43 protein-coding genes (1 of these 43 cut by a window edge) are annotated in these 57,671 nt (G+C 60.0%); 31 read left to right on the plus strand and 12 right to left on the minus strand.

Translation table 11 applies throughout. The annotated features are described in order from the left end of the window. Positions 1 to 344: 344 nt before the first annotated feature. Positions 345 to 557 carry a hypothetical protein gene (locus tag IEX75_RS14550; protein ID WP_188795012.1) on the plus strand — a complete coding sequence of 71 codons (213 nt, stop codon included), beginning with the start codon at positions 345 to 347 and terminating at the stop codon, positions 555 to 557. Positions 558 to 697: 140 nt separating this feature from the next. Here IEX75_RS14550 and IEX75_RS14555 read toward each other — a convergent pair whose 3' ends face one another. After that, positions 698 to 1,090 (minus strand): response regulator, encoded by a 393-nt coding sequence (locus tag IEX75_RS14555; protein WP_188795013.1) that lies wholly within the window; start codon positions 1,088 to 1,090, stop codon positions 698 to 700. 162 nt (positions 1,091 to 1,252) lie between these two features. Beyond that, positions 1,253 to 2,587 (minus strand): sensor histidine kinase, encoded by a 1,335-nt coding sequence (locus IEX75_RS14560; RefSeq protein WP_188795014.1) that lies wholly within the window; start codon positions 2,585 to 2,587, stop codon positions 1,253 to 1,255. 905 nt (positions 2,588 to 3,492) lie between these two features. Here IEX75_RS14560 and IEX75_RS14565 point away from each other — a divergent pair. The 5 genes from IEX75_RS14565 (at position 3,493) to IEX75_RS14585 (ending at position 14,050) form a co-directional block, all read left to right on the plus strand. Then, positions 3,493 to 6,432, plus strand: coding sequence for a TonB-dependent receptor (locus IEX75_RS14565; RefSeq protein WP_423373292.1), 2,940 nt, complete (start codon positions 3,493 to 3,495; stop codon positions 6,430 to 6,432). A gap of 224 nt (positions 6,433 to 6,656) precedes the next feature. Next, complete coding sequence (locus tag IEX75_RS14570; protein WP_229720836.1) at positions 6,657 to 8,885, plus strand: WD40/YVTN/BNR-like repeat-containing protein; 2,229 nt, start codon at positions 6,657 to 6,659, stop codon at positions 8,883 to 8,885. Between the two features lie 150 nt (positions 8,886 to 9,035). Next, entirely contained in the window at positions 9,036 to 10,673 is a 1,638-nt protein-coding gene (locus IEX75_RS14575; protein ID WP_229720837.1) for a DUF5597 domain-containing protein, read from the plus strand. A 109-nt stretch (positions 10,674 to 10,782) separates the two neighbouring features. After that, a complete protein-coding gene (locus tag IEX75_RS14580) occupies positions 10,783 to 13,305 on the plus strand; it encodes a glycoside hydrolase family 3 C-terminal domain-containing protein (RefSeq protein WP_188795015.1) in 2,523 nt (840 codons plus the stop codon). A gap of 82 nt (positions 13,306 to 13,387) precedes the next feature. Further along, the gene (locus tag IEX75_RS14585) at positions 13,388 to 14,050 is read left to right on the plus strand and encodes a response regulator (protein WP_188795016.1); all 663 of its coding nucleotides are present in this window, start codon (positions 13,388 to 13,390) and stop codon (positions 14,048 to 14,050) included. Positions 14,051 to 14,116: 66 nt separating this feature from the next. Here the strand turns inward: IEX75_RS14585 and IEX75_RS14590 are convergent, their stop codons facing one another. Then, positions 14,117 to 16,726: a hybrid sensor histidine kinase/response regulator gene (locus tag IEX75_RS14590; protein ID WP_188795017.1), complete on the minus strand. Its 2,610-nt coding sequence runs from the start codon at positions 16,724 to 16,726 to the stop codon at positions 14,117 to 14,119. A 292-nt stretch (positions 16,727 to 17,018) separates the two neighbouring features. On the opposite strand from IEX75_RS14590, the gene IEX75_RS14595 reads away from it, so the two are divergent. Both IEX75_RS14595 and IEX75_RS14600 read left to right on the plus strand, forming a co-directional pair. Further along, positions 17,019 to 18,401 carry a porin gene (locus IEX75_RS14595; RefSeq protein ID WP_188795018.1) on the plus strand — a complete coding sequence of 461 codons (1,383 nt, stop codon included), beginning with the start codon at positions 17,019 to 17,021 and terminating at the stop codon, positions 18,399 to 18,401. Between the two features lie 168 nt (positions 18,402 to 18,569). After that, complete coding sequence (locus IEX75_RS14600) at positions 18,570 to 19,841, plus strand: MFS transporter (RefSeq protein ID WP_188795019.1); 1,272 nt, start codon at positions 18,570 to 18,572, stop codon at positions 19,839 to 19,841. A gap of 54 nt (positions 19,842 to 19,895) precedes the next feature. On the opposite strand, the gene IEX75_RS14605 is transcribed toward IEX75_RS14600, so the two are convergent. Next, the gene (locus IEX75_RS14605; RefSeq protein ID WP_188795020.1) at positions 19,896 to 21,080 is read right to left on the minus strand and encodes a XylR family transcriptional regulator; all 1,185 of its coding nucleotides are present in this window, start codon (positions 21,078 to 21,080) and stop codon (positions 19,896 to 19,898) included. A 168-nt stretch (positions 21,081 to 21,248) separates the two neighbouring features. Here IEX75_RS14605 and xylA point away from each other — a divergent pair, with 168 nt between their 5' ends. From xylA to IEX75_RS14640, 7 genes are all read left to right on the plus strand, one after another. After that, a complete protein-coding gene (gene xylA / locus IEX75_RS14610) occupies positions 21,249 to 22,562 on the plus strand; it encodes a xylose isomerase (RefSeq protein ID WP_188795021.1) in 1,314 nt (437 codons plus the stop codon). 3 nt (positions 22,563 to 22,565) lie between these two features. Next, positions 22,566 to 24,050 (plus strand): xylulokinase, encoded by a 1,485-nt coding sequence (gene xylB / locus IEX75_RS14615; protein WP_188795022.1) that lies wholly within the window; start codon positions 22,566 to 22,568, stop codon positions 24,048 to 24,050. Between the two features lie 287 nt (positions 24,051 to 24,337). After that, complete coding sequence (xylF, locus tag IEX75_RS14620) at positions 24,338 to 25,342, plus strand: D-xylose ABC transporter substrate-binding protein (protein ID WP_229720838.1); 1,005 nt, start codon at positions 24,338 to 24,340, stop codon at positions 25,340 to 25,342. Beyond that, a complete protein-coding gene (locus IEX75_RS14625) occupies positions 25,339 to 26,871 on the plus strand; it encodes a xylose ABC transporter ATP-binding protein (protein WP_188795024.1) in 1,533 nt (510 codons plus the stop codon). Before xylF ends, IEX75_RS14625 begins: the two co-directional genes overlap by 4 nt. Positions 26,872 to 27,052: 181 nt before the next feature. Continuing rightward, positions 27,053 to 28,195, plus strand: a complete 1,143-nt coding sequence (locus tag IEX75_RS14630; RefSeq protein ID WP_188795025.1) for a sugar ABC transporter permease — start codon at positions 27,053 to 27,055, stop codon at positions 28,193 to 28,195. Between the two features lie 122 nt (positions 28,196 to 28,317). After that, complete coding sequence (locus IEX75_RS14635; RefSeq protein WP_188795026.1) at positions 28,318 to 29,922, plus strand: family 43 glycosylhydrolase; 1,605 nt, start codon at positions 28,318 to 28,320, stop codon at positions 29,920 to 29,922. A gap of 589 nt (positions 29,923 to 30,511) precedes the next feature. After that, on the plus strand, positions 30,512 to 31,252 hold the full coding sequence (locus IEX75_RS14640; RefSeq protein WP_229720839.1) for a GH12 family glycosyl hydrolase domain-containing protein: 741 nt from the start codon (positions 30,512 to 30,514) through the stop codon (positions 31,250 to 31,252). A 431-nt stretch (positions 31,253 to 31,683) separates the two neighbouring features. On the opposite strand, the gene IEX75_RS14645 is transcribed toward IEX75_RS14640, so the two are convergent. From IEX75_RS14645 to IEX75_RS14670, 6 genes are read right to left on the minus strand one after another with little or no spacing between them, the layout of a single operon-like run. Next, entirely contained in the window at positions 31,684 to 35,694 is a 4,011-nt protein-coding gene (locus IEX75_RS14645; RefSeq protein WP_188795027.1) for a pilus assembly protein, read from the minus strand. Between the two features lie 51 nt (positions 35,695 to 35,745). Continuing rightward, positions 35,746 to 36,285: a pilus assembly PilX family protein gene (locus IEX75_RS14650; protein ID WP_188795028.1), complete on the minus strand. Its 540-nt coding sequence runs from the start codon at positions 36,283 to 36,285 to the stop codon at positions 35,746 to 35,748. 38 nt (positions 36,286 to 36,323) lie between these two features. Next, entirely contained in the window at positions 36,324 to 37,436 is a 1,113-nt protein-coding gene (locus IEX75_RS14655) for a PilW family protein (protein WP_229720840.1), read from the minus strand. A 16-nt stretch (positions 37,437 to 37,452) separates the two neighbouring features. Then, positions 37,453 to 37,947 (minus strand): PilV family protein, encoded by a 495-nt coding sequence (locus IEX75_RS14660; RefSeq protein ID WP_188795029.1) that lies wholly within the window; start codon positions 37,945 to 37,947, stop codon positions 37,453 to 37,455. A 26-nt stretch (positions 37,948 to 37,973) separates the two neighbouring features. Next, entirely contained in the window at positions 37,974 to 38,597 is a 624-nt protein-coding gene (locus IEX75_RS14665; RefSeq protein ID WP_188795030.1) for a GspH/FimT family pseudopilin, read from the minus strand. Continuing rightward, positions 38,594 to 39,058 carry a type IV pilin protein gene (locus tag IEX75_RS14670; protein WP_188795031.1) on the minus strand — a complete coding sequence of 155 codons (465 nt, stop codon included), beginning with the start codon at positions 39,056 to 39,058 and terminating at the stop codon, positions 38,594 to 38,596. The genes IEX75_RS14665 and IEX75_RS14670 overlap by 4 nt, the downstream gene beginning before the upstream one ends. A gap of 552 nt (positions 39,059 to 39,610) precedes the next feature. On the opposite strand from IEX75_RS14670, the gene IEX75_RS14675 reads away from it, so the two are divergent. Beyond that, positions 39,611 to 40,528, plus strand: a complete 918-nt coding sequence (locus tag IEX75_RS14675) for a LysM peptidoglycan-binding domain-containing protein (RefSeq protein ID WP_229720841.1) — start codon at positions 39,611 to 39,613, stop codon at positions 40,526 to 40,528. A gap of 68 nt (positions 40,529 to 40,596) precedes the next feature. Here the strand turns inward: IEX75_RS14675 and IEX75_RS14680 are convergent, their stop codons facing one another. Both IEX75_RS14680 and IEX75_RS14685 read right to left on the minus strand, forming a co-directional pair. Continuing rightward, positions 40,597 to 42,294, minus strand: coding sequence for a protein kinase domain-containing protein (locus IEX75_RS14680; protein WP_188795032.1), 1,698 nt, complete (start codon positions 42,292 to 42,294; stop codon positions 40,597 to 40,599). Between the two features lie 11 nt (positions 42,295 to 42,305). Further along, a complete protein-coding gene (locus tag IEX75_RS14685; protein WP_229720842.1) occupies positions 42,306 to 42,833 on the minus strand; it encodes an FHA domain-containing protein in 528 nt (175 codons plus the stop codon). 507 nt (positions 42,834 to 43,340) lie between these two features. Here IEX75_RS14685 and IEX75_RS14690 point away from each other — a divergent pair. The 15 genes from IEX75_RS14690 to IEX75_RS14760 form a co-directional block, all read left to right on the plus strand. After that, entirely contained in the window at positions 43,341 to 43,562 is a 222-nt protein-coding gene (locus tag IEX75_RS14690) for a hypothetical protein (RefSeq protein ID WP_188795033.1), read from the plus strand. 379 nt (positions 43,563 to 43,941) lie between these two features. Continuing rightward, the gene (locus IEX75_RS14695; RefSeq protein WP_188795034.1) at positions 43,942 to 44,394 is read left to right on the plus strand and encodes a glycoside hydrolase family 24 protein; all 453 of its coding nucleotides are present in this window, start codon (positions 43,942 to 43,944) and stop codon (positions 44,392 to 44,394) included. Next, a complete protein-coding gene (locus IEX75_RS14700) occupies positions 44,391 to 44,957 on the plus strand; it encodes a hypothetical protein (protein ID WP_188795035.1) in 567 nt (188 codons plus the stop codon). The genes IEX75_RS14695 and IEX75_RS14700 overlap by 4 nt, the downstream gene beginning before the upstream one ends. A gap of 411 nt (positions 44,958 to 45,368) precedes the next feature. Beyond that, positions 45,369 to 45,872 carry a type VI secretion system contractile sheath small subunit gene (gene tssB / locus IEX75_RS14705; RefSeq protein ID WP_188795036.1) on the plus strand — a complete coding sequence of 168 codons (504 nt, stop codon included), beginning with the start codon at positions 45,369 to 45,371 and terminating at the stop codon, positions 45,870 to 45,872. A 6-nt stretch (positions 45,873 to 45,878) separates the two neighbouring features. Continuing rightward, entirely contained in the window at positions 45,879 to 47,372 is a 1,494-nt protein-coding gene (tssC, locus tag IEX75_RS14710; RefSeq protein WP_188795037.1) for a type VI secretion system contractile sheath large subunit, read from the plus strand. 77 nt (positions 47,373 to 47,449) lie between these two features. Further along, positions 47,450 to 47,953, plus strand: a complete 504-nt coding sequence (locus IEX75_RS14715) for an Hcp family type VI secretion system effector (protein WP_188795038.1) — start codon at positions 47,450 to 47,452, stop codon at positions 47,951 to 47,953. Positions 47,954 to 48,277: 324 nt separating this feature from the next. Beyond that, positions 48,278 to 49,066, plus strand: a complete 789-nt coding sequence (locus tag IEX75_RS14720) for a type VI secretion system accessory protein TagJ (protein WP_188795039.1) — start codon at positions 48,278 to 48,280, stop codon at positions 49,064 to 49,066. A gap of 272 nt (positions 49,067 to 49,338) precedes the next feature. Then, on the plus strand, positions 49,339 to 49,842 hold the full coding sequence (tssE, locus tag IEX75_RS14725; protein ID WP_188795040.1) for a type VI secretion system baseplate subunit TssE: 504 nt from the start codon (positions 49,339 to 49,341) through the stop codon (positions 49,840 to 49,842). Beyond that, the gene (tssF, locus tag IEX75_RS14730) at positions 49,842 to 51,725 is read left to right on the plus strand and encodes a type VI secretion system baseplate subunit TssF (RefSeq protein ID WP_188795041.1); all 1,884 of its coding nucleotides are present in this window, start codon (positions 49,842 to 49,844) and stop codon (positions 51,723 to 51,725) included. Before tssE ends, tssF begins: the two co-directional genes overlap by 1 nt. Continuing rightward, positions 51,689 to 52,711 (plus strand): type VI secretion system baseplate subunit TssG, encoded by a 1,023-nt coding sequence (tssG, locus tag IEX75_RS14735; RefSeq protein ID WP_188795042.1) that lies wholly within the window; start codon positions 51,689 to 51,691, stop codon positions 52,709 to 52,711. The genes tssF and tssG overlap by 37 nt, the downstream gene beginning before the upstream one ends. A gap of 51 nt (positions 52,712 to 52,762) precedes the next feature. Beyond that, positions 52,763 to 53,209: a Tse2 family ADP-ribosyltransferase toxin gene (locus IEX75_RS14740; RefSeq protein WP_188795043.1), complete on the plus strand. Its 447-nt coding sequence runs from the start codon at positions 52,763 to 52,765 to the stop codon at positions 53,207 to 53,209. Positions 53,210 to 53,229: 20 nt separating this feature from the next. Beyond that, on the plus strand, positions 53,230 to 53,457 hold the full coding sequence (locus IEX75_RS14745) for a Tsi2 family anti-toxin (protein ID WP_188795044.1): 228 nt from the start codon (positions 53,230 to 53,232) through the stop codon (positions 53,455 to 53,457). A 42-nt stretch (positions 53,458 to 53,499) separates the two neighbouring features. Beyond that, a complete protein-coding gene (gene tssH, locus IEX75_RS14750; RefSeq protein WP_188795045.1) occupies positions 53,500 to 56,235 on the plus strand; it encodes a type VI secretion system ATPase TssH in 2,736 nt (911 codons plus the stop codon). 41 nt (positions 56,236 to 56,276) lie between these two features. Then, positions 56,277 to 57,233, plus strand: coding sequence for an FYVE zinc finger domain-containing protein (locus tag IEX75_RS14755; RefSeq protein WP_188795046.1), 957 nt, complete (start codon positions 56,277 to 56,279; stop codon positions 57,231 to 57,233). A gap of 95 nt (positions 57,234 to 57,328) precedes the next feature. Beyond that, positions 57,329 to 57,671 carry the 5' end (the start) of a hypothetical protein gene (locus IEX75_RS14760; RefSeq protein WP_188795047.1) on the plus strand. 494 nt of this gene lie beyond the right edge of the window, so 343 of the gene's 837 nt are visible here — the first part of the coding sequence; it begins with the start codon at positions 57,329 to 57,331; the stop codon falls past the right edge of the window.

Genomic DNA, 57,671 nt, shown 5'->3' on the forward strand with positions numbered 1-57,671 from the left:
CATGGATAAGAAACATGATGGAATCTCTGGCGAGGTTGCTTCACCCCACCCCAACCCTCCCCTACTACACGTAGGGGAGGGGGCCGATCCGGCAAGCTAAAAACTTCCCCGGACAGCAGTGGACCTTCGCCGGAATGACGTTGAAGCAAGACCGGCTTTTTCGCAATGGCAGTGCGTTACAAAGGTGGTGTGATGCACTGGCGAAGGAACTTGGCTGCGACGATGCGTTGTCGCTGATCCTGGATGCCTTGGAAAAGGGATTTTGCCGCACTCAATACAGACGATAGCTTCACTTTAAAAGAGGGATAGTCCCTGCTATCAAGCGGTGGAGGTGCAGCCAAGTCATGACATCGATTTCTTCCGAACAGCGCCTGCAGCACTTGGAGCGTCTTTGCGGACAGCTGCTGGCGCAGAATCACCGGCTGATCGAGCGCAACGCCAAGCTACTGCTGGAAATCCAGGCGATGCATCGTGAAGGCAGCGTGACCTTGCCGTTGAGTAATGTGGCGCGCATACCACTGCCGCCGCACCTTCACCCGGTCCGCTCAACGCGGTGATTGGTTCGAGGTGATGAGTTCGGTGCGGGGAACAATGGTCACCCGCGGCGAAGACATCTTACGGCTGATCGCACCAACGATGCCGCAGGCGTCCATATCCGGGGGCGCCTGCGGTGGGGCCTAGGGAATGGCCGCAAAAATCAGTGGGATGACAATGAGGTGGAGCGGGCAAGCAGGCCATTGAGGCAGCCGAACAGCTCGTTCAGATGCACCGGTTTCTGCAAGCGTTCCAGATGGGCGTAGTCGCGCGGAATGGCGTCGCCGTCGTAGCCGGTGGTGAGCACGATCGGCACGTTGTCGGCCATCAGCCGGTCGGCCAGCGGAAAGACGCGTTCGCCGTTCAAGTTCACGTCGAGTACGGCTACGTCTGCCTTCGCTCCTGCGTCCAGGGCTTGCATCGCGCTGGCGACGTTCGGGAACGGTCCCACCACGCGTACGTCTTCCATTTCGAAGGCGGAGCACAGCGCATCGGCGATCAGATATTCGTCTTCCACCATCAGAACCCGCTTGCCACTCAGCTGATAGGAAGCCATATGCCACCTTGCGGCTAAATGTTCTATTTACATGCCGCTTCGCTTAGGCAGCGTGTATGGCAGTGGAAAGATATGTCGCGATGCTGGTGGCATGTTGATGGATGATGCATTCGGCCTCATGCACATGGAGACCCACTCCTCTGTTGCAGAGGTGAATGAGGTTTACTTGAGTTCCTCTCCCGAGGAAAAAGGAGCGCTGCCTTCACTCAGCACGGGCACCGACATCAAGCACCGCGCACCGTCCGGCAACAACTCATAACGCGTCTTCGCCTTCAACTGATACGGCAACGCCCGCTCGATCAATTCACGCCCGTAGCCTGGCGGCGCGGAATCATCAAGCTGCACATTGGGTACGCCGGTTTCCTGCCAATACACGTGCAACATCGGTGGCTCTCCTTGGGGATGCTCCACTTCCCATCGCACCGAAAGATGCGCAGCAGGGTGGGCGAGCGCGCCGTACTTCACGGCATTCACGACCAGCTCGTGCAGGGCCAGGGCAAACGTCTGCAGAGCGGACGAACGCAGGCGTACACCGGTCGGGCCATCCAGCGTGATCTGTTGCAGCGTTACCGCATGCGCCGCAAGTTCGTTTTGCAGCAAGCCGTCGAACGTAACCTTTTCGCCTTGCTCCAGCCGTGACAGATAGACCTGTACGCGGCTGATCGCATCCAGCCGTGCCGTGAACACCTCAGCGAAGCCTTCCAGCGTACTGTGCTTGGCCAGCGTGCGATCGAACAGCACACGGATCACGCTGAGCAGATTGCGTGTGCGATGCTGCAATTCGGTATTGAGCACGTGAAGCTGGCCGGTAAGCGCCTCGCGCAGCGCATCCCCTGCGTTCACCCATTCAGCGTCGGCGGTATCCAGCAAACGCCGTGCAAGCTCCGGGTGCTGCGCCATCAGCATGATCATGTCCGACTCGTATTCCAGGTCCGGATGCGTTTGCGTCCAGTAGTGGGCCGTGCGTACAAAGGCCAGAAAAGCCAGCAGGTACTCCAGGTTTTTGCCGCCCACGGCATGCTTCACGGCGACGCGTGCCTGCGCCGAGCGTGCGGGCACGACGAACATGACGGTCAGCGCATCGAGCAGGTCTTCTTCGCCCCTGGTGTGCGGAGCAGGCATGTCCCTGGGTTCGGCGTACCCTTCCAGCTGCGTGATGGCGGCTTCCAGGCGCATGGCATGGGGCACGGGACGGCTCAGCCATTGCAGTACCTGCTCGATGGTCTCCGTCGCAGCCTTGGCATCGCCGGCGGGATAGCCCTTGCCGAGCAGAAAGCCCGTGTGGCGGACGATGCAGTAGCGCACCTCGCAAAAGCGCGACAAATGCACGAACAACCGCTCCTTGAACAGCGACGGCAGTGGATTGTCCATATACGCCGACTTGGCCTGTGCCCATAGCTGTTCGGCCAGGCCAGGAGCTTCGGAGGCGGTTTGGAAGAAATGCGGCACCAGGCCCATGCGTTCACGTACTTCGCGCTCGAAGCGGTTTTCCCGCATGGCGTCTTATCCCCCTCGGCGTAGCGATGTCATAGCGAGGTGCCAACGCTCGCGCAACGCGGCGAACGGCAGGAATCGCTTGATATCGTGTTGTGATGACACAGCAAGCTTGCGCACTGGCGGCGGCTCACAAAGCATGCGAACCGTTTTTTGCAGCACAGTTGAGAGAGGGCGCCGACGCAGTGCCATACATTCAGACCAAAGCTTGCCGTTCTTGTTTGTTCTTGTTCTTCTTCTTTGTTGCAGAAATCGACTACTCACCCCCAGCATTGCGCACGCAATGCCTGGAACGGGAGCACTGTGGCATGGCATGTCTCAACACCATGCACACGCGCTGTTAGTGAAGGCTTCACTGTTTTTGCGGTTCACGCGGTTTGCACGGCCGGGTACGAAAGCGTGCGTACTCGCCGTTGACAGCATGAAGGTGCCTACCGCACAGATTGATCGGGATTCCCGCGTGCTACGGCCAAGTTGTGTGTCGTCGCCTGAATGATGAAGCGCGCGACATGCCGCATGACGATGTCTGAATGCAGGAAACAGGAAGTCGTAAACACCGATTCCAGCGATCCATCAATACCCCTAAAAAAGCAGGGTAAAACGTGATTTGGATCGATCCATTGCCGCGACCGCAAATGAAGAAACATTACCTCTCGCCTGCAATTTCGTAATTGCCCGACAAAAGACCAAGCCGCAGCATCCATATCGCACTCATCGGCGACAGATCATTAACGTTTAGGGGATTTGCCGCTGGGTGCATCTGTCGGGCCATGGCCCGAAATGACAACAACAGCCGATAGGCCAAGGCCTGCCGGCGCGGGTAACTGCGGGGAGAACAAAAGCTCATGATCGGTAAGGTGCAAGCATCAGAAATGCACGGCGTCGAACGTCCTGTGCGATACAAGGCCATGTCCAGCGCCCGGCTGGCGGTGGCCGTGGCAATGGGATTGGCGTTCACGTACGGCTCTGTCTCCGTGCATGCCCAGGATGCGGCACCCGCTTCCGGCACCGGTAGCGCATCGGCGCAGACGGGTGCGGTCAATACCAAGACCAAGACCGGAACCGAGGCCAAGAAACAGGAACAGGCCAAAGCGCTGGCCGCGGTAACTGTCACCGGTATCCGCGCGAGCCTCGAAACCGCGCAGCAGCTGAAGCAGAACGCCGACCAGATCGTCGACTCCGTTACCGCGGTGGACATCAACGCCTTGCCCGACCGCAGCGTGACGGAAACCCTGCAGCGCATCAGCGGCGTGACCATCGATCGTTTCGTTTCGCCCAACGATGCGGACCATCCTGCCGGCGAGGGCAGCGGCGTGATGATTCGCGGCCTGACACAGGTTTCGAGCCAACTGAACGGGCGCGACACCTTTTCCGCCAACAGCGGGCGCGGCCTGAGCTTTGAAGACATCCCGGCCGAATTGATGGCCGGCGTGGATGTTTACAAGAACCCCAACGCGGAAATCATCGAAGGCGGTATCGGCGGCACGGTGAACCTGCGCACGCGCATGCCGTTCGATGCACCGGGACAGCAGATCGGTTTCTCCACCGGCGTCAACGAAGGCGATATCTCCAAGAAGAGCAAGCCGTCCGCATCGTTCCTCTACAGCAATCGCTGGAAGACCGAGAGCCTTGGTGAATTCGGCGCCTTGATCGACCTTTCCTATTCCGAGCTGTCGCAGCAGACCGATGGTATCCAGCTCGAGCCCTTCACGCGTCGCACCGACGCGGCGGCGACCGCCGGCAGTGGCTTGAGCACGGTGTACGTACCGGGCGGCGCGGACTGGCGCACGCTGGATTTCAACCGCCGGCGCATGGGTATCGCCGGTGCGCTGCAATGGCGGCCGACCAATAATCTGGAGTTCTACTCGCAGCTCGTCCGCTCTAGCTACGACATGAGCTGGCTTGAGCACGGCGCTATTTTTGCCGACAGCAATTTTGATATCACGCCGGCCTCCGGCACCGACTTCAATTACAACGGCCAGGGCATTTTCCAGAGCGGCTACCTGAATTCCGATACCTGGCGCGGCAACTACCCGGCCAGCCAGAACGGCGTGGCCTTCAACGGCGATACCCGCTATCAGGTGCAGAGCACGACGACCACCGATTGGTCGAACGGCTTCAAGTACAACATCAACGACCACATGGTCTTGAGCGGCGATCTGCAGCTGGTGAAGTCCTACAGCAACGAGACCGATTTCACCGTCTTCAGCCAGACCTATCTGCCGGGCGTATTCCTCAGCACCAACGGCAGCCATGGCTTGCCCATGGTGACGATCAATCCCTCGACCTATGTCGACAACGCCGCTAACTACTTCTGGTCCGCAGCCATGGACCACAAGGAGAACGAAAACGGCATGGAGCGCGCTGCTCGCCTCGACCTCGAATACGATTTCGAGGACAGCAAGTGGCTGCAGTACATGAAGTTCGGCGTGCGCGCCACCAGCCGCAGCGAAGACAATGTGAGCACCGGCTACAACTGGGGTCCGATCACCCAGCCGTGGGCGACGATCGATACGCCGAGCGGCCTGGCGACGATGAACAGCAGCCTGCCCAACTATGCTTCGCTGTATTCGTTCAGCGGTTTCTACCGCGGCCAGGTCACGGTGCCTTCGCTGTACTTCCCCATCAGTTCGCTGGCGACCAACTACTCGCAGGCCTACTCGATCCTGAAATCCATCGAAGCATCGGGCGGTTGGAAGCCGGTGCAGATCACCCCTGGCGATCTCAACAATCAGGGCGAGAAGACGCAGGCCGCCTACGGCATTCTGTATTTCGGCAACGATGATGCGCTGGGTATCCCGGTCGACGGCAACATTGGCGTGCGCCTGGTACGCACCAGTGAAAGAACCAACGGCGAAGGCCAATACCCGAACCTGTCCGGCAACGACCTTCCGCCAGCGCTGATGGCGGAATACACCGGCCAATATTTCGGGCTCAGCGGCAGCGGCCATTACCAGAATGTGTTGCCCAGCTTCAACCTGCGCTTCAAGTTGACGGATGACCTGCAGTGGCGACTGGCGGCGTCGAAGGGGATGACGCGTCCGGATTTCACCCAGATGCAGCCGTTCCTTTTGCTGGGTGCGACGCTCAACACGGACAAGACCGCTGTCACGCAATGGAACGGCACGGCCGGCAATCCCGACCTGAAGCCGATGATCGCCAAGCAATACGACACGGCCTTGGAGTGGTACTTCTCACCGACCGGCGAGCTGTACACCACCGCCTTCTTCAAGGACATCGGCAACTACATTGCCCAGGAAACCTATACGGAGACCTACAACAACCAGCAATGGTCGGTGACACGCCCGTACAACATTGGTACCGGCATGGTTCGCGGCGCCGAGGTGGGCTACAACCAGTTCTTCGATTTCCTACCAGGCGCGCTGAAAGGCCTGGGCGCGCAAGCCAACTACACCTATGTGCACAGCGAAGGCGGCATCAATACGGCTACCAGCCCGTATGGCGGGGCCGTGGTCACGGGCTTCCCACTGCCGATGGTCGGCCTGTCCAGAAACAGCTTCAACGTGGCCGGCATCTACCAGCTCGGCAATTGGCAGGCACGCTTGGCTTACAGCTGGCGTTCGCGTTACCTGCTCAGCACCAGCGACGCCAACACGCACTTGCCGATGTGGTCGGACAGCTATGGCCAGCTCGACGCCTCGGTGTTCTACACGATCAACAAGAACGTGCAGGTTGGCTTGACCATGAACAACCTCACCAATTCGACGGTGAAGACGATCATGGGTCCGACCAGCTACGGCAACGGTATCGTGGATTACAACCTGTACCCGCGTGGCTGGTTCACCACCGACCGCCGCTACGAGCTGCTGATGCGAGTCACGCTCTGATGAAGCGATGTGTCACTCCCTCTCCCTCGTTTCATAACGGGGGAGAGGGTTGGGGTGAGGGGCGAATCTCGCGACAAACCCTTATCTCGTTCCGTCAACGGCTCGTAGGTTGGGGTGCAAACCCCAACATCGCCATCTCTACGCACACGGTCATGTTGGGGTTTGCACCCCAACCTACGAATGCTTGCCGACAGGACGGCAAGGCCAGCACAGGCTCCTTCCAAATGTTCAGACACGTTTGCGCTGCTGCTTGCTCACTGTTCGTTGCCATCAACTTACACGCCAGCCAACCCACCGCCGTTCCCTACCACTTCACCAGCGTGCGCATCGGCGGCGGTGGTTTCGTCAGCGGTCTGGTCTACCAACCCAACGCGCAAGGCTTGCTCTACGCACGTACGGATGTCGGTGGTGCGTATCGCTGGGATCAATCTTCCATGCGTTGGACGCCGCTGACCGATTGGCTCAGCGCGGCGGACAACAATTTGATCGGCATCGACAGTCTTGCCATCGATCCACATGATGCCGATCGCGTGTACCTGTTATCCGGCACCTATAACGATCCGCGTGTGGGCAATGCCGCCGTGTTGCGTTCAACCGACCGCGGTGCGCATTTCCAGCGTACCGATCTGCCATTCAAGATGGGCGGCAATGAACTGGGACGCGGCGACGGCGAACGTCTGGTGGTGGATCCGAACGACGACCGCATTCTGTTTCTTGGTTCGCGCGACGCAGGCTTGTGGCGCAGCGACGACTACGGCGCGCACTGGACGCGCGTCGAAACCTTTCCCAGCGTGGCGACCTCGCCATCGGCCAGCGCCAAGGGCAACTGGCGGCGACAAGCCATCGGCATCGTGTTTGTGGTTTTCGATCCGGCCAGCGGTTCGCCTGGCAAGCCCACCAGCGCGCTGTATGCCGGCGTTTCCACCCAGGAAACGAGCCTGTTTCGTTCCATCGATGGCGGACGCACCTGGCATCCCGTATCCGGACAACCGGTCGGCTTGCGGCCCAACCACATGGTTCGCGCCAGCGACGGCGCGTATTACCTGAGCTATGGCGATGAGCCTGGCCCCGACACCATGCACGACGGTGCGGTATGGAAATACGAACCTGCCGCGCAACGCTGGACCGACATTACGCCGCTGCCGCACGTGGTCGGTACGCCGAGCGGTTACGGCTGGGGTTCGGTGACCGTCGACCCCAGCAACCCGAACGTGGTGATGACAGCGACCTTCGCGCATTACACGCCCAAAGACGAACTGTTCCGCAGCACCGATGGCGGCCGTCATTGGCAGGAAATCTTTGCGCATTCGCAATTCGACTACCGTGATCCAGTGTGGGTGCGCGAGCACACGCCGCATTGGCTGGCATCCCTTGCGATCGATCCGCATGATCCCGACCGCGTGTGGTTCGTCACGGGTTACGGCGTGTGGATGTCTACCGATATGCGCAGTGCCGATCATGGCGGCGACGTGCACTGGCAGTTCCAGGATCGCGGCCTGGAAGAAACCGTGGCGCTGGATTTGATCAGCCCACCGCAGGGCGCGCATCTGGTCTCGGCGATCGGCGACCTGGATGGCTACAAGCACGACGATCTTGACGTCGCACAGCTGCAATTCACCGCGCCGCCGCGTTATGCGAATACCGAAAGCATCGACTTTGCGCAAAGCAAACCGGCGCTGATGGTCCGCAGCGGTTACCTGCGCAAGCCGTTCGATCCGGCGATCCGCGCTGCGTACTCGGAAGACGGCGGTGCGCATTGGCATGCTTTCGCCAGCGAGCCTGAACCATCGGGAGAGGGCGCAGGCACCATCGCCGTGGCGGCCGATGGCTCGGCCGTACTGTGGTTGCCGCGCGATGCTGCGCACGCGTATCTCACGCATGATTTCGGCAAGCATTGGTTGACCGTGAATGGTCTGCCGCCGCGGGCGCGCGTGCTGAGCGATCGTGTCGATGCGCAGCGTTTCTATGCGTACGACGGACACGCGAAGCAAGTGCTGGTGAGCCGTGATGGCGGCACACATTTCCAGGTGATCGGCGGTGCATTGGGCGATCGGGTGAAACACGGCTATGTCGCGTGGATGCGCGCGGCGCCTGATGCTGCCGGCGTGGTTTACGTCGGCGGACAAGGCATAGGCCTGCTACGTGCACACGATGATGGCAGTGCGTTGGCGAAGCTGGGTGAGCTGGCCGACGTGCATGATTTCGGTTTCGGCAAATCGGCACCCGGCAGTGCATCGCCTACCGTGTTTGCCGCGGGGCAGCTGGGCGATGTGTATGGCCTTTATCGTTCCACCGACGATGGCGCGCATTGGTTGCGTATCGATGATGATGCGCATCGTTACGGCGGCCAGCGGCTGGTTACAGGTGATCCTCGCGTGTTTGGCCGGGTGTATTTCGCGACGAGCGGGCGGGGCGTGTTTTATGGCGATCCGGTGGAAGCGAAGCAGCCGTGAGCGCATCGATTGCTTTTTGCCGTCGTTCCCGCTTTCGCAGCACTGCTGCCCGTGGAAGTTTCGTAGTACCTCACCGTCATTCCGGCCTCCGCCGGAATGACGATTTGCCCTGAAACAGCATCGACGTGGACATCGAGTTCGGAGCACAACATGCATACCACCTTACGCCGTCAAGTGATGTACGCATGGATGGCTCTGGCCACGCTCTTCGCCCTCGGCCTCTCCCTGCCGTCCTCCGGCGCTGAAGCCCCGAACGGCATCCCACACATCGTCACCGAAAACGGCCGTCATGCATTGATCGTCGACGGCAAGCCCTTCCTGCTGCTCGGCGCGCAGGTGAACAACTCGAGCAATTGGCCCGCCATGCTGGATCAGGTATGGCCGGCCATCGACCACGTGCAAGCCAACACGGTGATGGTGCCGATCGCGTGGGAACAGATCGAACCCACCGAAGGGCATTTCGATTTCGGCTTTCTCGATACGCTGCTCACGCAGGCACGCGAGCACAAGGTACGTCTGGTGCTGCTGTGGTTCGGTACCTGGAAAAACAACGGCCCCGCTTACGCACCTTCCTGGGTAAAGCTGGACAACAAGCGTTTTCCGCGCGTCATCGCCAAAGACGGCAAGCAGCTTGGTTCACTCTCGCCGCTCAACGCCGCCACGCTGGATGCCGACCGCAAGGCCTTCGTGCAATTCATGACGCATCTGCGCCAGGTCGACGGTACGCAGCACACCACCATCATGGTGCAGGTGGAGAACGAATCAGGCAGCTACGGTACGGATCGCGACTACTCGCCCGCTGCCAACCAGGCTTTTGCCGGCCAAGTGCCTGCCGCACTGCTGAACGCGGCCAACAAGAAACCGGGCACGTGGACGCAGGTGTTCGGCAAGGATGCGGCTGAAGATTTCTACGCGTGGGAAGTTGCGCATTTCATCGGCCAGGTCGCCGATGCCGGCAAGGCCGTGTATCCCTTGCCGATGTATGCCAATGCAGCGCTGCGCGATCCGCTGCATCCCGGCCCGCCAGGCAGCTATTCCACCGGCGGTCCCACTGACAATGTCCTCTTCATCTGGAAAGCAGCGGCACCCGCGCTGGATGTGCTGGGGCCGGATATCTATCACCGCGAGTACGCGTTCTACACCACCGTGCTCGATCGCTATGCGCGGCCGGACAATCCGCTGATGGTCGCCGAAACCGGCAACGATCAAGCTTACGCACGCTATATTTTCGCCACGCTCGGCAAGCAAGGCTTGGGCTTTGCGCCGTTCGGCATCGACTACACCGGTTACGTCAATTGGCCGCTGGGCTCGAAAAAGGCAGACGACGAGGCCTTCGAGCCGTTTGCGATGAACAACCGCCTGTTGCGGCCGATGGGCGAATTGATTGCCACGCTGAGTCTTGCCGGCAAGGTGTGGGGTGTCTCCGAGCCGGAGCACGAGCACAGCCAAGTGGTGGATATGGGCGATTGGCGCGTCAGCGTGTCGTATGGCCTGTCGCAGTTTGGCAACGGTACACCGCCGGGCAATTCACCGCCGAAGGGTGGCGTGCTGATTGCGCAGCTCGGCAAGGACGACTATCTCGTCACCGGCTATTTCGCACGCGTGGATTTCATGCCCGGCAAGGGCAGGGAACACGAGCACTTCATGATGGAGCGCGTGGAAGAAGGGACGTACGACAGCCAGGGACGTTGGAACTTCATGCGGTTGTGGAATGGCGATGAGACGGATTGGGGGCTCAACTTCACGGATCGGCCGCAGGTGTTGCATGTGAAGTTGGCGACATATTGATCAAAACACCCGTGGGCTGCATGTCTTCCATGCCGTCATTCCCGTGAAAGCGGGAATGACGGCAAAGAGGAGCGAGGCATCGCGATAGAACTTAAGGAAACTTTGCTACATGCAACACCGGATTCTGAAACAACTCGCCTTGTCGCTCTGCGTTGCTCTCGGCGTGTATTCCACCGCCTACGCTGATAACACCACTCCTGCTCCGGACGACCCCGCCGTCGAGCAGCGCGTCGACACCATGCTCGCCAAGCTCACACTGGAACAAAAAGTGGAACTGCTCGGCGGCGTGGACAACTTCTTCACGCATGCCGAACCGAACATCGGCTTGCCGGCGATGACCATGTCCGATGGACCTTATGGTGTGCGTGCGCCCGGCCCGTCCACGGCCTACATGGCCGGCATCGGTCTGGCGGCATCGTGGGACCCGGCACTGGCCAAGGATGTCGGCGCAGCGATGGGGCGTGATGCGCGCGCGCGCGGCGTCAACTTCCTGCTCGGTCCCGGCGTGAACATGTATCGCGCGCCGCAGAACGGCCGCAACATGGAGTACTTCGGCGAGGATCCGCTGCTGGCCGGCAACATGGCGGTCGGCCTGATCGAAGGCGTGCAAAGCCAGGGCGTGGTAGCGACGGTGAAACACTTCGCCGCCAACAATTCCGAATACGATCGCCGCCATCTCGACACGCACATCGACGAACGCACCTTGCGCGAAATCTATTTGCCGGCATTCGAAATGGCGGTGAAGCAAGGCCACGTCGGCGCCGTCATGAGCAGCTACAACCTGGTCAATGGCGATTATCTCGCGGAGAACCGCGCGATCAGCGACGGCATTCTCAAGAAGGATTGGGGTTTCAACGGCATCTTCATGTCCGACTGGGGCGCGACGCACGATGGCCTGAAAGCCTTCAACGCTGGCCTCGATCTTGAAATGCCAGCCCCGGATGCCATGAAGCCCGAGCTGATCCTGGACAACCTGCGCAGCGGCAAGCTTTCGCAAGCAATGCTGGACGATAAGGTGCGTCGCATCCTGCGCACGGCCTTGCGCTTCGGCTTTCTCGACCGGTCGCAAAAGGATCTGTCGTTGCCGCTATACAGCCTGCAGAACGACCAGGTGGCGTTGACGAATGCACTCGAAGGCCTGGTGCTGCTGAAGAACGATCACCACGTATTGCCGTTCGATGCGAGCGTCAAGACGCTCGCGGTGATCGGCCCCGATGCCGACCCGGCGATCAGCAGTGCGGGTGGCAGTTCGCATATCGACACCTTCCAGGCGCAAAGCGTGCTCACCGGCATCACACATCGGGTGGGCGACAAGGTGAACGTGCTGTACAGCCGCGGCTTGCCGTCGGCGATGGAAGTGTTCAAGAAATCCACCTTCAGCACACCGGACGGCAAGCCCGGATTGCTCAAGGAAACGTTTGCCAACGATGCGTTCCAGGGCAAGCCCAGCAACAGCGCGGTGGATCCGCAAGTGGATCTATGGAAACCAGAACTGTGGACCACACCTGCCACGCAGCGCCAAAGCATTCGCTGGACCGGCCGCTTCATGCCAACGCATGATGGCCAATACATGTTTCTGACGGCGGCCGCCAGCGAAGATACTTACACGCTGTACGTGGACGGCAAGCCGGTGATCATGCAGCCGCATCGCGAAGGGCAGGCGCCGCTATACGCCACGCTGAGCCTGCATGCGAACCAGCCGGTGTCGATTCGCTTGGACTACAAGCCCGACGTCGATTACAGCCGTATGGGTTTCGGTGTAATCGCCATCGATGACCTGATTTCCGCGGATACGAAGAAGATCGCCAAGATGGCCGATGCGGCGGTGGTGGCGGTCGGTTTCGATCCTACCTCCGAAAGTGAAGCCTACGATCGCACCTTCCAGTTGCCATGGGGGCAGGAGGCGTTGATCGAGGCGATGGCGGCGATCAACCCCAGGACGGTAGTAACGGTGACCTCCGGCGGCGGTTATGCCACGGATGGTTGGCTCGACAAGGTGCCGGCGCTGCTGCAGAACTGGTATCCGGGGCAGGAGGGCGGTACGGCGATAGCGCAGGTGTTGTTCGGTGAGCATTCGCCGGAAGGCAAGCTGCCGATCAGCTTCGAACGGCAATGGGCCGACAACCCCACGCACGACTGGTACGACGCACCGTCGCATCCTGCCGGCACGAATCCGTCGGTGACGTATGGCGAAGGCGTGTTCCTCGGCTATCGCTGGTACACCAGCCATCCTGACAAAGCACAGCCGCTGTTTCCGTTCGGCTATGGCTTGTCGTACACCAGCTTCCGTTTTGCGAATCTCGCGACGAAGACGGTGGCGCCGGACCAGGTGGAGGTGTCGTTTGACGTGACCAATACCGGCGAGCGTGACGGCGCGGAAGTGGCGCAGGTGTATGTGGGTGATCCATCCGCCAAGGTGGCGCGTCCGGCGCGTGAGCTGAAGGCGTTCCGCAAAGTGCGCTTGAAGCCTGGCCAGACACAACATGTCACGTTGCAGCTCGATCGGCGTGCGTTCGCGTATTACGACGTCACGCATCACGACTGGCAGGTCGATCCGGGCTTGTTCAAGGTGTATGTAGGTGATGCGTCCAATAACACGCCCTTGGCAGCGTCACTGACGTTGAAGCATTAGTTCGTAGGTTGGGGTGCAAACCCCAACATGGCCGAGGCGGCACGGTTGGGTTACGCTGCGCTAACCCAATCAGTGCAGACAGATGAGCGACAATCCCGTCACCATTCTGGTCGCTGACGACCACCCGATGTTTCGCTCGGCGGTCGTGCACGCATTGCATGCAGTAATCCACGGGTGCGTGGTGCTGGAAGCCTCCAGCCAAAGCACGCTCGAAGCGTGCCTTGCCGCGACCCCTGACATCGACTTGGTACTGCTCGACCTGACGATGCCGGGCGCCATCGGTTTCTCGTCGCTGCTATGGCTGCGTGCCGAGCGGTCCGACGTGCCGGTGATCGTGATCTCGTCCGACGATCGTCCGCGCACCGTGCGCCGTGCGCAGCAGTTCGGCGCGGCGGGTTTCGTGCCCAAGGCTGCGCCGGCGGAGGATTTGAACCAGGCTGTGCAGCAAGTGCTGGATGGCGGTCTGTGGTTCGAATCCACGCGTGCCGAACGCAGCGAGCAGGATGCGGCGCTCGCCGCGCGCTTTGCACAATTGACGCCGCAACAATTCCGGGTGTTGATGCTGATGGCGGAAGGCCTGCTCAACAAGCAGATTGCCGACCGGCTTGGATTGGCGGAAAACACCGTGAAAATTCACGTGACGGCGGTGTTGTCCAAGCTGGATTGCCGCTCGCGTACGCAGGCGGCGGTGCTTGTCAAATCGTTGGATGTGGAAGAGGGTGACGACGGAGCGCTTCCTGCGTAGGTTGGGGTGTAAACCCCAACATCATCCTGTTGATCAGGGGCGCAATGTTGGGGTTTGCACCCCAACCTACGATCCAAGCAACAACTGCATCATCATCGCCCGCAATCTCGCCGGCGACAGCGGCAGGTTTGTGGTGTGCACACCAGCTTGCCGCAATACATCGCGCAAACTGGCTTCCTCCTTGCCAAGAAACGCAACGATCGGCGTTTGCCGGCCCGAGCTGGCGAGCTTCATCAGCGCCAGGATCGGCTCCCACTGCCCATCCACCAGTATCAAATCGGGTGCCGGCGATGATGTCGCGGTGATGGCTTCATCGGCCCTGGCCCATTCGAATACCTGGCAACCCCACGCTTGCAGCATCGTCGCTGTTTTCTGCCGCAAGTGGGCATTCTCCTGGACCAGCCAGATAGTGCGGTTTTTCAGCAACGAATCGCTACTGTCATCGTCACGCATTTGAGCGGCATGTTGCGGCGGCTGTGCCAAGGCCACCGTAATGCCGAAAACGCTGCCTCTGCCAGGCGATGAGCGGACGAGCAACGGGTGATCGAGCAAATGAGCAATGCGTTCGACAATGGAAAGACCAAGCCCGGCACTGCGTTCATCCGCATCCACGGCCGTATCCAGCCGCCGAAACTCCTGGAAAATAATGTCGAGCCGATCCTCCGGTATGCCGATGCCGGTGTCCCATACCTCGATGCGTATCGCTTGTCCGATGCGGCGGCAGCCGAGCAGGATGCGTCCTTGCGGCGTGTAGTGCAGCGCATTGGAAAGAAAATTCTGCACCGCTCGCTGTAGCAGGGCAGGGTTGCTGCGCACCCAAGCCGACGTGTTGACGAAGGAAAGCTGCAAGCCTTTCGCCTGCGCCATGATGCCGAACTGGCCGGCCAGCTCCTGCAGTAGAGGTGACAACGCGAATACCTTCAGTTCCGGCGTGATGGCCCCTGCATCCAGCCGTGCCAGGTCGAGCATGCTGGTGAGCTGGCTATCCAGTGCTTGCAGCGAACGCTCGATTCTTTCCACGACACCGGCATCCGTCGCGTCGGATTGCTTCAGGGAGCCAGCAAACAACCGCGCAGCATTCAACGGTTGTAGCAGATCATGCACGGCGGCGGCGACGTAGCGCGTCTTGTTGCGATTGGCACGTTCTGCTTCTGCCTTGGCGGCGCGCAGATCCTGTGTGCTTGTTTCGATGCGGTGTTCGAGCGTATGGGTCAAGGTACGTAATTCGCGCGCGGCTTCCTTATATAAAGCGATATCGGCATAGCTGGTGACGAAGCCGCCACCCGGCAGCGGGCGGCCGCGTATTTCAAGCAGCACGCCATCGGGACGTTCGCGTTCGACCATATGCGGGCTGCCTTGGCGCAGGTAGTTCAAGCGGCGCTGGATGGCATCGTCAATATCGCCAGGGCCAAGCAAGCCGCGCTTGGCGTTGTAGCGGAACAGCTCTTCGACCGGCTGACCTGCTTTAAGCAACGAATCCGGATAGCCGAACAGCTCGGCATACCGCGCATTCCATGCGATCAGGCGCAGCTGGGTATCGATCACGCTGACCCCTTGTGGCAGGCGTTCGAGCATCTCAGGATGGCCGGCCATGGCTTGCAGCGCGGCATGCACCAGGCTGTCTTCCTCCGAACGCAGTGCGCTGGCGTAATGCGAAATCAATCGCTCCAGGTCGCGACGGCTACGTTGATGCAGCTGTGCAGCGCGCACGCGCTGCTGCAGGAACAGCGCAAGCAGAATCGCCACCAGCCAGATGCTCAGCGCGAGGATCGCGGCACGGTAGGCGGCGAGGGTGGCAGGATACGCATCACACAGCAGATGCAAAGTCCATTGCTGCGAGGGCAGCGAGATGGATTGCCAGACGACATCATGCGAGAGGCCGGGCTGGTCGACATGCACCAGGTGCCCGCCTGAGGCAAGCGCGGACAAGGTGCGCAGCGATGCGGGTGGCAACAGGCTGTTGCCGTATTGGCGGGTGCGTGCGAGCGTGGATTCGACGCTGGGGCCAAGCGACGTCAGCGGCCGGTAGATCCAGGCCGGCTGATTGCTGAGAAACACCACGTCATTCGCATCGCTCAACAGCACGGTGTCACCGCTGCTCACCCATTCCTTTTCGAGCGTGTCGAGCGGAATCTTGATCACGATCACACCAATGCGCTGGCCTTGATCGTCATGCAGCGCCTCGGAGATGAAATAACCAGGAAGATTGGTGGAAATGCCGATGCCGTAGAACTTGCCGACGTCATGCTGCATCGCTTGCTGGAAGTAGGGGCGAAAGGCGTAATCGAGCCCCACGTTGCTGGACGGCTCGTTCCAGTTGCTGGCCGCGATGGCCACACCGTGGCGATTGATCAAGGTGAGCGTGGAGACGTGCGTGGCACCGTTCGCAACCGTCAGTTTGCGATTGAGTGCATCGACATGGATGGAGGCCGGCTCCGACACGGCGTCGCGCAATTCCGGATCGAGTGCCAATACGGTTGGCAATACGCGATAGCGGTCCACCAGGCGCTGCAAGGCGAGGGCGCGAATTTGCAGCTGATTTAGTGCCTGCTCGGAGAGTTGTGCCAGGGCGTGTTGTTTTGCGTACCAAGCAACAGCCCAGGTGCTGGTGCCGATGGCGGCAATCACGGCCATCAGCAGCAAGGTTTTCAGCGTTTTGGGATGGGGCGTTGGCATGCGCGCGCAGTTGTGCCAGCAATCGTAGGTTGGGTTAGCGCAGCGTAACCCAACAGCGTCAGTGCGAGCATGTTGGGTGCCACGACCCATGTTGCCCTTTGATCGTTGCCCAGGCTTTTGTCAGGGCGACGAGTTCTCCGCTAGCCAGAAAGTACTAGTCGCAAAGTACTAACCTCATGGTGTTATTCAACACAGCGTCAGCCAGCGGCATGCTGTTCCCCGGGGACAACCAACAACACGCCGATGCGCGCAGGACCATTGGCATAACGCACGTTTACGGGGAGAGCTTCACATGCCGAAAACAAGGCTCACCATCAGCGCATTGGCGATCGCCTGCGCGTTGGCGTCTTCACCATCCTGGGCCGACAGCGGCTCGGACCCGTCGAACAGCCTCACGATGTATGGCATCACGCTGTACGGCACGATTGACGTCGGCGTGTCCTATCAGAGCCATGGCAGTGCCTTCAGCGATGCGGCCGCCACCAACGTCAACAATTTTCTGATCAAGGCCAGCAACAAGCCGAACACCTCGCTGGCCTCCAACGGCATGAGTATTTCCACCATCGGCATCAAAGGGCGCGAACCGCTGGGTGCGGGCTGGTGGGGCATTTTCCAATTGGATACCGGTTTTCTGCCGGCCTCGATGACGCTGATCGATGGCCCGCGCTCGCTGGCGGTGAACAATGGCGTGCCGCTGGCACAGCAAAAATCATGGGGTGATTCGTCGCGTGCCGGTCAGGCGTTGAACGGCCGCGCCTTTGTGGGCGTGGAGTCGCCGGGCTACGGCACGCTGACCTTCGGCCGTCAAAGCACGCTGCTCAACGACGAAGTGTGTAAATACGATCCGCTGAGCTGCTCGCTGGCCTTTTCGTATGTCGGCTTTTTTGGCTCTACGGCAGGCACCGGCGATACCCAGGACCGCGCGCTCGACGGTACGTTGAAGTACACCGTGACGAACGGGATTTTCCACGGTGGTGCGATGTATCAGTTCGGCAACGCCAGGGAGCTGTCCAGTTCGCGCGGTACGGCGTATCAAGTGGATATGGGTATTACCCAGGGCCCGTGGTCGGTGAATGCCGTGCTGGCGCACAAGAACGATGCCATTTTGTTTGGCACGCTGAGTGCGGCGCAGGTGGCGGCGTTGTACACACCCGGTTCGTCCACTTATGGCCTGCCAGTCGATAAGGCGCTGCCTGGTACCGTGTCGGACAACACTTCTTACACGTTCCTGGGCGAATACAACGCAGGCAGGGCGAAGTTCTTCGGCGCCTACGAGCATATCCGTTACGTCAATCCTTCCTCACCGCTGCCGGTCGGCAGCCAGACGATTGGCGGCTACTTCGTTGTTCCGAATAACGATGCGTTTCCACGGCCCAAGATTTTCGAAGTGGCCTGGGTAGGCATGCGCTATGCGCTGACACCGTCGTTGGATGCCTTTGCCGTGTACTACCGCGCCATGCAGAGCAGCTACGCGAAGGTCAGTTGTTCGGATAGCAGTTCGGCGCAGTGCAGTGGCCATTACGACGCGCTGTCGTTGGTGCTGGATCAGCATTTCGGCCGGTTCTTCGATGTGTATGGCGGTGTGCAGTGGTCGAAGGTTTACGACGGCATGGCCAATGGGTATCTGCAACGGGCGTCGTTTGATCCGACGGTGGGTGTGAGGGTTGTGTTCTAAGACAGTCCCGTATCTCTCCGCGCCGTCATTCCCGCGAAAGCGGAGGCGCTTTACAACGGCGAATGCCGGTCAATCCATCGTTGCTTTTGCCTCAGAGCAACATGGATTCCCGCTTTCGCGGGAATGACGGCAAGGGAGTTCAACGTCAGCAATCAGCAGGATATTTTCATGAATTCCGTACCAGACATTGACACTGCCCGCGCACGCAACACCGTCCTCGCCGCGTTCCTCGGCTGGACGCTCGACGCGTTCGATTTCTTCATCCTGATCTTCACCTTCGATGAAGTCGCCAAGACCTTTGGTGTAAGCATCACCAGCATCACGGTGGCCATCACCTTGACGCTGGCGTCGCGTGCGGTCGGTGCGTTCATCTTCGGCCGCATGGCGGACCGCTACGGCCGCAAGCCGACGTTGATGCTGGTGATCGTGCTCTACTCGCTGTTCGAGTTCGTAAGCGGCCTGGCTTGGTCATATGTATCGTTCCTGGTCATCCGCACCTTGTTCGGTATTGCCATGGGTGGCGAGTGGGGCGTGGGCAGCTCGCTGGTTATGGAGACGATCCCGGCGCGCTGGCGTGGCTGGGTATCGGGGCTGTTGCAGGCCGGTTACCCGGCGGGTTATTTCCTGGCGACGCTGCTGTTCGGGCTTTGCTATGCCACGCTCGGCTGGCGCGGCATGTTTTTCGTGGGGGCGGCGCCTGCGCTACTGGTGTTCTTCATCAATGCCAAGATCCATGAAAGCCCGGCGTTCGAAGTGATGCAGCAGCGGCCCAGGAGTTCCTTGCTGCAGATCGTAAAGGCCAATGCGAAGCTGACGGTTTACGCGATCGCCATGATGACCGCATTCAATTTCTTCTCGCATGGCACGCAGGATATTTATCCCAAACTGTTCCTCGGCAAGCAGCTGGGTCTGCCGCATGCCACGCTTACCAATATCGTGTTGGTTTACAACGTGGCCGCGATCCTCGGCGGCCTTTTCTTCGGCATGCTTAGCCAGAAAATCGGCCGCCGCCGTTCGATCATCCTGGCTTGCGTATTGGCTTTGCTCGCGGTGTATCCGTGGTCGCATAGCCGCGACGTGTACATGCTGTGCACAGCGGCGTTCGTCATGCAGTTCGGTGTACAGGGGGCTTGGGGTGTCGTGCCTGCGCATCTCAATGAATTGTCGCCAGCGGAAATTCGCGGCACGTTTCCGGGGTTCGTCTACCAGCTGGGCAATTTCCTCGCCGCCATCAACCCGGTGCTGCAGGCGGAAATCGCGCAGCGGCATGGGCAGGATTACGGCTATGCGTTGTTGCTGGTGGCGGGCAGCGTGGCCGTGGCGCTGATTCTGTTGATGGCGTTTGGGCCAGAGGCGCGCGGCGTGGCGATGGCCGCTTCTGCTCCCTCTCCCCTTAGGGCGGAGGGTTGGGGTGAGGGAGCGAGCTTGCCTAGAAGTTGAAGGCTCGTAGGTTCGCAATCCAACCTGCGGCTCGCGGCAAAATCGCCGCAGCCCTCAATGGCTGCGCACGCTTCCCCTGGCGTTCTCCATGTACTGCCGCGGCGTGCAATTGAATTCGCGCCGAAACACCGCGTACATGTATTGCAACGAGGTAAAGCCGCTGCGCACGGCTACGTCGCTCAAGGGAATGGACGGATCCGTAAGCATCTGCCGCGCCATTTCCAGCTTGTGCTCGAGAATGGTCTGGTGCACCGATTGCTTAAGCTCACGCTTGAAGTGTTCTTCCAACAGCGTGCGCGAGATGCCGACGTAATCGGCTACCTGCTCGGTCTTGATGCCAAGGCACGCGTACTGGCGGATGTAATGCTTGGCGCGCATCACGTAGGCACTCTTCAGCGGTTGATGCAGGCTGGTGGCCTGCACGTTGATGCCCACAGGGGGCACCAGCACGCGGGTGGTTGAGCAATCCCCGCCGTGCAGCATCTGGTGCAGAACCTGGGCGGCCATGCGGCCCATTTCTTCGGCACCTTGAATCACTGAGGTAAGCGGAATGCGGCACAGCAATTGTGCGATGGGGTCGTTGTCGATGCCGACGATGGCGATCTGCTCGGGAATCGGCACGTCCGCCACGATGCAGGCTTGCAACAAATGCCGCGCGCGTGCGTCGGTGGTGGCGATGATGCCGATCGGCTTGGGCAAGGAGCGTACCCATTCCACCATTTCTTCCTGCGCGCGGCCCCAGCCGCCTGCGCTGGTGGAGGAGCCGCGGTAGACGCTGCCTTCCAGCCCATCTGCGCGGACCATTTGCATAAAGGCCATTTCGCGTTCGTGCGCCCAACGGTTGCCGGGGCTCGGCGGCAGGCCATAAAAGGCGAAGCGCTGCAGGCCTTGTTCGATCAAATGGTCGTAAGCCAGTCGAACCAGTTTTTGGTTGTCGGTGGCTACATAGGGAATGTTGTGCGGGTAATGCGTTTCGTCCGCGTAGGATCCGCCGACAGCCACCACCGGAATAGGCATCGAGGCCAATGCCTCGCAAACGACCGGGTCATCAAAGTCCGCAATGATGCCGTCACCGCGCCACTGATGGATGCCCACCGTGCGGCTGCGGAAATCCTCTTCCATGAAAAGGTCCCATTTCACGCGGGTGGACGTGAGGTATTGGCCGATTCCGGCAATCACCTGCCGGTCGTACACCTTGTTGGCGTTGAAGAGGAGTGCGATGCGATGTGGCTTCGTCATGAGCAGCAACCAGGCACGGCCACGCGTGCCGTGACAAAACGCTAACAGTTCGCAGGATCAGGCACATGACGCAACGCGACAAAGAAAAACCCAGTGCCGATGGCGGATTTCGCAATTGCGGGGCCAAGGAGTGAACTGCAGCATCGGGGGCATAGACAGGAGCACCACATGAGTTACTTCGACCACATCTCCCCCATTCAACAGGCCGGGGCGGCCAAGGACGCCCTGGCTTTTCGTCATTACGACCCGGCGCGCATGGTGCTGGGCAAGCGCATGGACGAACACCTCCGCCTGGCCGTGTGCTATTGGCACAACTTCGTATGGCCCGGTGTTGACATGTTCGGCCACGGTACCTTCGGCCGTCCCTGGCATGAAGCCGGCGACCCGATGCAGCGCGCACGCGAGAAAGCCAACGCCGCGTTCGATTTCTTCAAGCGTCTGGGCACGCCGTTTTACACCTTTCATGACACCGACGTGGCGCCGGAAGGCAACAGCCTGCCCGAGTACGTGAGCAACCTTTCCGCCATGGTCGACGTGCTGGCAGCCAAGCAGGCCGAAACCGGCGTGAAACTGCTGTGGGGCACCGCCAACCTGTTCAGCCATCCGCGCTACGCTGCGGGCGCGGCCAGCAATCCGCAGCCGGAAGTATTCGCCTGCGCCGCTACGCAGGTGTTCCACGCCATGGCGGCCACGCATCGCCTGGGCGGCGCCAACTACGTGCTGTGGGGCGGCCGTGAAGGCTACGACACCTTGCTCAATACCGATCTGAAGCGCGAGCGCGAGCAGCTCGGCCGCTTCTTCCGGATGGTGGTGGAGCACAAGCACAAGATCGGTTTCAAGGGCACGATCCTGATCGAGCCCAAGCCGCAGGAGCCCACCAAGCATCAATACGACTACGACACTGCCACGGTGTACGGCTTCCTCAAGGAGTTCGGCCTGGAGCAGGAAGTCAAGGTGAACCTGGAGGCCAACCACGCCACGCTCGCCGGCCATTCGTTCCACCACGAAGTGGCCACGTCGATCGCGTTGGGCCTGTTCGGCAGCATCGATGCCAACCGCGGCGATCCGCAGAATGGCTGGGATACCGACCAGTTCCCCAACAGCGTGGAAGAAATGACGCTGGTGATCTACGAGATTCTGCGCCATGGCGGCTTCACCACCGGCGGTTTCAATTTCGATACCAAGGTGCGTCGCCAGAGCAGCGATCCGGCCGACTTGTTCCACGGCCACGTCGGTGCATTCGACACGCTGGCGATTGCTTTGGAGCGCGCCGCCAAGATGATCGAGCGCGATGCGCTGGCCGAGTTCAAGGCCAGGCGTTACGCCGGCTGGGATGCGCCATTCGGCAAGCAGATCCTGGAAGGCAGTTTCTCGCTCGAATCGCTGGCGCAAGAAGCGGTGCAGCGCGATCTGCGTCCCGCGCATGTTTCAGGTCAGCAGGAACACCTGGAAAACCTCGTCAACGCTTATATCTACAGCTGACGCATGTTCCTCGGAATCGATCTGGGTACCTCGGCCATCAAGGCTGTTTTGATCGATGCTGCCGGCAAAGTGCGCGCCACGGCGTCGCATGCGCTGAGCCTGTCGAATCCGCAACCGCGCTGGTCGGAACAGGACCCGCACGAGTGGTGGCAGGCGGCGCAGTCGGCCATCGAGCAACTGCTGGCCGAGGCGGGCAGGGAAGGCATCGCCCCTCGCCAGATCGCCGGCATTGGCCTGAGCGGACAGATGCACGGCGCCACCGTGCTGGACAAGGCCGACCGCGTGCTGCGCCCGGCCATCCTGTGGAACGATGGCCGCTGCGACGCGCAGTGCGTCGACATGGAAAGCTGGCCGGGTTTTCGTGAGATCACCGGCAATCTCGCCATGCCCGGCTTTACCGCGCCCAAGCTGCTGTGGCTGCGCGAGCATGAGCCGCAGGTGTTCGAACGCATCGCCAAGGTGCTGCTGCCCAAAGACTACCTGCGGCTGTGCTTGACCGGCGAATACGCCACCGATGTTTCCGATGCAGCCGGCACCCTGTGGCTCAATGTCGCGGAGCGCCGCTGGAGTCAGCGCATGCTGGAGTTGACTGGCTTGCCGCAGGACGCCATGCCATCGCTGCACGAAGGCAATGCCGTCACGGGCTACTTGAACCCGGCATTGGCTGAACGCTGGGGCATGCAACGCGTGCCGGTTGCAGCAGGCGGTGGCGATAACGCAGCGGGTGCGGTCGGCGTCGGCATCGTGCGCCACAAGCAGGCGATGTTGTCGCTGGGTACCTCGGGTGTGTATTTCGCCGTCTCCGATGGTTATCTCGCGCGGCCGGAGCAGGCCGTGCACAGCTTCTGCCATGCCTTGCCGGGTACCTGGCATCTGATGTCGGTGATGCTCAGCGCTGCGAGCTGCGTGGACTTCACGGCGAACCTGACCGGTTATGCCGACGTGCCAGCACTGCTTGCCGACGCGGAACGCACCGTAGCGCGCAGCAATGCCCCGTTCTTCCTCCCTTACCTCAGCGGCGAACGCACGCCGCACAACGACGTGCATGCGGCCGGCGCCTTCACCGGATTGCGGACGGATACCGTGCGCGCGGATCTTGCCAACGCCACGCTCGAAGGCGTGGGGCTTGGTTTGCTCGACGGCATCGAAGCGGTGGATGCGGCCGGCTTGCAGGCAAATGACATCACCGTGATCGGCGGCGGTTCGCGCAGTGCGTATTGGACGCAGATGCTGGCGGACATCATCGGCCGGCCGCTGACCTTGCGTGCGGGTGGCGAAGTAGGTGCTGCGCTCGGTGCGGCGCGCCTGGCGTATCTTGCCGCGGAGCCGGGTGCGGCGTTGGAAGATGTATGCGAAATGCCTGAAATCACCGCAGTGCGCGAACCGGATGCGGCGCGGCATGCTTATTATCGCGAGCAACGGCAGCCGAAGTTCCGGGCGTTGTATCGCCAGCTGGCTGGTGTATATCGGGTAAGAGGGACGACATGACGAAGCGTGATCTGCTCCCTCTCGCCTTCGGGGAGGGCATTTTGTCTTTGCCCTTTTCCCAAGGGAAAAGGAGTGGGCTGAGGGGCTGTGCGGAGCGTTACGCCTATTTCTTGCATCCAAAGGCTCATTCAACGCGCTCGTCATTCCGGCGAACGCCGGAATCCAGTCCCAATACGCCGTGCGAAGCACCCGGCATAAAAGATGCGGTGTCCTTCGGACGCATATTTAAACTGGATTCCGGCGTTCGCCGGAATGACGGCAAGGCACGGATAGGTATGGCGGCAGCCGTGAAATACCTCGCCCTGGCAGCGTTGTGTGTCTTCACCACCGCCGCCCACGCCAGCAAAGACCACCCCGTCATCGGCTTCTCCATCGACGACCTCCGCCTCGAACGCTGGGCCCACGATCGCGACTACTTCGTTGCCGCCGCCACCAAGCTCGGCGCCACGGTCTACGTACAATCCGCCGATGCCAGCGAAGAGCGCCAGGTCGCCCAACTGGAAAACCTCATCGCCCGCCGGGTTGACGTACTGGTGATCGTGCCGTTCAACTCCAAAGTGCTCAGCAACGTCGTAGCCGAGGCGGAGCAAAATGGCATCAAGGTGATTTCCTATGATCGCCTGATCCTCAACGCCAACGTCGATGCCTACATCACCTTCGACAACGAGCGCGTCGGCGAGCTGCAGGCGCAAGGCGTGCTGGATCGCGCGCCGAAGGGCAACTACTTCCTGCTTGGCGGCTCGCCCACCGACAATAACGCCAAGATCATCCGCCAGGGCCAGATGAAAGTGCTGCAGCCGGCGATCGACAACGGTGCGATCAAGATCGTCGGGCAGCAGTGGACGCCGGATTGGGATGCCTCCAAGGCCTTGCGCATCGTTGAGGATGCACTGACCGCCAACGCCAACAATATTCAAGGCGTGGTTGCTTCCAACGACGGCACGGCTGGCGGCGCGGTCCAGGCGCTGGCCGCGCAAGGGCTGGCCGGCGAGGTGCCTGTGTCAGGTCAAGATGCTGATCTGGCCGCGGTCAAGCGCGTGATCGACGGCACGCAGGCCATGACGGTGTACAAGCCGATCAAGAAGATTGCGACGGAAGCGGCACAACTTGCCGTGCAACTGGTGCGCAATGAACAGCCGCACTACACCACCACCTTGAACAACGGCACCAAGGACGTGGACACGGTACTGCTCACGCCCATCCTGTTGACGCAAAAAAATGTCGACGTGGTGATCCAGGACGGCTTCTACACGCATGACCAGGTGTACGGCCACGGAGCGGACAAGCCATGAGCGACTACCTGTTCGAGATGCGCGATATCCGCAAGTCGTTCGGCGGCGTCAAGGCGCTGGACGGTATCGACCTGCAGGTTCGTCCCGGCGAATGCCTTGGATTGTGCGGCGAAAACGGTGCCGGCAAATCGACGCTGATGAAGGTACTGTCGGGCGTGTATCCGCATGGCACCTGGGAAGGCGAAATGCTTTGGCAGGGCAAGCCGTTGCACGCGCGTTCGGTGCGCGACAGCGAGCAGGCAGGCATCGTCATCATTCATCAGGAACTGATGCTGGTGCCGGAACTCTCCGTGGTGGAGAACCTGTTTCTCGGCAACGAACTCAAGCTGCCCGGCGGGCGCATGAACTATGAGGCAATGTATGCGCGCGCGCATGCCTTGCTGAAAGAGCTGCAGCTTGAAGACGTGAACGTTGCGCTGCCCGTAAAAGCTTTCGGCGGCGGCCACCAGCAACTGTTCGAAATCGCCAAGGCGCTGGCCAAGGATGCACGCCTGCTGATTTTCGACGAGCCCACCTCGTCGCTTTCCGGTAAAGAGACCGAAGTGCTGCTCGGCATCATCGAGCGGCTCAAGCAGCGCGGCATTGCCTGCATCTACATCTCGCACAAGCTGGATGAAGTAGCGCGCATCTGCGACACGGTCAGCGTCATTCGCGACGGCAGGCACGTTGCCACCAAGCCGATGAGCGAGCTGGACGAAGACAGCATCATCGCGATGATGGTCGGCCGCCGATTGGAAACGTTGTATCCGAAAATCGACCACGAGATCGGCGAGGTGGTGTTCGAAGCGAAACACGTCACCTGCTACGACGTGACCGATCCCTCGCGTCAGCGCGTGAAAGATGTTTCGTTCTCGCTGCGGCGCGGCGAGATTCTCGGCATTGCCGGCCTGGTCGGTGCCGGACGCACCGAACTGGTCAGCGCCATCTTCGGCGCCTATCCCGGCCGCAGCCAGGTCGAGCTGATCATGGACGGCAAGCCGCTCAAGATCCGCTCGCCGCGCGACGCCATTCGCGCCGGGCTTGGCCTGGTGTCGGAAGACCGCAAACGCTACGGCATCGTGCCGTTGCTGGGCGTGGACAAGAACATCACCCTGGCAACGCTGCAGCATTACGCCAGCGCCGGCCATCTCGACAGCGGGCGCGAATGGAGCGTGGCCGAGGCGCAGATTGCTTCGCTGCACATCAAGGCGTCCAGCGCGGCACTGCCGATTGCCAACCTGTCCGGCGGCAACCAGCAGAAGGCGCTGTTCTCGCGCATGCTGCTGACTAAACCGCGCATTCTGATTCTCGACGAACCGACGCGCGGCGTAGACGTCGGCGCGAAGGTGGATATCTATCGCCTGATTTTCGAACTGGCGAAAGAGGGGATTTCGATCATCCTGGTGTCGTCGGAACTGCCGGAGATTCTCGGGACGAGCGACCGCGTGCTGGTGATGGGCGAGGGGCGCTTGTGTGCGGATCTGCAGAATGACGGGCTGACCCAGGAGCAGGTGATGGCGGCAGCGATTCCGCAGGCGAAGAGGGCGTAGACGCATTGCTCCCTCCCCTACGTGCAGTAGGGGAGGGCTGGGGTGGGGTGAAGCAACCTCGCGGGGAGTTCAAATCGTGCGGCAAGCCCGAGCAACCCCACCCCAACCCTCCCCTGCACGCAGGGGAGGGAGCATGGCAACTCGCATAACTGAAACAGATTGAAGGAACACGAGCTTCCACATGCGCGCACAAGAACTACGAACACTCTTCGTCCGCTACAAAATCCTGGCGCTTCTGCTTGCGCTAGCGGTGATCTGGATCTTCTTCCACATCGCCACCGACGGCGCCTTCATCAGCTCGCGCAATCTTTCCAATCTGCTGCGCCAGACCTCGATCACCGGCATGCTGGCGTGCGGCATGGTATTCGTGATCATCGCGGGTGAAATCGACCTGTCCGTCGGTTCCTTGCTTGGCCTGCTTGGTGGCATTGCAGCGGTGCTTACGGTCAATTTGCAGTGGGGTTCCTGGCCTGCGGTGATCGTGGTGCTGTTGCTGGGGCTTGCTGCCGGCATGCTCAATGGCTTTATCGTCACGCGGCTGCGCGTGCCCTCATTCATTGTCGGCCTGGGTGGCATGCTCGCGTTCCGTGGTGTGCTGCAAGGCATTACGCATGGCGCCACCATTGCGCCGGTGCCGGCCGACATGGTGTATCTCGCGCAGGGCTACGTGAATCCCACGCTTTCGAGCTGGCTGGCGGCGATTGTCTTCGTGGCCTTGGCGGCGATGACGATCATGCGCCGCCGCCGCCGCGCGGCTTTGTCGATTCCGCAGTCCGCCGCATGGCGGGACGCCGTCAAGGTGATTGCCATCGGCGTGGTGATGGCCGGCTTCCTGGTGATGCTCAACCGCTACAACGGCGTACCGCTGCCGGTGATGATCCTGCTCGCACTGCTGGCGATCTTTACCTACATCGGCACGCAGACGGTATTTGGCCGGCACATCTATGCGGTGGGCGGCAATATGGAAGCCAGCCGGCTGTCCGGTATCGACGTGTCCGGCGTAAAGATGGTGGTGTTTGCGCTGATGGGTTTGATGTGTGCGTTTGCCGGCATCATCAACACCGCACGGCTTGCCGCAGGTTCGCCTTCCGCGGGCACCAACGGTGAATTGGATGCGATCGCGGCATGCTTTATTGGTGGTGCTTCCATGCGCGGCGGTGCGGGTACCGTGCATGGCGCATTGATTGGCGCATTGGTGATGGCAAGCCTCGACAACGGCATGTCGATGATGGACGTCGACAATTACTGGCAGTTGATCGTGAAGGGATCGATTCTGGTGATTGCCGTGTGGGTGGATGTGTTGTCGGGCACCAAGCGCGACTAACCCTTGTAAATCCGGATGGCACGTAGGTTGGGGTGCAAACCCCAACATCGCCATGCTTGGACAAGCCATGTTGGGGTTTGCACCCCAACCTACGATCACGAGAAAAAGGGGAGCACCGCAACATGGTGAACGCGTCCCGTCGCAACATTTTCAAGATGGCGCTAACCAGCGCCGCCGCGGCGCCCTTCATGGCGAAGGCGGCCACCGCGTCATGCGCACCATACAAACCAAAATGGGCTCACGGCCTGGAAAACCAGCGTAAAGCCGACCTCGGCAACGGCACTTATCTCAACCCTATCGTCGCCGGTGATCATCCCGATCCCACCATCCTCAAGGATGGCAGCGACTACTACATGACATTCACGTCGTTCTGCTACTACCCGGGCATCGTGATCTGGCATTCCACCGACCTGGTGAACTGGGCGCCGATCACCGCCGCGCTCACCAAGCCGCTCGGCACCATCTTTGCGGTCGACCTGTGCAAGCACAACGGCCGCTATTTCATCTACATCCCCGCGGATACAGGCAAAGGCTGGTCGATCCATGTGATCTGGGCGGACGACATCAAAGGCCCGTGGAGCGATCCCATCGATATGAGCATCGTGGGCTGCATCGATCCGGGGCATGTGGTGGGCGAGGATGGCAAGCGCTATCTGTTCGTCAACGGTATTCGCATGGTGCGCCTCACGGACGATGGTCTTGCTGCGGATGGCCCGCTGGAGCACGCCTACAGCCCGTGGCGCTATCCGGAAGACTGGGTGGTGGAGGATTTCGCGCCTGAAGGGCCGAAGCTTTTGCGTCACGGCGAGTGGTTCTATCTGATCACCGCCGTAGGTGGCACGGCCGGGCCACCGACCAGCCATATGGTGATCGCTGCACGTTCCAGATCCATCCACGGTCCCTGGGAGCATTGCCCGCACAATCCGTTGGTTCGCACCAACAGCGCCGACGAACCGTGGTGGTCGCGCGGTCACGCTTCGTTGGTGGAAGGTCCTGCGGGCGACTGGTGGATGGTTTATCACGGCTACGAAAATGGTTTCCGAACGCTGGGTCGACAGACCTTGCTGGAACCGATGGCATGGACGACTGATGGTTGGTTCAAGGCGATGGGCGGGGATCTCTCCAGGCCGCTGCCTGCGCCCAGAGGCGGCAAGGCAAGCCCTTCCGGTGCAGCATTATCAGATGACTTCACCACGAACCGATTGGGGGTGCAGTGGACGTTCTACAACCCGAAGCCGGAAGACATGCAGCGCGTCAGTTACGAGGCGAACGGTCTGCGTATCGCCGGCAAGGGCCAATCGCTAGCGGATACGTCACCGTTGACGTGCCTGGTCGGCGACCGTGCCTACGTCGCCGAAGTAACGCTCGATCTTATCGGAGATGCCGAAGGTGGCCTGCTGCTTTTTTATAACCCAAAGGCGTTCGTCGGTATCGGATTCACACCAGAGCAGTTAAAAACCTTCGAGTACGCCTCGGAGTTGAGTTGGGCACGAAAGCCCATGCGTACATCCAGCGTGCGCATCCGGCTTACCAACGACAACAACGTGGTGACTTTCCATTATTCGCACGACGATGGTCGAAGCTGGACGCTGCTCGACCTGCGCATGGAAGTGTCCGGCTTGAATCACAACGTGTTCGGTGAGTTTCTCAGTCTCAAGCTAGGTATCTACAGCGCGAACAGCGGCAGTGTACGAGTCCGGGATTTCAGGTATCGCGCCATTGCCTGAGCACATGGCCCATTAATACAGTTTGTTGGATCACTCGAGCCCTCCCGGCTCGAGCCTGCAAGCTTTAGCCTTTTGCGCATCGTTCGCGGCCCCAGACCGTGAACGTACGAGTGCAGGCAGCGACATACCAACCCCTGGTGACGCTGGTTGGACGGCGCCGGCATGGACGCGAGTTCATGCCGGCGTTTTTTTATGTGTGTTGAATTTAAAGACAGATTCTGTCCCAAAACGACAGAAGCTTGGCGTTGTAGGTTGGGTTAGCGCAGCGTAACCCAACAATGCCACGCGAAATGTTGGGTTACGCCGCGCTAACCCAACCTACGTGTTCGGATTTATTTCGTGACGCAACGTTCACGACATTTATCAAAACAAAAATCGCTACTTACGAAATTGGATGTTCAAACGCATATCTGCGATTTTTGATTTGACGCCACACGCGCACACGATTATCGATAGCAATGGATCATGCAGCTACATCAGCCGCATGAAAGAGGGGAGTGACAATCCATGTACGTATAAGGGGTTCGACTCCCCGTAGTGTTTGCACGCCAAAAAAACATGGCTTGATTCATCACATCGGGAGAAAGATATGAAGAAGATGCTTGCTTCGTTGGTTGCTGGTGCATTGCTTAGCGCAGGCGTGGTCGGTGCTGCGCACGCGGGTGCTTACAATCTTTATTCGCCGTATTTCGCGTGGGACAACAATTTCAACAACAGCAATATCGCGTGGAGCCCATCCAGTGGCCAATACCCGCAATGGACGGCTTCGTTCAATTTCTCCAGCTACAGTCTGTACGGCTATCCGGCCAGTATCCGCGGCTGGCATTACGGCTGGAATCCGACCGGCGATACGTTGTTCCCGAAGCAAATTTCCACTGCCAGCACGATTCCGGCGGCGTTCTCGTATGCATCTGGCGGCAGCAACATGGCCGGCGACTTTGCGTATGACATGTTCTTGCGCAACGACAACCAGAAATCCACACCGCAACTGGAAGTGATGATCTGGGCCGGCAACAACTCCTATCCGATCGGTTCGCCGATCGCCACCGGCGTGATCACCGAAAACGGCGTGACTTACGACTTGTGGTACGGCGACAACTCGGCTGCGGGCTACTACGTCTACACCTTTCTGCCCCAGCGCAGCAGCGTGCCGGCCAGCTTGCCCACGAGCGGTAGCGCCAACATCGACATCATGCACTTCTTCAACACGCTCGTCGGCCGCGCCAGCTTCAGCAAGTCGATGTATCTGGATGTGGTAGAGGCCGGCTGCGAGATCACACGCGGCAACGGCTGGGTGAGCACCACCTGGTTCCAGGTGAATGCGCAGTAATTGGCCTTTCAGCGCCCTCTACCGGAAGAAATGAGGGCGCTGTTTGCGGCGCATAGGAGCAGGCAAAAAAACGGCGCCGAAGATGGGGCGGATAGACATCTTCGGCGCCGCGAGTCGGACAACGGTTGCAAAGGGAGGAAAACTCAACCGTTGTGCATGCCACATAACGTTACTGCATCGTCAGGCCGACCACTGGGAAGTCGCCCCTCACAGCATCGCGGGGATGCCCTTGCAGTGTCGCCAAACCTTTCCGGCGTGCCCATGGCGCAAAGGGTCAAATCCTTGTGCGAATGGGCCAATACTCAGAGCCTGTCTCATGTCTCCTCGCAGCCCGTCTGGCCTCTGACTGGCCGTCATGCGGCCGCGCCAGCTTGACCACCTGACGACTGCTCAGGAACGAAGCGAACCACGCTGGGACACTAAGCCGGCTCTCAGTTGAGAATCTCCCGCCAATTCACACGCTTGACCTGGTTGGTGGTGCTTGAGCCATTGACGTTCGAGTCGATGTTCTTGCCCGTTGTGTCAGTACCGATCGCACCGATGCTGCCGTCAGGATTCTTTACCAACTGCACGCTGGTGAGCGCGGCGGCGTTGGTGTTGAGGTATTTCACCTGCGTCCCGCCGCTGAGCAGCACCGATACGCCCGCGTAGTTCACGGCATACAGCGCGCCTTGCAACGAGCAAGGATCGCTCGAAGGAATCACCGTGACCCAGGCGACCACGTTCAGACCGGTCGCTGTGCTGGGCGCCACCACGATGCGTTCGGTACCGCCATTGCTGCCGCCGGCCGTTCCAGTAAGGTCGTAATACCAGCCTGACGAGGTATCGCTGAGCGTTGCGCCGGTGATCAGGCTGGTAATGGGCGTCAACACGCTGCGCGTCAGCGGCAAGCCGCTGGTGGATGGTGTGCTGCCACTACCGTCACGCAGGGCGTACATCGTCTGTTGCTGGGTGTCGGTCAGGTCGGTGATGTCGAGGAATTTACCGGTACCCACGAACACCCAGCGTAGGGTGCTGAGACCGTCGGAACTGATGCTTTCTTCCACGCGCGGCATCGTGGTGATGGGCTGCGCATTGCCGGAACCATCGGTGAGCGTGGCCAGCAGGGTAGGCGATGGATAGTTGCCAGTCGGGTTACCGGAAGAATCGACCGCCGCTTCGGTGAGATCGAAACGCCACACGTTACCCAGCAGGTCGCCCGCATAGATCTGATCCACGGTGCCATCCGTCACATCCTGGGTATACGCCGTGGCTTGCGCCAGCCCTGCAGGCTTGGCGGCACTGCCCACGCCGGTGTCGATCTTCTGCAGAATCGCGCCGGTCTGGATGTTGAGAATGTACAGAATGCCGTGGCCGGCGAGGCTGCCGCCGGTGTTGTTGTAACCGGAGGTCACCGCGACCACCCAGCCGTATTTGCGTGTCTTGATGATCAGCGGTGCGCCATAGCTGTAGCCCATGTCGGCATCGGTGAACTCCCACAACACATTGCTGGCCTGTGACTTTTCCACTTTCGTGCTGCTGGTGGTGTCGACGACGGCAGGCACGCTGGTGATGTCGAGCGCATAGATGCCCTTGCCGCCTTTGCCCAGGCCTCCCGCCAGGACCGTGTGCCAAGCCGACGTGGATGCAGTGGAAGTCGGATTGCTCGCGCCGTTGCTGGTATAGGTGAAGTCTGCATCGGCTACCTGCGGCGTGGCATCGACATAGAAGTGATGCGCAAAGTTATTGCTCGATACACCATTGAGATTGCCCAACGCGGGCAGGCCATCCACCAGCGGCGTGTTGTTGGGCCCGTTGAACAACATGCTGGGAATGTAGGCAAACAATTCGCTGCCACCACCGGTTACGGCGTTGGAGCTGGTGGCGCCCTGGAAATCTGCTTCGAACGCATGCAGCATGCCGTCGTTCGCACCCACGTAGACCACCGGCATGCGGCTGGCAACGTTGGACGTGAAGGTGGTGTAGCCAGGATTGTGCGATTCCGTATAAGAAGTTGACAGCGCACCCTGCACCAGCACGGCTGCCGAATTGACGATGTCGCCGAGGATATGCGCACGTGCTCGGAACTCCGTGCCTTCATTGCTCTTGTCGCCGCGCAGATAACTGACGAAATCCGAGCCGGCACTGGTGGCATCCACTGCCGACTGCTCGGAGGACGACAAATTGGTGTAGCGGAACGGAACACCCTTGCTGCCGTTCCACGTGATGATGCGCCGACCGGTGTTCCAGCCCACGATGTTGGTGGACGAGGAACTGGACGTAGCCTGGGTGAGCGTGTCCAACTGCAACTGCGCGTGCCAAGGCGATGTACCGCTGACGGCACTGATGGTGCCGTCGCTGGCCGTAGTGGCCACCATGCCGGTGACGTCGCCCGTCCATGTAACAGGCGTGTATTGCGTGGTGTAAGCCGGAAAACCCGCTGCTGGTGCGTAGTAAGGCGCAGTGTTTGCCGTGACGCTGGTCAGCGCGCGGCTGGTGTTGATCGTCAGGCCCGAGCCGGTTTGCGAGGACGTGGATGCAATGTTGTTGAAGATCTGCTGCAGGCCGCTCTGGATCAGGCCGGCCTGGTTGCCCGGAAAATAATTGTCCGGACGCAGATTCTTGGCCGCTGCCGTGGTGTTGTTGGTATGCCAGGTCAGGATGTTGGCCGGCACACCATTACCGTTGACGTCGTTGAAGCCGCCATATTTCGCGGCCAGCCAGTACATGTTCGGGCCGGCGCCCTTGCTCAGATTGCTCGGGTTGTAAGTCGGGTGACTGGCGCTGCCGTCGTAAGTGCCGGGTTCAAGCACGTCGACGACATAGGTAGTGACCTTCTGGTTGCCGGCGACGTCAGCGCGAATGTCATTGATGTGCGCGTAGTAGGCCAGACCGGCCATGTTGTAGGTCGCGTATTCGGGGCTGCCGATTTCATAGGCCCCACCCAGTGACGCCACGCCCAGGTATTGCGCCATCGTCTGCGAAGCGGCGGTGGTGCCCTGTGCTTCGATGAGCGGTAGATTGCCGAGCTTGGTGACGTAGTTGGAAGCGTCCAGCGCAGTGCCGACCGTGCCACCTGCTGTCAGCGGCGTGAGGCCAGTGCCCGGCCCCGAACTGGGCACCGCTGAGTCCAGCCAGGTATGCGCGTCGCCGATGGTGACGATGGCGTTGTTCTGGCAGGTGTACTGAATCGGGTCGTTGACCGTGGGATTATTCGATGACTTGGCCGGCGTGCCCGTGAACACCGGGAAAGTGGGGTCGGTGCTGTTGCTCTGCGAAAGGCCATTGGTGTAGCTCGAATCGAGCGGCACCTGCATGTAGTAGGCGAGTGTCGACCAGTACAGGTCGCCGACGGTGTCGTATTGCTCGTAGTTGCCGTTGTAGCCGAATTTGTTGAGGTAGTTGATGGCGCCGCTGTCGGTGAAGGCGATATTGCCTGGCGCGGTGGCGTAGGTCTTATCGGCAGCATCGGGGTTCTGATAGAAGATACCGCTGCTTGGATCCCATTCTGCATATTTGTTGCTGGTGCGGGCACCGTAGCCGTTGTACGCCGTGGGGCCGTTGTCGTGCAGCAAGGCGCGCACCACGCCGTTGGGGCTCGCATTGCCGAACAGAAACCCGTAGCCGGCGGCACCGACGCGGATCTTGGTGAAATTCTGCTGGATCAAGCCGTCGGGCTTATTGTAGACGCCTGCGCCGATGTAATCGGTGGTGTTATGCGCCGAATTGCAATTGCTCTCCAGCATGCCAGCGACGCACACCTGCACCTGTGCGTTGTAGGTGGTGGCGACATTGTTGACGTTGCCGGTGACGCCTGAGTTGCTGAACGCGCTGTTGTTCGAAATGACGAAGGTTGAGCCTTGTGCATACGAGCGCAGATACACCGTGGAAAGCGATGAATAGTTGCTATCGCCGATCACAGTGGAGGGCGAAACGTTCGCGGTCGAACCATTCACGGACGCACCGATCGTCTTGTCCGGAAAATTCTTCAGAGTACTTTGCGCTGCGTTCAAGTTGGAACGTTTAAGCACCGTCGTCGTCGCGTTGTCGACGGAGCGATTGCCGCCAGTGAGAGCTTGGCGGAACTCATCCAGCGACGTCATCAGCGCCCAGTTGAGCATGTTGCCGCTCCAATGGCCGCTGCAGACGGGACCTGTGCTGTTCACCGGTACGAAATAGCCTGCGCCGGTGTTGTTGTTGTAGTCATAACACTTGGCCGAATCGAAATAGCCAAGGTAGGTAGTGCTGGCCGAATAGCCACTGCTATCCGTATACGCGCCCACCGTGCCGGTGGGGTATTCCACCGATAGCGACAACATCAGGTTGGCCGGCACGTTGGAGGTGCTATACACCGGCGTATCGGCGAGCGTGGTGGCGGCAGACACGCCTGCACTCAGGGTCAGTGCCGTGATGCATGCCAGCAACCTGCAATGGAGACGAGCGTAGCGAAGGGACTTGAGCATGGCCGTTTTCGAGTTGAAGGTTGAGCAGTAGGCGGGCTGCGTTGGCGACGCCTAGCGCAGGATGGTTTGCACGTATGCGGTGGTGCCTTTGGGGCCGTCCACGCGCACTGTCAGGCGGAATGCCGCATTGGGGGAGGTATTGAAGGTGTTGCCATCCGAGCTCTGGTTGGACATGCTGCCGCTGGTGACCGTCGCTCCCGGCACGATGCAGGTGGAGGCGCTGGCAACACCAGCACTGGGGCAAAGCCGCTCCACCACATAAGAGATGGTGTTGCCGTTTGTGCTCGACACCGAGGCGTAGCCCGACGTCTTGTTCACCAGGATGTCCGGTATGTCGCCTGCAGAGCGCGTCGTAGCCGGTTGCGGTTCCGCGTAATAGCCAAGACTGGCGTTGTCATTGTTGCTGGTGGGTTGGCTGAACGTGATGTTCTGTTGCGCATTCACGTAGGCGCGCTCAGCTTCCTGTAACGCACTTTGACGGAAGGTAAGCGTGGTAGCGATGCTGTTGCTGGTATCCACCGAACGCATCAGCGCCATCGCTGCCAACAGCGATACGACCAGCACGATCACGGCCATCAGAGTGGAAATCATGCCTTGCTGCCGGAAGTGAGCATTCATATCGCGTCGGCCTAGTAGAACTGGGAAACCATGGCGTTGCGCACCGGGATGGTGGTTTCGTACACCTGGTAGCGAAACTGCGTGCTCGTGGTAATCGTGTATCGCACAGACGAGTCCAGGTCCTTGAACAAGGTGAGCGACGTGTTGCCGGTATAATCGGTCGAGCGTTCCGGCAGACGGCTTTGCGCCACGATCGCCACGCGAATTGCCTTGATCTGTCCCATCGCCGTGGCTGCGGCGGACGTTCCCGCCGTAAGCGTGCCGATCGCCCAGCTGCCGGTCGGCTGCACCCAGGTGAGGCTGCTCGAACTGCTGGTCTGGATGCCGTACAACGCTTTCATCATCACGATGCCATCGGCAATCGGCGTGACCGTAGCGGTCTGGTTGTTGACTTTCCGCTGCAGCAGATCCCACGACACCAGCGAGTTGGTGGACGCGTCGATGCCATACAACGTCAAGGCGGGCGAGGGACCGACGTCGAACACATTGGTGGCGGTTTGCAAGCCGGTGGTGGGGCTATTCGTCGTATCCAGCGCAAGAGTGGTGCTGGATACCTGCGTCGCCGTACCGCTGCTGCTGGCGGTGATGTGCGCCATGGCGCAGGTGCCATTGGACAGTGTGCCAACCAGGTAATCACCCGTAAGAATGCCTAGCGCGTTGCCTACGACCACGCTGCTGGCGGATGGCGTGCTGCTCACATTGATGTTGAACACTTGCAGCGCGGAATTGCCGCCAACTACACCGATCACGTCCGGTCCGGTGCTCCCACCGTAGGCGATGAGTACCGGCACCAGGCGCGTAGTGAGCGGCCAGCTTGACGACGTGAATGGCGAGGGCAGGGAAGCGGCCGGCAAGGTTTGTGTGCCGTTGGTGTAGGCCGTCACGGGACAGCCCCATAAACCATGGTTGTAACCCTGCACAATGCTTGAGCCCGCCGTGCGCAGCTGGCGTTCCAACGCATACAGTGCATAGCTGCCGTTCTGCTGTGCGTCGTTACCGGTGGTGGTGCTGCGCTTCTTGCCCTCATACACGGCAAACGCCGCCATGATGGCCAGCATGCAGATCATGCTGACCACCATGCCCACCAGCAGCTCAATCAATGAGAAACCACGCGGGCGCGCCATGGATGGCATGGTTTGCTCAGGTACCGATGGCGGTAACGGATACATACTTGTGCACGCTGTTGTCGGTGGGGGCTTGCCAGAAGACAGTCACCGTCACCTGGTATTCGGTATTGCCGGAGCTGGAGATGGATTGCGGCACGATGTTGATGCTCGGCGGGTTGGCTTTCACGCCGGGCAGGCAGTTGTAGACATGCCCTTGCGCCGTGCAATCCAGATCGTCGAGCCAGTTGGTATAACCGGTGCCGCCACTGCCGGCGCTGCCTTGGAAATTGGTCGATAGCGCGGACAGATCGGATGCCCACATCTGTGCAATCACGTGATCGGCCAGCATCGCTGCATTGATGCGATTGTTGGAGGCGCTGGTCATCTCGACCGCCGAGCCTTGCAGCGCGACCATGCCGAGAATGCCGATCGAGAAGATCAGAATGGCGATCAGGGCGTCGATCAGCACGATGCCTCGCTGCAGCGGGGCATGGCCGATCGGGCGCATCGAACGGTACCTGCCCTTCATGTGCCTACCCTTTGTGTGCATGTTCTTCATGGACACCCCATGACGTTTTTGCTCAATGTGAAAGCGGGATCGCACATGTTCACCATGCCACCCGGTGAGATCGTGGTAACGAGACGTCGACTGCTCGACTGCAGCGATGTCGCGGCGGCAGTGGCATCGATGCGCAGCACCGATGTGCTGCCGTAGGCAGTAGGGCGCCCGAGTGCGTCGAAGGTGACACCGGCAGGAACGCCGCCGCTGACGATGCTGCTGTAAGCGCTGGAGGTGGACGTGCTTGCGGCTACCTTGCTGGTTGCCGTGGTAGTGCCTACCTGCACCGTATTTGCGCTGGGCGAATTCCAGCTTTGGATGGTGTTGGTGGCAGTACTGCAATCCGTCGCTGCCAAAGCACTGACCGTGCTGGCCGGCAACTGGCACACCTGCCAGCTGGTGGCGGAGTTCAACTGAAAGCGTACGTAGCGCCCTTGCTGCGAGGCTTCGTTGCGCGCCAGGCGAAGACCGTTCTGGATTGACTCGGTCACCGTCCGGATGCGCGTGTTCATCGTCCATTGCTGATAGCTGGGAATGCCGAGCAGAACGAGAATGGCGAGGATGGTCACGGCGACCATCATCTCGATCAGGCTCACGCCGCGCTGGCCAGCCGCGGTCACTGGCAGACTCCCTTGTTGGTGACCCAGCAACTTGCGGGCACGGTGTACCAGCCATTGGCGTTGGAGGTGCCGCGGTTATTGCTCTGATCGATGGTGAAGCTGAAGTTGGCGAGGTTGGCCGAGGCGTTGCCGCTGGCCGTGACGGTGTATCCGGGATCGCCGCTGCTTAGCGTGGTGAGCGCACAGGTATAGGTGAAGTAATTGGACGTCGGCATCGCGGCACCACAGTTCGCCGAATTGCCGGCGCTCGCGTACTGGCGGTTGTCCTGATAGTACTGTTCCATTAGCACGCGCGTTGCACTCAAGCCGTTCTGCGCATCGGTCAGCTTGCCGCGAATGATGTAGTTGCTGTAAATCGGCAACGCGATCGCCGCGAGAATCGCGATGATCCCCACCACGATCATCAACTCGATCAACGTAAAACCAGCCGCATATCCGCAGCGCCTGCGTAATGTGCCCATGGACCGCCCCTGTACGGTATGGAACCTGCGCGAGGCTCCGGAAAATTGCATCGAAGAAGTGCCGACTGCGTTTGCATCATCCTTGTGAGTTGTCGGAACCATCCGTCCGTGTGCGAATGGTGCTGATGAAATGATCCGGATTTGCGCGCGCAGTGCCCATCGCAGGAAAGGACAAAGTTGCTGTCAGATAGGGACAGTGCGCAGTGATGTGACATGGCACCTGTCTGCGCGAAGCATGTGCGTGTCGTTGGTGACAGCTGAGTCGCACGTAGGTTGGGGTGCAAACCCCAACATCGCGATCTGGTCGAGATGGTGATGTTGGGGTTTGCACCCCAACCTACTTACTTTGCGGCGAATGATGCTTCCGGCCATCAAGTCCCTGCCATGGTTGCCGATAGCGTCTTCTCACCATCTTCACAATGCCTGATCTAATCGCAGACCAGGTTTGCATGAGCTTGGCGAGTGGCTTAACGTGTCGGCCCGAGTCGCTGGTTGCGACAAGGCACAAGAAATCAGCGTCTGATCAGGGGTGGCGTAAGGTAGATGATGCATATGGAAGCTCGCTGGACATCGCTACGCTCCGGGTTATTGGTCGCTATCTTGCTGATAGCCGTGCTGGCCAGCGGCTGCGCAAAGGTAAGTATCAAGCCGAAGACGGCCGCTACATCTGCCGCACCAGCGCCCGTGTCCGCGCCAGAGGAGAGCGTCTCCAACGGAGCGGAAGCGCCGAGGTTGTCGCTGTCGGCCATCGTCAATCATGACCTTCAGAATGGTCGTTATGCGGAAGGTGAGAAGGAGCTGCGGCGCTATCTGCAGGATCACCCCGGCGATCGCGCAGCGCAGTCTTTCCTGCGGCAATTGACGGAAGACCCGCAGAAAGTCTTGGGCGAAGCATCCACGGCGCACGTGGTACAGCCGGGCGAGTCGTATAGCACGCTGGCCGCCAAATACCTTGGCGACCCCAATATGTTTCTGGCGCTGGCGCGCTACAACGGTTCGACCGATCCGGCCCGCATCCTGGTGGGTTCCACGCTGAAGTTGCCGGCGAGCAGTTCGGCTGCGGCAACGGCACCGCCCGGGCAGCCTGCTGCAACAATCGCTCCGGCGCCTGCTGTTCCGGCAGAACCAGCGCCTGCTCCGGTGGTGCCGTCGACACAGCGTGCACAGCAATTGGAGAATCAGAGCCTCGCGTTATACAGGCAAGGGCACAAGGACAAGGCCGTCACCATCTTCGACCAGGCATTGGCGCTAAACCCGCAGCTGACATCCTCCGACCCCGACTTTGCGGCGCTGCGCAGGATATGGGTGGCGGACTCGCATCAGGAGGCGATGGTGTTGTATCTGGACCAGCATCTGGATCAGGCGATTGCCTTGTGGAATCGCATTCTGGTGGTTGACCCGAGTTATGAGCCGGCGATGGTTTATCGGGCGCGGGCGTTGGAGCTCAAGCAGCGCTTGCAGCAGTATTAGTAGGCTGGGGTGCAAACCCCAGCATCGCCATGCTTGTAACCATGTCATGTTGGGGTTTGCCCCCCAACCTACGAGGGATGATGCTCCTCTGACCCCGCCACCGGGATAATCTGCGTAGGGTGCAGCACCACTTCAGGCTTGGGCACATCGGAAACCACGGCAACTTTTTCTGGCGGCGTTCCCAACGCTTCTCCCATCAGGTTGAACGCTGCAAACAGCCGCCCCAACTCATCGCGGCGAACGATGCGGATGCGATGCTGGTAATCCCCGCGCGCCACCCGCAACAACGACGCGACCATCAGATCAAGTGCGCCGCGCAACCGGCGAAACAGCCAATAAGCCGTAAGCAGCACCGCTGCCAGTGTGGTCAGCAACACCAGGCCGATCACGCCCAGCGCCGTATTTTGCGCCGTGTGCAACGGCGCCTGGCTGACGCCGAGACGCAAACGCCCCACCGTCTTGGTCTGATACCGGATCGGCACGTCGAACACGAGCGCATTCTGCAAACCATGCGTGCCGGCCAGGCGGGCGTGATAGCTCTCGATGCCGTTGGTCCATTGCCGCGTGGCGACTGTCACCGCCGGCAAGGTTTGATCGTTTTCGCCGGCCTGCGTGCTGGCGAGGATTTTTCCGTCGCGATCGGCAATAGCCAGGTAGTCGAGCTGTTCGTTGCGCGCCATGTCCTGCACCAAGGCGCGTGTGGCGGCGCGATCGCCCATCACGATGTTTTCCGCGGCGCTGCGGGCGATCATCTGCCCCAGCGAGCCACCGAAATCCTCCGCCAGGCCGGTGACGGCCACATGCTGCACGCCGTAGATGGCCAACATGCCGAGCAGCAGCACGGCAACCACGGTGGCGCCCAGCGTGACCGCCCATTGCAGGCCGAGTGATTGCAGGCGAGGGTGGGGCAGCTCTTCCCGCGATCGCTCGTAGCTGCGGCGCGCCAATCGCAGATCGTCCACAACCTCTGCACCGGACTGGTAACGCGCCTCCGGCGCCGGTGCCATCAACGTGCGAATGATGTCGATCAGGATCGGTGGCGTGCCCGGGTCGTGCGGCTTGATGGGCGGTTCGGGCAAGCGTTGCCGCTGCCGTATAAACCGCTCCACGTCGCCGGCATACGTCCATGGCAGCCGGCCGGTCACCAACCAGAACAGCACCACGCCCAGCGAGAACAGATCGCTGCGTGCATCCGCGCGTTCACCACGCAGGCGCTCGGGCGACATATAGGTGGGCGTCCCACCGATCTTGCCCTGCATCGCCGTCGACGACTTGGTGCGCGTGGCGCGTTCGGCGATGCCGAAATCCGCGATCTTCGCGTGCCAGCCATCCAGCAACATGATGTTGTCGGGTTTGATGTCGTGATGGATCACGCCTTGTGAGTGCGCGTAGTGCAGGGCGCTTGCAAGTTGCGTAGCCAGCTCGAGCAGTGCCGAGGCGGATGGCATGCCATGTGTCGCCACATGGGAACTAAGCGTTTCGCCCGACAGGCGTTCCATTGCGATGTACGGGCGCCCGTCCTCCGTTTCACCCGTATCGAAAAGAGTGACGATATGCGGATGCGTAAGATGTCCGGCGGCACGCGCTTCCACCAGAAAGCGCTGGCGATAGTCAGGATCTTCGGCGAAGTTGTCGTGCAGGCATTTGATCGCGACCTGGCGCTGGATCTCCGGATCGAAGCCGGCGTACACGATCGACATGGCTCCCTGGCCGAGGATGCCGTCGATGCGATAGCGCCCAATCGTGGGGGGGATGGCCTGGCTCATGCCGGCTTCGGTCAGAGAATCCACCAAGTGAGGCCGGCCAACACCAGTAACCCTAGCAGTGCTGCCGCGGCGTAGCCGAAAAGCTGTCCTTTGGGCTTGTGGTGCTCATGTGTGAGAAAGCTGAATTCCGCTTGGCCGAAACGTACTCGGTCCGCGTGTACCAGCACGGTCTCGTGGATGCGCTTGTCGTTGACGAAGGTGCCGTTGGTGGAAAGCGTATTCATCAGCACATAGTGGCCGTGCTGGTTGACGATCCATGCATGCGTGGCTGACACACTCGGATCATTGATCACGATGTCGTTGTCGACCCGGCGACCGATCGTCTGCCGGCCTTGGCGCAAGGTATAGCGTTGCCCTTTGAGTGGCCCTTGGGTGCCTTCCAGCACCGGTTCGCGCGAGGTGGCACGGCCATCCGATGCGGGCGTATCGTCCAGCGCCAACTGCTGTATTTCCGCAGCGGACAGCAGCTGCGTGCCCTGCGGGCCTGCGCGAAGCTTGCCGGCCTTGGTGGGCTGCGGCTGGCCAGTATTCATAGACATTCCAGATCCCCTGTTGCAGGGGAAACTATATCGAAATCATGGAGGGTTGCGACAAGCCCGTTCTCGCACAGGTGAGCGGTGTGTCGCTGTTTGCCATCGAGGCTTGCATGGAAATCATCGAATGCCGCGCCTTGCCGGTTCCTAGGCGGCACGACGCGACATCCGATGACGGCGAGAAAATACCCGAATGCAGCCTGTGCACTTAAGAGCTGCAAGGGCCCAATGACTGTCGGTTTGGGCCATGCTGATGAAATAAAAACGTGCACCACCGCACAGTTCAGTAAGCAAGACTTGCGCCTGGCTGAATGTTTTCGTCGGATATTGCGTTGGCTCGCATGCAAGACATGCCGCGCGCCGAAACAGGCATGGTTCTTCGGCCGTATCTGAAGCGAATTCACCGAAAATAAACATCCGAACCGCTGGTATATAAACGGTGAAACGCGGTAGCTTTCTTCCTCTCCCCCAGCATCGCGGCAGGGGAGTTCAATCAGGTAATGGGAAACGTGTATGCCCAATCGCATCAAGCCCACCATGACCGTCTATCCATGCCACTCTCGTTCGCAGCCGGTCGGCTCGTCCGACACGCCAAAGGTGTGGGTGACCTGGGAAGCCATCGAGCGTGAGCATTTCAACCCGAACGGTTCGCTCGTCGCCGATTTCTCCCATCCGATCGAAGTCGATCCCTCGCTGGTGAAAGACCATCGCTACATGCCGGATGAGGTCACCTGAAGTGGGTGACCGCGCGTTATGCCTGAATGCAAATCCTGATTTATCGCTGACGTTTTTTCATTCCGGCAAGACGCGACGTTCACGTTAATGCTGTTTCAAAGCGAGTCGTCATTCCGGCGAAAAAATGCCTCGCGGCAGTTCCCATCAGCGGGACATTTTCCAGCCTTGGAACGCTTGAGGGTGCGCGAACGTAACGCCTTGAATTGACGAGGCAGTACATTTCCACATCGCTGGGTACTTGTAATCCCTTTCCGACTATCGGTACATTTCGCACCCTGCGGTGGGTAGGATTTCCCGCGTCTCGCTACATGGGTACCTACAATGGCGCCTTTGTCACCGCATTGCTGCATCTACGCAGGCCCTATCAAGGATGATGACGATGACCCAACAGGAAGCTAATGTCGCCGCGTTTTTAAGGCTTATCCGCTTTGCGGAGCACCATAGCGACAGCGATGACGTGTATTTCCTGCTGTACGGCGGCAAGCAGCGCTTCGCCGATACCAGCAAACACCCGAACCGCGAGATTGAAGCGTGGGGGAAGAAGTCCACGGCAGCCGGTGCGTATCAGATCCTTTATCTGACCTGGGACGACGCCAGGAAAAAAGGCATCGTGACCGATTTTTCCAAGGCATCCCAAGACAAGCTGGCCATCGAAAAACTGCGCAGCCGCCATGCCTTGGGATATGTCCAGCAAGGCGATATCGATCATGCTATTCCACTCCTGCGCAACGAATGGACGTCGCTGCCGGGTGCCAAGCAATCGAAAATGACCATGGACGAGGCGCGTACGCTGTTTGCCAAATACCTCAGCGAAGGAGCCGGCAAACCATGAAGCTGCGATTCTCGCCGGTGCTGCTTGCCGCCATGCTGGTCGTTTCCTGCGTACAGGCCGGTCCTCAGCCTGCGGCGCCCAAACGAAGTACAGGTATCGGCCATCTGGCCTGCGGCGGTTCCAGCTTGACGGCCGAAACGGTCTATCTCGACGTGCCTGACCAGGAAATGCAGAGACCTTCTCAGCGCATCACGCTGCGCCGGCCCGGGTCGAATGTTTCTATCGTGCTGCCCCACGATGGTCGTCTATTTCGCCAGCCGTTCCTGAAAAATACGCCTGTGCTGGATGCGGTCGTGAGCGGCTGGACATGCCTGACGGCTGCTGATGGCAAGGCATACATCTATGTTTCTTATACCTGCATGGAAAGCGACTTGCGTCCCGATTGTGCGGGCACGTCGCGCGAATGGATGCGTCTGTTCGATCCGCAAGGCAAGGAACTCAATGCAGGGTTTCCACGGGATGCAGGGCCACGCACATCAGCGCTCATGAAGCGGCTCGGCCTGGGGCGCTACGAGGATGAAGGCGTGTCATTACAGGGCATCGATGATTCGGCCAACCCATGATGGATGATGGCGTCGCACCGGTGCGCTTTGATCATGGGAAACTTGCGATCAATCAACGAGTTCGTTACGGAAGGCAGGCCGTTGCTTCACATGGGTTCACCAAATTTTCACGCGTGAAATTGGCGTTGCTACTCGGCCCGATTAAGCATAAATTTAGGCGGGTAACAGGGATCTTTTCTCTCGCGTCATCACACGTAATCTTGCGGCGGTTGTGGCGCGTCTATTTTCGTTGCGTAGGCCCACGGGGGAGGGCCGCCAAGCCGCTTTGTTTCACCTTTGAGGTCGGTTGCAAAGTTTGCTCCGTCGGGTGACGCACGTCTGTCATATGGCTGTAAACCGCTTTACCCGGCGGCTGGATTCGAATATTGCGGTTCCACAGTAGTTTTGATCCTTATTCCAAGGAGACGTCGTATGGCCAAGCAGAGCAGTCAGAAATTCATTGCGCGAAATCGCGCACCTCGTGTGCAAATCGAATACGACGTCGAGGTTTATGGCGCACAGAAGAAGGTGCAGGTGCCTTTCGTGATGGGCGTCATGTCGGACCTTTCCGGCACCAATAACGCCGAACTGCCGGCGATCGAAGAGCGCAAGGCGCTGGAAATCGACGTGGACAACTTCGATACCCGCCTGCAGGCGATGAAGCCGCGCGTGAGCTTCGCGGTGCCTAACACCTTGACTGGCGAAGGCAATCTCAGCGTCGACATTACCTTCGAAAGCATGGACGACTTTTCGCCCACCGCCGTGGCGCGCAAGGTGGGGGCGGTGGCCAAGCTGCTCGAAGCCCGCACCCAGCTCGCCAATCTCGGCACCTATCTGGATGGCAAGGCCGGCGCGGAAAAGCTGATCGCGCAGGCCATCAACGATCCAGCCTTGCTGCAATCGCTGGCCTCCGCACCCAAGCCGGAAGGGGAGTAAGCAACCATGGCAACCGAGAAACTGGCCGAACAAGGCGGCGCAGCACAAACCGTCGAAGCCGGCGACTTTGCTGCACTGCTGAGCAAAGAGTTCAAGCCCAAGAGTGACCGCGCGCGCGAGGAAGTGGAATCCGCCGTCCGCACGCTGGCCGAGCAGGTGTTGAACAAGGCGGACATCGTTTCCGATGACGTCACCCAGACCATCAACGCCTATATCGCCGAGCTGGATCGCAAGATCAGCGAGCAGCTCAACCTGGTCATGCATCACCCGGATTTCCAAAAGCTGGAAAGCGCCTGGCGTGGCCTGCATTACCTGGTCAACAACACGGAGACGGATCAGCTGTTGAAGATCCGCGTGTTCAACGTCTCCAAGAAGGAACTGGGCAAGACGCTGAAGCGCTACAAAGGCACGGCGTGGGACCAGAGCCCGATCTTCAAGAAAGTCTACGAAGAGGAATACGGCCAGCTCGGTGGCGAACCGTATGGCTGCCTGGTCGGGGACTACTATTTCGATCACAGCCCGCAGGACGTTGAAATGCTGTCCGGTATTGCCCAGGTGGCCGCCGCGGCGCATGCGCCGTTCATCAGCGCTGCCAATTCCACCCTGATGGGCATGGACAACTGGAACGAGCTGGCCAACCCGCGCGATCTGGCGAAGATTTTTTCCACGCCCGATTACGCCTCCTGGCGTTCGCTGCGCGAATCGGATGACGCCAAGTACCTCGGTCTGACCATGCCGCGCACGCTGGCGCGCCTGCCGTACGGTGCCAAGACCAACCCGGTGGATGAGTTCGATTTCGAGGAAGACACCGCCGGCGCCGATTCGTCCAAGTACACCTGGCAGAACGCTGCCTATGCCATGGCGGTGAACATCAACCGCTCGTTCAAGGAATACGGCTGGTGCTCGCGCATTCGCGGTATCGAATCCGGCGGCGCGGTGGAAGGCTTGCCGGTGCACACCTTCCCGACCGATGACGGCGGCGTGGACATGAAATGCCCGACCGAAATCGCCATCACCGACCGCCGTTCGGCGGAACTGGACAAGATGGGCCTGATGCCGCTGGTCCATCGCAAGAATTCCGACATGGCCGCTTTCATCAGCGCGCAATCGCTGGCCAAGCCGGAGGAATACGACAACCCCGACGCCACCGCCAACGCGGCACTCGCTGCCCGCTTGCCATACATGTTCGCCTGCTGCCGCTTCGCGCATTACTTGAAGTGCATCGTGCGCGACAAGATTGGCTCGTTCAGCACCCGCGAGTCGGTGGAGAAATGGCTTGCCAACTGGATCAGCCAGTACATCGATGGCGATCCGGAGAATTCCAGCGAAGAAACCAAGGCGCGCAAACCGCTGTCGGCAGCGGAAGTCGTGGTTGAAGAGGTGGAAGGCGCGCCCGGTTATTACAGTTCCAAGTTTTACCTCAAGCCGCATTACCAGCTTGAGGGTTTGACCGTGTCGTTGCGCCTGGTCTCGCGTCTGCCGTCGGCGGCGAAGGCTTGAATCAGGAAGTAGTGCTGTAAAAGGAGCCGCCAGTTTGGCGGTAGCCATCATCAATCTGGTAACCGAGGAGAGGTTTCATGGCATTCGACATGCATATCAAGTTCGAAGGCGGCAGTGTTCAGGTCAAGGGTGCTTCCAATCACAAGAAGCACAAGGGCGAAGTGCCGATCCTGGCCTGGTCGTGGGGTGTGAGCAACTCGGGTGACCTGCACTCCGGCGCAGGCTCCGCCAGCGGCGGTAAGGCTCACGTGCAGGATATTTCGATCACCAAGTACGTGGACGGTTGCTCCAATGCTCTGATGCAGGCCTGCTGCACCGGCGCACGCGTAGAAAAGGCCACGGTGTACGTGACCAACGCTACCGGCGAGCAGACCGACTTCCTCACCATCGAGTTGAGCGAAGGCGTGCTGATCACCTCCGTGTCCACCGGCGGCAGCGGTGGCGAAGATCGTCTCACCGAAAACGTCACGCTGCACTTCGGCAAGTTCAAGTACTCCTTCCAGCCGCAGGACGACAAGGGCGGCAAGGATGGCGGTACGAAGGACTTCACCTTCGACATGCAGCAGGTCGCCAAGGGTTGAGCCTGATCCGGCTTTTGCACTGATCTTGGTGACAACTGCCGGAGGTTTTGCCGGCGAAGTTTGGCATTGCGCGCAACAATCTGTTCGGGCAATGCCAATTCATTCGCCATGACGACGGTTATCCAAGGGGGCGTCATTCCCGCGAACGCGGGAATCCATTTTCAAGGATGCATCCGAGCAAGATGGATGCCCGCTTGCGCGGGCATGACCGCCCTGAGGGGACGCGTATGTCATGGCAACCCAATCCCTCTCCTGTACGCAGGAGAGGGAATGTGGTGTGCGCCCGGCTAAATCACGGTCCTTCCGGAATGCAGGGCTTAGGACATGACTCCCGAAAACATGCTGAAAGAAGGCCGCCTCGACGAGGCGTTGCAGGGCTTGACCGCCCAGGTGCGCGGCAATCCGGCCGATGCCAAGGCAAGAGTGTTTCTGTTTCAGCTGCTGTCGCTGCTGGGGCAGTGGGAGCGTGCACAAACGCAGCTGAAAGTAAGTGGCGAACTGGATGCGGGCAATACGCTGATGGTGGGCGCCTACAGTCGCGCCTTGCAGGGTGAACTGGAACGCCATGCCGTCATCAGCGGCGTGCGTCCGCCGGTGGTGATCGGCGAGCCGGCGCAATGGCTGGCCTTGCTGCTGCAATCGCTGAAGCTGATCGGCGAAGAACGCTACGAGCAAGCCCTGCTGTTGCGCGATCAAGCTTTTGAAGCCGCTGATGCCGTAAGCGGCACGATCGACGATGAACGGTTCGAGTGGATCGCTGATGCCGATCCGCGCTTCGGTCCGTGCCTGGAAGTGATCGTCAACGGTGGTTATTCGTGGGTGCCGTTTGCGCGCATCCGCGAGCTGAAATTCGAAGCGCCGACCGATCTGCGCGACAAAGTGTGGTCGCCGGTACAGATCACCTGGAACAACGGCGGCGAAGCGATCGGCTTTGTGCCGTGCCGCTATCCCAATTCGGAACGCGCCCAGGACAGCGACGTCGTGTTGGCGCGCAAGACCGAGTGGATCGATCTGGGCAACGACTGCCTTGTGGGTTCCGGCCAGCGCATGCTGGCGACGGATGCCGGCGAATATCCGCTGCTGGATATCCGCACCATCACGTTTGACACGTGATATTAGAGCCTGTCTAGGGTCTCGGCGTGGCCCGCGCCGGGACTGTTTGCCTGACGGGCAAGGAGGAACGAAGGCGTGTATGTCGATACACAACTGAGTGAGGACGCAGTCCGGCGGGCAAACAGCCCCGGCCCGAAGGGTTGCCACGGTGCGGCCGCCATGCGGCAGCGCGCGGCTTGGCTTGCCAGCCAGGCAAGCGCTGCGCCACGCACTACCACCTGGCGGCCGCACCGTGGCAACGCGGGCTACGCCGAGACCCTAGACAGGCTCTTATGGCCGAGCTGACTACCCAGGAACGCCTGCAGCCATCGCTGCTGGATCGGCTGGCCGATGATGAACCGGCAAAGGCCGAAGAAAGCCGTGAGAAACGCGTGATTTCCGCGACGCGCCTGCGCGATTGCGTAGCGCGCGATATTTCCTGGCTGCTCAATTGCGTAAATCTCGGCCTCGACGACGATCTGGCCGATTACCCGGACGTGGCGCGCTCGGTCGTCAATTTCGGCATTCCCGATCTCACCGGTGTGGCGGTCGCTGGCGTCGATGCCAAAGTGCTGCAACGGAAGATCCGCGAAGCCATTCTCGCGTTCGAGCCACGGCTTACCCCGAACACGTTGCGCGTGATCATCAATGCCGATCTCAAGCGCATGGATCGCCAATCGCTCACGTTCAACATCGAGTCGGAGATGTGGGCGCAGCCGATTCCGCTGAATCTCTATCTCAAGACCGAAGTGGACCTGGAAACAGGCAAGTTCAATGTTTCGGAGAGCTTCGGCTAATGGACCCCAGACTGCTGCGCTACTACAACCGCGAGCTGCAACACGTCAGGGAAATGGGCGCGGAATTCGCGCGCGAATACCCCAAGATTGCCGGTCGCCTCGGCATGGAAGGTTTCGAGTGCGCCGATCCTTACGTTGAACGCCTGCTGGAAGGTTTTGCCTTCCTTGCAGCGCGCATCCAGCTGAAGCTCGATGCGCAGTATCCGGTGTTCACGCAACACCTGATGGAAATGATCTACCCGCACTACCTGTCACCCATCCCATCGATGGCGGTCGTGCAGCTGAATCCCGACACGAAAGAAAGTGCGCTGGCCACCGGCTACACCGTCGCGCGCAACACCGCGCTGCGCAGCCTGATCTCCAACGACGATCGCACCGCCTGCGAATACCGCACCGCGCACGACGTCACCCTGTGGCCGCTGGAACTGGTCGAAGCCAAGTACTTTGAAACACCGGCCGCCATTGCGGCTGCCAGCGTGCCGATTCCAGCCGGCAAGACCGTGCGTGCCGGCCTGCGCTTGAAATTCGTCATCACCGCTGGCGCCCAAGCCAATATGCTGGCAATGGACGAGCTGCCGGTCTTCATTGCGGGCGCCGACGAATTGCCCAAGCGCCTGTATGAGCAATTGCTGGGCAACGCACAAGGCTTCGTGGTGCGCATGCCGAGCCCGAGCGGCATGCTGGTCGAACACTTCGATGCATCGGCCATTCGCGACAAGGGCTTTGCGGACAACGAGGCCTTGCTACCGTATTCCGATCGTTCCTTTAGCGGTTATCGCCTGCTGCAGGAATATTTCGCCTGTCCTGAGCGCTTCTTGTTCGCCGTGTTCACCGGTTTGAAACAGGTGCTCGCGCGTTCGCAGGCCACCGAGTTCGATCTCACCGTCTTCTTCGACCGCAGCGTCGCCCGGTTGCACAACGCTGTCGACACCAGCAATTTCCGGCTGTTCTGCACGCCGGCCATCAACCTGTTCCCACGTCGCGCCGATCGTATCCATCTGCAGCAAGGCAGAACCGAATACCACGTGCTCGCCGACCGCACGCGGCCGATGGATTTTGAAGTGCACAGCATGAGCCAGGTGGAAGGCTTCGGTGATAAGGCGGAACCTGAGCAGCGCTTTCAGCCGTTCTACGGATGCGATGAACGTGTCTGGCACAGCGGCAGTGCGGCCTTCTATACCATGCGCCGCGAACCACGCCTGCTATCCGCGCGGCAGAAACTGCATGGCGCGCGTTCTAGCTACGTGGGCAGTGAAATATTCATCTCGTTGGTGGACGCCAACGATGCGCCGTATTCCACCAATTTGCGGCAGATCGGCATGATGTTGATGTGCACCAACCGCGATCTGCCATTGCAGATGCCGGTGGGCAAGTCGCGTACTGATTTCACGTTGGAAACCGGCGCACCGATCACGTCCATCCGCTGCGTAGCCGGCCCGACCAAGCCGCGCGCGCCCACCGCGAATGGTGAAACCGCATGGCGTCTGCTCAGCCATCTGCAACTCAACTACGTCTCGTTGCTGGGCGAAAGCGGTGAAGAGGGCGCAGCAGCTCTACGCGAAATGTTGACCTTGTACTGCGATGAGTTCGATGCCAGCGCCCGCCGCCAGATCGAAGGCGTCAAGGCGGTGGCCTGCCAACCCGTGGTCAGGCGTATTCCGGTGCCGGGACCGATCGCCTTCGGGCGCGGCCTGGAAATCACATTGACGTGCGATGACGGCGCATTTGAAGGAACGGGGGCCTTTCTGCTCGGTTCGGTGATGCGGCATTTCTTTGCGCGCTACGTCTCGGTGAACTCCTTCACCGAAACCGTGCTGCGTACCCTGGAACGCAACGAGGTGGCTCGATGGCCGGCCCGACTCGGCAAACGCCAGATCCTGTAGCGCTGGAAAACGCGCTGCGCGATCAGCCGGAAGCCTTCGAATTTTTCGAAGCGCTGCGCTGGCTCGAATGCGCGCATCCCGACCGCCCGCGCTTCGGACGTTCCACCAAGCCGGCGGAAGATCCCGTGCGCCTGTGCCAGACCCCGTCACTGGCGTTTGCGCCGCGCACCGTGGATCGCTTCGAGCAGCGGGCCGATGGCAAGCCGCCACGCATGTATGGCCTGTTCTTCGGTCTGTTCGGTCCTAATGCACCGTTGCCGCTGCATCTGACCGAATACGCCCTGGACCGCAAGCTCAACTCGCGCGATAGCACCTTCATCGCGTTCGCGGACATCTTTCATCACCGCATGTTGAGTCTGTTCTATCGCGTGTGGGCCGACGCGCAGCCGACCATCCAGCTCGATCGCCCCGGAGAGGACCGTTTCAGTCTTTACATGGGCGCGCTGGTGGGCTTGTCCACGGCCAACCTGCAAGGCCGCGACGCCTTGCCGGACCGCTACAAGCATTTCTTCGCAGGACGCCTGCTGGCGCAGGCACGCAATGCGGAAGGCTTGAAACATCTACTGGAACATTTTTTTGGTGTTCCGGTGAGCGTGATCGAGTTCACCACCGAGTGGATGCGTTTGCCGAGTTCGGCGCACCTGCGCCTGGGGCACTCCCGCGATGTGGCGTGCCTCGGTTCCACCGCGGTGATCGGCGAATACGTGTGGGGCGCGCAGCAACGTTTCCGCCTGCGGCTGGGACCGCTGACGAGATCGCAGTTCAACAACTTCCTGCCGGGCGGCGAAGCACTGCGCCAGCTGGTCGCGGCAGTGAAAACCTATGTGGGCGAAGAAAAAGCGTGGGACGTGCAACTCGTGCTCAAGGGCGATGAGGTGCCGACCACGCGGATGGGGCAGAGCGGGCGGATGGGGCTGACCACGTGGTTGGGGCAGCAACAACGCAAAGCGGATAACGATGATGTGGTGTTGAGGCCGGTGGGGTAGGGCGACTCCCCATCGTGGAACAAATGGCTCGTTTGTCGAAAGGAAATTGGCATGTCAGAAACGACCAAAGTGGATTTATATCGATCCTGTCGGATTGAGCAATTTCCGCATGGGCTCATGCGTGATGAGCAGCCTGTGCCTGGCGTTCTTTACCCGGATTTCTATCCAAAGACGCTGAAGAGTGGTGACGTTCGCAACGCCGACGTGGACTTGAAAACCAAGGAAGGCGTTGAATGGGTGATGCCTGGAGGTGGCACGTCTCTGTTTGACCGGGCTGCCGTTTTCACCGCGCCAGGCTGGTTGTCTTTCGAGATACCGGATAGCACCCCCATTCCTGATTCGCTCGTTGTCAAAAATACTGGTTACAACAAGCGGTTCAAGGCCACACACTATCAGATAGAGGCCAAGGAAATGATGACCAAGGAGGCCATGAAGGGAGCCTTGGATAATTTTGCGCGCAACGCGATTGCACGGTCGGTTGAGCTTTCCCGGGCGTAACGAGTTAGTGGAGTAGCAATATGCCTCAGATAAGCGGTTCGACGTTGATGATGGCGATTCAAGCTGTCGATGCAAAGATTCATCAGATCACAGAGCAATTGGAGACAGATGACAGCCCCGAAGCGGGTGATCTGGAGTTGCTGCTGTTGAGCTACGAGAAAGCTGCACAGGAATTGCGGACTGGATATGAGGAAGCACAGCGGACGATCAGTAATCTTCCGCCGTACCAGAAACTCGTTCGTCCGTAAGTATGCGTAAGTGAAAACGATCAATTAAGGGGCGATAGCGTCATGGCAGAAATCAGTCGCAGTGCACTGTTCGGCAAGCTCAACAAATTAGCCTACCGCGGCATCGAAAGCGCCACGGTGTTCTGCAAGCTTCGTGGGAACCCCTACGTCGAGCTGGTGCATTGGATTCACCAGATCCTGCAATTGCAGGACTCGGATCTGCACCGCATCGTCAAGCAGTTCAACCTCAATCCTTCCAATCTGGCGCGCGACGTCACCGATGCGTTGGATCGCCTGCCGCGCGGCTCCAGCAGCATTTCCGATCTCTCCAGCGACGTCGAGGAAGCCGTTGAGCGCGCCTGGGTGTTCGCCACGCTGATGTTCGGCGAAGCGCAGGTTCGCAGCGGCTACCTCATCTTCGGCGCGATGCGTACACGCAACCTGCGCAACACGCTGCTCAACATCTCCAAGGAATTCGAGAAGGTCAAGTCCGAAACCCTGGCGGAGAAATTCGCCGAGGTGGTCAGCGGTTCGCCTGAAGATGGTCAAAGCGCCAACGATGGTTTCCGCCTCGGCAGTGCCGCCGCACCGGGCGAAGCCAGTGGCGCGATTCCGCCGGCGCAAATGGGCAAGCAGGAGGCCTTGCGCCAGTTCACCGTCGATCTGACGGAGCAGGCCCGCAACGGCAAGATCGATCCCATCGTTGGCCGTGACGAAGAAATCCGCCAGGTGGTCGATATTCTGATGCGCCGCCGTCAGAACAACCCGATGCTGGTTGGTGAAGCCGGTGTGGGCAAGACCGCGGTGGTAGAAGGTTTTGCATTGCGTATTGCTGCTGGCGACGTACCGCCGCAATTGAAGGACGTGGAACTGCGCACGCTCGACGTCGGCCTGCTGCAAGCCGGCGCAAGCATGAAAGGCGAGTTCGAAAACCGCCTGCGCCAGGTGATCGAAGAAGTGCAGTCCTCTCCCAAGCCGATCATTCTTTTCATCGACGAGGCGCACACGCTGGTCGGTGCCGGTGGTGCCGCCGGTACCGGCGACGCGGCCAACCTGCTCAAACCTGCATTGGCGCGCGGCAACTTGCGCACGGTCGGCGCCACCACCTGGGCCGAATACAAAAAGCACATCGAGAAAGACCCCGCGCTCACCCGTCGCTTCCAGACCGTGCAAGTGGACGAGCCCAGTGAAGAAAAGGGCATCCTGATGATGCGCGGCGTCGCCAGCGTGATGGAGAAGCACCATCGCGTGCAGATTCTCGACGAAGCGCTGGAGGCCGCGGTAAAGCTCTCGCATCGCTATATTCCTGCACGCCAGTTGCCGGACAAGGCGGTAAGCCTGCTGGATACCGCTTGCGCGCGCGTCGCCATCAGCCAGCACGCCGTGCCACCGGAAGTCGACGACACGCGCAAACGCATCCAGGCGCTGGAAACGGAGCTGGGGATCATTGCCCGCGAGAAAACCGTCGGCGTGAACGTGGCTGAACGCGAAACCGTCGCCAACGAAAAACTCGCCGAGCAAAAAGCACGGTTGGAAAAACTCGAAGCCAATTGGCAGGCCGAGAAAGCACTGGTCGAAAAAATCCTTGCCATCCGCGCCAAGCTGCGTGGCGATCATTCACCCGTGGAAGGCACCGGCAGCAAGCTGGAAAAAGCAGTGGAGGCCGAAGCGGTAGCCGAGAACGTATCGCCTGAACTCAGCGACGCCGAACGCGCCGGCTTGCTTGAGGAACTGCATGGATTGCAGACACAGCTCGCCGAGCTGCAAGGCGAACATCCGTTGATTCTTCCCACGGTCGACTACACCGCAGTAGGGTCCGTGGTGGCGGATTGGACTGGTATTCCCGTCGGCCGTATGGTCAAGAGCGAATTGGAAACGGTCATGAATCTGGCCAAGCTCATGAGCCAGCGCGTGATCGGCCAGAACCACGCCATGGAAATGATCGCCAAGCGCATCCAGACCTCGCGCGCTGGTCTCGACAATCCCAACAAGCCGATCGGCGTCTTCATGCTCGCCGGTACTTCCGGCGTCGGCAAAACCGAAACCGCATTGGCATTGGCTGAAGCGCTCTACGGTGGCGAACAAAATCTCATCACGATCAACATGAGCGAATTCCAGGAAGCGCACACCGTTTCCACGCTGAAAGGCGCACCTCCCGGCTACGTCGGTTATGGCGAAGGTGGTGTACTCACCGAGGCCGTACGCCGCAAACCCTATAGCGTGGTGCTGTTGGACGAAGTGGAGAAGGCACATCCCGACGTCCACGAAATCTTCTTCCAGGTCTTCGACAAGGGCGTGATGGAAGACGGTGAAGGCCGCCAGATCGATTTCAAGAACACCCTGATCCTGCTCACCACCAATGCCGGCACCGACCTGATCGCCAGCCTGTGCAAGGACCCGGACCTGATGCCCGATCCGGATGGGATGGCCAAGGCACTGCGCGAACCGCTACTGAAAATCTTCCCACCTGCATTGCTGGGTCGCCTGGTGACGATTCCGTATTACCCGTTGAGCGAGCAGATGCTGGGCGAGATCGTGAAGCTGCAGCTTGGCCGCATCAAGAAGCGTATCGAGGCACGCTACAAGATTCCGTTCGAGTACAACGAGGACGTGGTGAAGCTGGTGGTGAGCCGCTGCACCGAGAGCGAGTCGGGCGGGCGCATGATCGATGCGATTTTGACCAATTCGATGCTACCTGATATCAGCCGCGAGTTCTTGTTGCGCATGATCGATGGAGCATCTGTAACGCGCACCCAGGTGGGTGTGAAAGACGGAGATTTTTCTTACGCGTTTGAGTAAACGGCTATTCGAATTTGCTCTTAACTTTCGAGGAGTCTGCCATGCCTTTGGCACAAGGAATGACGAGAGGGGTGGGGTTGGCGACCATGAATGGAGCGTCGATTCCTGAGTTGGGCCTAGCTCCGAATATTGCATTGGACGTAAATGACGACATCCATTTTGGCATCAACGTGCCAGGTGCGGGCCATGCCTTGTATGCGGACTTGAACGCTGCGGTTCAATTGGAACAGGACTTGATCGGTTTGGGACCACGCACCATTGACATCAAACGTCGAGGTGGCCGGACAGCCGAGGACGACTGGAAAATCTTCCAAGGTCAAGCACGTGCGCGGCCGCAAACCGGAATGACCGGAGCAAGTTATGCCAGGTTCAATCAGTTGCCGATAAAGAGCACACATTTTCCTGCAGGCGCCCATATCAGCAATGTGGACAAGGCGGGTCAGCCAAAAAATTATTCAAGGGGGGCAACAGGTACCAAGGCCGATGCAGGAGGCCTTGAAATGGGTACCCGGTGGTCGAAGACAGCCCTGGAAAGCGCGCTTGCGCGCCCGACCGGACGTATTCATTTCCACCTCACTGGCATGGGCGATCTGGCAGGCCCGCTTGGCAAGACCGGCGGGTTTTCCCACAACGTCACGAGCAGGGAGTTGCGTTACGTAAGGCGCTTCTGGTTGCGGTTCCAGGACAAGGTTACCTTTTACAACGGTTATACCGCGGGGCTGGCACCGGTCATGGTGCTGCCGCCGTGGATTGCCGCCTGGCAAGCGGATACGCCGCGATGTGCCCGTTGCAATGAAGAATTCAGCCGGGCATTTCCGGTGCGATGGCGACACCATTGCAGACTTTGCGGCTCTTGCGTTTGCGATGACTGTTCGCCGGATCGGGTTCGCCTCAGATACCCGGTCCAACGGCCGGGCGATGCGAGAGAAGCTGGCGCGGTGCGTGTCTGTCACCAGTGTTATGTAGCTTTCAATCGTGGAGCGCCATCGACATTTTGACCGTTGCATGCCGGCATCGACGTGCTCCGGATGGGCGTATTTCTTGTCTTGAAAGCCGATATGTCGCCAGGGAATAGGGAATAGGGAATAGCGAGATGGCAACGTTTACGGAAAACTTCAACTATCGCGAAGATCTCGTTTGCGGCATAACGGGACAATGCGATGTTTATGTCGATCGCTTCATCAACGACAAGTCGACCGGGGATGGTGAAGGCGATCCGCGTTCCACCGGCGAGCGCGCCGAGCATTGGGCGCGGGTGACACAGAAGAGCAAGATGTTCATCCATGCCTTCAATGATCCCATCACCCACACGGATTTTTCGGAGCAGGTTTTACAGGTTCCCGTATCTTCCGATTTGGACGTAAGCGCCTACCAGCAAGCATTACAGCGCCATCCGAAGTTTGCGCCACAGAACACCAAGATGGCATCCATGAGGT

It is taken from the genome of Dyella nitratireducens (assembly GCF_014642835.1).
In the GTDB taxonomy this organism is placed as follows: domain Bacteria; phylum Pseudomonadota; class Gammaproteobacteria; order Xanthomonadales; family Rhodanobacteraceae; genus Dyella_B; species Dyella_B nitratireducens.

Excerpts from the sequence above, each read along its gene's own strand:
- IEX75_RS14550 (WP_188795012.1), top strand. The coding sequence starts at position 345 with ATGACATCGATTTCTTCCGAACAGCGCCTGCAGCACTTGGAGCGTCTT.
- IEX75_RS14555 (WP_188795013.1), bottom strand. The coding sequence starts at position 1,090 with ATGGCTTCCTATCAGCTGAGTGGCAAGCGGGTTCTGATGGTGGAAGAC.
- IEX75_RS14560 (WP_188795014.1), bottom strand. The coding sequence starts at position 2,587 with ATGCGGGAAAACCGCTTCGAGCGCGAAGTACGTGAACGCATGGGCCTG.
- IEX75_RS14565 (WP_423373292.1), top strand. The coding sequence starts at position 3,493 with ATGTCCAGCGCCCGGCTGGCGGTGGCCGTGGCAATGGGATTGGCGTTC.
- IEX75_RS14570 (WP_229720836.1), top strand. The coding sequence starts at position 6,657 with ATGTTCAGACACGTTTGCGCTGCTGCTTGCTCACTGTTCGTTGCCATC.
- IEX75_RS14575 (WP_229720837.1), top strand. The coding sequence starts at position 9,036 with ATGCATACCACCTTACGCCGTCAAGTGATGTACGCATGGATGGCTCTG.
- IEX75_RS14580 (WP_188795015.1), top strand. The coding sequence starts at position 10,783 with ATGCAACACCGGATTCTGAAACAACTCGCCTTGTCGCTCTGCGTTGCT.
- IEX75_RS14585 (WP_188795016.1), top strand. The coding sequence starts at position 13,388 with ATGAGCGACAATCCCGTCACCATTCTGGTCGCTGACGACCACCCGATG.
- IEX75_RS14590 (WP_188795017.1), bottom strand. The coding sequence starts at position 16,726 with ATGCCAACGCCCCATCCCAAAACGCTGAAAACCTTGCTGCTGATGGCC.
- IEX75_RS14595 (WP_188795018.1), top strand. The coding sequence starts at position 17,019 with ATGCCGAAAACAAGGCTCACCATCAGCGCATTGGCGATCGCCTGCGCG.
- IEX75_RS14600 (WP_188795019.1), top strand. The coding sequence starts at position 18,570 with ATGAATTCCGTACCAGACATTGACACTGCCCGCGCACGCAACACCGTC.
- IEX75_RS14605 (WP_188795020.1), bottom strand. The coding sequence starts at position 21,080 with ATGACGAAGCCACATCGCATCGCACTCCTCTTCAACGCCAACAAGGTG.
- xylA (WP_188795021.1), top strand. The coding sequence starts at position 21,249 with ATGAGTTACTTCGACCACATCTCCCCCATTCAACAGGCCGGGGCGGCC.
- xylB (WP_188795022.1), top strand. The coding sequence starts at position 22,566 with ATGTTCCTCGGAATCGATCTGGGTACCTCGGCCATCAAGGCTGTTTTG.
- IEX75_RS14625 (WP_188795024.1), top strand. The coding sequence starts at position 25,339 with ATGAGCGACTACCTGTTCGAGATGCGCGATATCCGCAAGTCGTTCGGC.
- IEX75_RS14630 (WP_188795025.1), top strand. The coding sequence starts at position 27,053 with ATGCGCGCACAAGAACTACGAACACTCTTCGTCCGCTACAAAATCCTG.
- IEX75_RS14635 (WP_188795026.1), top strand. The coding sequence starts at position 28,318 with ATGGTGAACGCGTCCCGTCGCAACATTTTCAAGATGGCGCTAACCAGC.
- IEX75_RS14640 (WP_229720839.1), top strand. The coding sequence starts at position 30,512 with ATGAAGAAGATGCTTGCTTCGTTGGTTGCTGGTGCATTGCTTAGCGCA.
- IEX75_RS14645 (WP_188795027.1), bottom strand. The coding sequence starts at position 35,694 with ATGCTCAAGTCCCTTCGCTACGCTCGTCTCCATTGCAGGTTGCTGGCA.
- IEX75_RS14650 (WP_188795028.1), bottom strand. The coding sequence starts at position 36,285 with ATGATTTCCACTCTGATGGCCGTGATCGTGCTGGTCGTATCGCTGTTG.
- IEX75_RS14655 (WP_229720840.1), bottom strand. The coding sequence starts at position 37,436 with ATGGCGCGCCCGCGTGGTTTCTCATTGATTGAGCTGCTGGTGGGCATG.
- IEX75_RS14660 (WP_188795029.1), bottom strand. The coding sequence starts at position 37,947 with ATGAAGGGCAGGTACCGTTCGATGCGCCCGATCGGCCATGCCCCGCTG.
- IEX75_RS14670 (WP_188795031.1), bottom strand. The coding sequence starts at position 39,058 with ATGGGCACATTACGCAGGCGCTGCGGATATGCGGCTGGTTTTACGTTG.
- IEX75_RS14675 (WP_229720841.1), top strand. The coding sequence starts at position 39,611 with ATGGAAGCTCGCTGGACATCGCTACGCTCCGGGTTATTGGTCGCTATC.
- IEX75_RS14680 (WP_188795032.1), bottom strand. The coding sequence starts at position 42,294 with ATGAGCCAGGCCATCCCCCCCACGATTGGGCGCTATCGCATCGACGGC.
- IEX75_RS14685 (WP_229720842.1), bottom strand. The coding sequence starts at position 42,833 with ATGTCTATGAATACTGGCCAGCCGCAGCCCACCAAGGCCGGCAAGCTT.
- IEX75_RS14690 (WP_188795033.1), top strand. The coding sequence starts at position 43,341 with ATGCCCAATCGCATCAAGCCCACCATGACCGTCTATCCATGCCACTCT.
- IEX75_RS14695 (WP_188795034.1), top strand. The coding sequence starts at position 43,942 with ATGACCCAACAGGAAGCTAATGTCGCCGCGTTTTTAAGGCTTATCCGC.
- IEX75_RS14700 (WP_188795035.1), top strand. The coding sequence starts at position 44,391 with ATGAAGCTGCGATTCTCGCCGGTGCTGCTTGCCGCCATGCTGGTCGTT.
- tssB (WP_188795036.1), top strand. The coding sequence starts at position 45,369 with ATGGCCAAGCAGAGCAGTCAGAAATTCATTGCGCGAAATCGCGCACCT.
- tssC (WP_188795037.1), top strand. The coding sequence starts at position 45,879 with ATGGCAACCGAGAAACTGGCCGAACAAGGCGGCGCAGCACAAACCGTC.
- IEX75_RS14715 (WP_188795038.1), top strand. The coding sequence starts at position 47,450 with ATGGCATTCGACATGCATATCAAGTTCGAAGGCGGCAGTGTTCAGGTC.
- IEX75_RS14720 (WP_188795039.1), top strand. The coding sequence starts at position 48,278 with ATGACTCCCGAAAACATGCTGAAAGAAGGCCGCCTCGACGAGGCGTTG.
- tssE (WP_188795040.1), top strand. The coding sequence starts at position 49,339 with ATGGCCGAGCTGACTACCCAGGAACGCCTGCAGCCATCGCTGCTGGAT.
- tssF (WP_188795041.1), top strand. The coding sequence starts at position 49,842 with ATGGACCCCAGACTGCTGCGCTACTACAACCGCGAGCTGCAACACGTC.
- tssG (WP_188795042.1), top strand. The coding sequence starts at position 51,689 with ATGGCCGGCCCGACTCGGCAAACGCCAGATCCTGTAGCGCTGGAAAAC.
- IEX75_RS14740 (WP_188795043.1), top strand. The coding sequence starts at position 52,763 with ATGTCAGAAACGACCAAAGTGGATTTATATCGATCCTGTCGGATTGAG.
- IEX75_RS14745 (WP_188795044.1), top strand. The coding sequence starts at position 53,230 with ATGCCTCAGATAAGCGGTTCGACGTTGATGATGGCGATTCAAGCTGTC.
- tssH (WP_188795045.1), top strand. The coding sequence starts at position 53,500 with ATGGCAGAAATCAGTCGCAGTGCACTGTTCGGCAAGCTCAACAAATTA.
- IEX75_RS14755 (WP_188795046.1), top strand. The coding sequence starts at position 56,277 with ATGCCTTTGGCACAAGGAATGACGAGAGGGGTGGGGTTGGCGACCATG.